The 57,671-nt window shown below is 43.6% G+C and carries 52 protein-coding genes; 29 read left to right on the forward strand and 23 right to left on the reverse strand.

Going from position 1 to position 57,671, the window contains the following annotated elements; all coding sequences use genetic code 11:
• Positions 1–414: 414 nt before the first annotated feature.
• From CZ794_RS03720 to CZ794_RS03740, 5 genes are all read left to right on the forward strand, one after another.
• On the forward strand, positions 415–1,473 hold the full coding sequence (locus CZ794_RS03720; RefSeq protein WP_087040292.1) for a TRAP transporter substrate-binding protein: 1,059 nt from the start codon (positions 415–417) through the stop codon (positions 1,471–1,473).
• Between the two features lie 17 nt (positions 1,474–1,490).
• On the forward strand, positions 1,491–2,018 hold the full coding sequence (locus CZ794_RS03725) for a TRAP transporter small permease (RefSeq protein WP_087040293.1): 528 nt from the start codon (positions 1,491–1,493) through the stop codon (positions 2,016–2,018).
• Positions 2,015–3,304 (forward strand): TRAP transporter large permease, encoded by a 1,290-nt coding sequence (locus CZ794_RS03730; protein ID WP_087040294.1) that lies wholly within the window; start codon positions 2,015–2,017, stop codon positions 3,302–3,304. The genes CZ794_RS03725 and CZ794_RS03730 overlap by 4 nt, the downstream gene beginning before the upstream one ends.
• Before the next feature lie 352 nt (positions 3,305–3,656).
• Positions 3,657–4,709 (forward strand): 5'-nucleotidase, encoded by a 1,053-nt coding sequence (locus tag CZ794_RS03735; protein WP_087040295.1) that lies wholly within the window; start codon positions 3,657–3,659, stop codon positions 4,707–4,709.
• Positions 4,710–4,748: 39 nt separating this feature from the next.
• Positions 4,749–5,354: a rhomboid family intramembrane serine protease gene (locus CZ794_RS03740; protein ID WP_087040296.1), complete on the forward strand. Its 606-nt coding sequence runs from the start codon at positions 4,749–4,751 to the stop codon at positions 5,352–5,354.
• Positions 5,355–5,458: 104 nt separating this feature from the next.
• Here the strand turns inward: CZ794_RS03740 and CZ794_RS03745 are convergent, their stop codons facing one another.
• The 3 genes from CZ794_RS03745 to CZ794_RS03755 all read right to left on the reverse strand — a co-directional run bounded on the left by CZ794_RS03745 (position 5,459) and on the right by CZ794_RS03755 (position 8,291).
• Positions 5,459–5,998: a hypothetical protein gene (locus tag CZ794_RS03745; protein ID WP_087040297.1), complete on the reverse strand. Its 540-nt coding sequence runs from the start codon at positions 5,996–5,998 to the stop codon at positions 5,459–5,461.
• A gap of 159 nt (positions 5,999–6,157) precedes the next feature.
• Entirely contained in the window at positions 6,158–8,026 is a 1,869-nt protein-coding gene (locus CZ794_RS03750; RefSeq protein ID WP_087040298.1) for a sodium:solute symporter family protein, read from the reverse strand.
• A gap of 4 nt (positions 8,027–8,030) precedes the next feature.
• Entirely contained in the window at positions 8,031–8,291 is a 261-nt protein-coding gene (locus CZ794_RS03755; RefSeq protein WP_087040299.1) for a DUF4212 domain-containing protein, read from the reverse strand.
• 870 nt (positions 8,292–9,161) lie between these two features.
• Here CZ794_RS03755 and CZ794_RS03760 point away from each other — a divergent pair.
• Positions 9,162–10,658, forward strand: coding sequence for a sodium:alanine symporter family protein (locus tag CZ794_RS03760; protein ID WP_087040300.1), 1,497 nt, complete (start codon positions 9,162–9,164; stop codon positions 10,656–10,658).
• A 169-nt stretch (positions 10,659–10,827) separates the two neighbouring features.
• Here the strand turns inward: CZ794_RS03760 and CZ794_RS03765 are convergent, their stop codons facing one another.
• The gene (locus tag CZ794_RS03765) at positions 10,828–12,465 is read right to left on the reverse strand and encodes an electron transfer flavoprotein-ubiquinone oxidoreductase (RefSeq protein WP_087040371.1); all 1,638 of its coding nucleotides are present in this window, start codon (positions 12,463–12,465) and stop codon (positions 10,828–10,830) included.
• Positions 12,466–13,032: 567 nt separating this feature from the next.
• Between CZ794_RS03765 and CZ794_RS03770 the strand changes: the two genes are divergently transcribed.
• The 4 genes from CZ794_RS03770 to CZ794_RS03785 all read left to right on the forward strand — a co-directional run bounded on the left by CZ794_RS03770 (position 13,033) and on the right by CZ794_RS03785 (position 16,656).
• On the forward strand, positions 13,033–13,749 hold the full coding sequence (locus CZ794_RS03770) for a DUF1285 domain-containing protein (RefSeq protein ID WP_087040301.1): 717 nt from the start codon (positions 13,033–13,035) through the stop codon (positions 13,747–13,749).
• 222 nt (positions 13,750–13,971) lie between these two features.
• Positions 13,972–14,964, forward strand: coding sequence for a glutamate racemase (murI, locus tag CZ794_RS03775; protein ID WP_087040302.1), 993 nt, complete (start codon positions 13,972–13,974; stop codon positions 14,962–14,964).
• Positions 14,965–15,240: 276 nt separating this feature from the next.
• A complete protein-coding gene (locus CZ794_RS03780) occupies positions 15,241–16,116 on the forward strand; it encodes a DUF4062 domain-containing protein (protein WP_256958856.1) in 876 nt (291 codons plus the stop codon).
• 240 nt (positions 16,117–16,356) lie between these two features.
• A complete protein-coding gene (locus CZ794_RS03785; protein WP_087040304.1) occupies positions 16,357–16,656 on the forward strand; it encodes a hypothetical protein in 300 nt (99 codons plus the stop codon).
• Positions 16,657–16,780: 124 nt separating this feature from the next.
• Here CZ794_RS03785 and CZ794_RS03790 read toward each other — a convergent pair whose 3' ends face one another.
• The 3 genes from CZ794_RS03790 to msrA all read right to left on the reverse strand — a co-directional run bounded on the left by CZ794_RS03790 (position 16,781) and on the right by msrA (position 19,957).
• Positions 16,781–18,265 (reverse strand): lytic murein transglycosylase, encoded by a 1,485-nt coding sequence (locus CZ794_RS03790; RefSeq protein WP_087040305.1) that lies wholly within the window; start codon positions 18,263–18,265, stop codon positions 16,781–16,783.
• 199 nt (positions 18,266–18,464) lie between these two features.
• Positions 18,465–19,136, reverse strand: coding sequence for a thiopurine S-methyltransferase (gene tmpT / locus CZ794_RS03795; protein WP_087040306.1), 672 nt, complete (start codon positions 19,134–19,136; stop codon positions 18,465–18,467).
• 299 nt (positions 19,137–19,435) lie between these two features.
• On the reverse strand, positions 19,436–19,957 hold the full coding sequence (gene msrA, locus CZ794_RS03800) for a peptide-methionine (S)-S-oxide reductase MsrA (protein WP_087040307.1): 522 nt from the start codon (positions 19,955–19,957) through the stop codon (positions 19,436–19,438).
• 207 nt (positions 19,958–20,164) lie between these two features.
• Between msrA and cmoA the strand changes: the two genes are divergently transcribed.
• Genes cmoA through CZ794_RS03815 form a run of 3 tightly spaced genes read left to right on the forward strand, consistent with a single transcriptional unit; the run spans position 20,165 to position 23,206 of the window.
• Entirely contained in the window at positions 20,165–20,935 is a 771-nt protein-coding gene (cmoA, locus tag CZ794_RS03805; protein WP_087040308.1) for a carboxy-S-adenosyl-L-methionine synthase CmoA, read from the forward strand.
• A 50-nt stretch (positions 20,936–20,985) separates the two neighbouring features.
• On the forward strand, positions 20,986–22,032 hold the full coding sequence (gene cmoB, locus CZ794_RS03810) for a tRNA 5-methoxyuridine(34)/uridine 5-oxyacetic acid(34) synthase CmoB (RefSeq protein ID WP_087040309.1): 1,047 nt from the start codon (positions 20,986–20,988) through the stop codon (positions 22,030–22,032).
• Positions 22,033–22,072: 40 nt separating this feature from the next.
• Positions 22,073–23,206, forward strand: coding sequence for a DUF1176 domain-containing protein (locus CZ794_RS03815; protein WP_087040310.1), 1,134 nt, complete (start codon positions 22,073–22,075; stop codon positions 23,204–23,206).
• A 100-nt stretch (positions 23,207–23,306) separates the two neighbouring features.
• On the opposite strand, the gene CZ794_RS03820 is transcribed toward CZ794_RS03815, so the two are convergent.
• The gene (locus CZ794_RS03820; protein ID WP_087040311.1) at positions 23,307–23,525 is read right to left on the reverse strand and encodes a DUF2788 domain-containing protein; all 219 of its coding nucleotides are present in this window, start codon (positions 23,523–23,525) and stop codon (positions 23,307–23,309) included.
• Positions 23,526–23,987: 462 nt separating this feature from the next.
• Here CZ794_RS03820 and argS point away from each other — a divergent pair, with 462 nt between their 5' ends.
• From argS to CZ794_RS03835, 3 genes are all read left to right on the forward strand, one after another.
• The gene (gene argS, locus CZ794_RS03825; RefSeq protein WP_087040312.1) at positions 23,988–25,817 is read left to right on the forward strand and encodes an arginine--tRNA ligase; all 1,830 of its coding nucleotides are present in this window, start codon (positions 23,988–23,990) and stop codon (positions 25,815–25,817) included.
• Between the two features lie 120 nt (positions 25,818–25,937).
• Positions 25,938–26,741, forward strand: a complete 804-nt coding sequence (locus tag CZ794_RS03830) for an SPOR domain-containing protein (RefSeq protein WP_087040313.1) — start codon at positions 25,938–25,940, stop codon at positions 26,739–26,741.
• 125 nt (positions 26,742–26,866) lie between these two features.
• Positions 26,867–27,961 carry a PTS transporter subunit IIC gene (locus tag CZ794_RS03835; RefSeq protein WP_087040373.1) on the forward strand — a complete coding sequence of 365 codons (1,095 nt, stop codon included), beginning with the start codon at positions 26,867–26,869 and terminating at the stop codon, positions 27,959–27,961.
• Positions 27,962–28,053: 92 nt separating this feature from the next.
• Here CZ794_RS03835 and CZ794_RS03840 read toward each other — a convergent pair whose 3' ends face one another.
• A complete protein-coding gene (locus CZ794_RS03840; protein ID WP_087040314.1) occupies positions 28,054–29,082 on the reverse strand; it encodes an SDR family oxidoreductase in 1,029 nt (342 codons plus the stop codon).
• A gap of 449 nt (positions 29,083–29,531) precedes the next feature.
• Positions 29,532–29,975, reverse strand: a complete 444-nt coding sequence (locus CZ794_RS03845) for a MarR family winged helix-turn-helix transcriptional regulator (RefSeq protein ID WP_087040315.1) — start codon at positions 29,973–29,975, stop codon at positions 29,532–29,534.
• Positions 29,976–30,071: 96 nt separating this feature from the next.
• Between CZ794_RS03845 and CZ794_RS03850 the strand changes: the two genes are divergently transcribed.
• Positions 30,072–30,530, forward strand: coding sequence for a hypothetical protein (locus tag CZ794_RS03850; protein ID WP_087040316.1), 459 nt, complete (start codon positions 30,072–30,074; stop codon positions 30,528–30,530).
• Between the two features lie 214 nt (positions 30,531–30,744).
• Here CZ794_RS03850 and clpX read toward each other — a convergent pair whose 3' ends face one another.
• The 4 genes from clpX to rdgB form a co-directional block, all read right to left on the reverse strand.
• Positions 30,745–32,019: an ATP-dependent protease ATP-binding subunit ClpX gene (gene clpX, locus CZ794_RS03855; protein ID WP_087040317.1), complete on the reverse strand. Its 1,275-nt coding sequence runs from the start codon at positions 32,017–32,019 to the stop codon at positions 30,745–30,747.
• A gap of 108 nt (positions 32,020–32,127) precedes the next feature.
• Positions 32,128–32,814 carry an ATP-dependent Clp endopeptidase proteolytic subunit ClpP gene (gene clpP / locus CZ794_RS03860; RefSeq protein ID WP_087040318.1) on the reverse strand — a complete coding sequence of 229 codons (687 nt, stop codon included), beginning with the start codon at positions 32,812–32,814 and terminating at the stop codon, positions 32,128–32,130.
• A 417-nt stretch (positions 32,815–33,231) separates the two neighbouring features.
• Positions 33,232–34,575: a trigger factor gene (tig, locus tag CZ794_RS03865; RefSeq protein WP_087040319.1), complete on the reverse strand. Its 1,344-nt coding sequence runs from the start codon at positions 34,573–34,575 to the stop codon at positions 33,232–33,234.
• Positions 34,576–35,170: 595 nt separating this feature from the next.
• On the reverse strand, positions 35,171–35,836 hold the full coding sequence (rdgB, locus tag CZ794_RS03870) for an RdgB/HAM1 family non-canonical purine NTP pyrophosphatase (RefSeq protein WP_087040320.1): 666 nt from the start codon (positions 35,834–35,836) through the stop codon (positions 35,171–35,173).
• A gap of 383 nt (positions 35,837–36,219) precedes the next feature.
• Between rdgB and CZ794_RS03875 the strand changes: the two genes are divergently transcribed.
• Positions 36,220–36,849 (forward strand): superoxide dismutase, encoded by a 630-nt coding sequence (locus tag CZ794_RS03875; RefSeq protein WP_087040321.1) that lies wholly within the window; start codon positions 36,220–36,222, stop codon positions 36,847–36,849.
• Positions 36,850–36,925: 76 nt separating this feature from the next.
• On the opposite strand, the gene CZ794_RS03880 is transcribed toward CZ794_RS03875, so the two are convergent.
• Positions 36,926–37,666, reverse strand: a complete 741-nt coding sequence (locus tag CZ794_RS03880; protein WP_087040322.1) for an SDR family oxidoreductase — start codon at positions 37,664–37,666, stop codon at positions 36,926–36,928.
• 292 nt (positions 37,667–37,958) lie between these two features.
• On the opposite strand from CZ794_RS03880, the gene CZ794_RS03885 reads away from it, so the two are divergent.
• Positions 37,959–38,357 (forward strand): hypothetical protein, encoded by a 399-nt coding sequence (locus CZ794_RS03885; protein ID WP_087040323.1) that lies wholly within the window; start codon positions 37,959–37,961, stop codon positions 38,355–38,357.
• 161 nt (positions 38,358–38,518) lie between these two features.
• Here CZ794_RS03885 and CZ794_RS03890 read toward each other — a convergent pair whose 3' ends face one another.
• The 3 genes from CZ794_RS03890 to CZ794_RS03900 form a co-directional block, all read right to left on the reverse strand.
• Positions 38,519–39,535 carry a hypothetical protein gene (locus CZ794_RS03890; RefSeq protein WP_087040324.1) on the reverse strand — a complete coding sequence of 339 codons (1,017 nt, stop codon included), beginning with the start codon at positions 39,533–39,535 and terminating at the stop codon, positions 38,519–38,521.
• Positions 39,536–39,553: 18 nt separating this feature from the next.
• Complete coding sequence (locus CZ794_RS03895) at positions 39,554–40,372, reverse strand: DUF72 domain-containing protein (RefSeq protein WP_087040325.1); 819 nt, start codon at positions 40,370–40,372, stop codon at positions 39,554–39,556.
• 232 nt (positions 40,373–40,604) lie between these two features.
• Entirely contained in the window at positions 40,605–41,696 is a 1,092-nt protein-coding gene (locus CZ794_RS03900; RefSeq protein ID WP_087040326.1) for a polyprenyl synthetase family protein, read from the reverse strand.
• 683 nt (positions 41,697–42,379) lie between these two features.
• Between CZ794_RS03900 and fadB the strand changes: the two genes are divergently transcribed.
• The 5 genes from fadB to CZ794_RS03925 all read left to right on the forward strand — a co-directional run bounded on the left by fadB (position 42,380) and on the right by CZ794_RS03925 (position 48,255).
• Positions 42,380–44,539, forward strand: a complete 2,160-nt coding sequence (gene fadB, locus CZ794_RS03905) for a fatty acid oxidation complex subunit alpha FadB (protein ID WP_087040327.1) — start codon at positions 42,380–42,382, stop codon at positions 44,537–44,539.
• Positions 44,540–44,769: 230 nt separating this feature from the next.
• Positions 44,770–45,942: an acetyl-CoA C-acyltransferase FadA gene (gene fadA / locus CZ794_RS03910; RefSeq protein ID WP_087040328.1), complete on the forward strand. Its 1,173-nt coding sequence runs from the start codon at positions 44,770–44,772 to the stop codon at positions 45,940–45,942.
• Positions 45,943–46,217: 275 nt separating this feature from the next.
• Positions 46,218–46,793 (forward strand): isochorismatase family protein, encoded by a 576-nt coding sequence (locus CZ794_RS03915; RefSeq protein ID WP_087040329.1) that lies wholly within the window; start codon positions 46,218–46,220, stop codon positions 46,791–46,793.
• A 134-nt stretch (positions 46,794–46,927) separates the two neighbouring features.
• Positions 46,928–47,554, forward strand: coding sequence for an HD family hydrolase (locus CZ794_RS03920; RefSeq protein WP_087040330.1), 627 nt, complete (start codon positions 46,928–46,930; stop codon positions 47,552–47,554).
• Between the two features lie 95 nt (positions 47,555–47,649).
• Positions 47,650–48,255: a DUF1287 domain-containing protein gene (locus CZ794_RS03925; protein WP_218778303.1), complete on the forward strand. Its 606-nt coding sequence runs from the start codon at positions 47,650–47,652 to the stop codon at positions 48,253–48,255.
• Between the two features lie 99 nt (positions 48,256–48,354).
• Here CZ794_RS03925 and asd read toward each other — a convergent pair whose 3' ends face one another.
• A complete protein-coding gene (asd, locus tag CZ794_RS03930; RefSeq protein WP_087040332.1) occupies positions 48,355–49,188 on the reverse strand; it encodes an archaetidylserine decarboxylase in 834 nt (277 codons plus the stop codon).
• A 111-nt stretch (positions 49,189–49,299) separates the two neighbouring features.
• Here asd and dtd point away from each other — a divergent pair, with 111 nt between their 5' ends.
• From dtd to phoR, 3 genes are all read left to right on the forward strand, one after another.
• Positions 49,300–49,755 (forward strand): D-aminoacyl-tRNA deacylase, encoded by a 456-nt coding sequence (dtd, locus tag CZ794_RS03935; protein WP_087040333.1) that lies wholly within the window; start codon positions 49,300–49,302, stop codon positions 49,753–49,755.
• Between the two features lie 125 nt (positions 49,756–49,880).
• Entirely contained in the window at positions 49,881–50,585 is a 705-nt protein-coding gene (gene phoB, locus CZ794_RS03940; protein WP_087040334.1) for a phosphate regulon transcriptional regulator PhoB, read from the forward strand.
• Positions 50,586–50,668: 83 nt separating this feature from the next.
• Complete coding sequence (gene phoR, locus CZ794_RS03945; protein WP_087040335.1) at positions 50,669–51,742, forward strand: phosphate regulon sensor histidine kinase PhoR; 1,074 nt, start codon at positions 50,669–50,671, stop codon at positions 51,740–51,742.
• A gap of 55 nt (positions 51,743–51,797) precedes the next feature.
• On the opposite strand, the gene CZ794_RS03950 is transcribed toward phoR, so the two are convergent.
• Positions 51,798–52,388, reverse strand: coding sequence for a M23 family metallopeptidase (locus CZ794_RS03950; protein WP_087040336.1), 591 nt, complete (start codon positions 52,386–52,388; stop codon positions 51,798–51,800).
• A gap of 153 nt (positions 52,389–52,541) precedes the next feature.
• Here CZ794_RS03950 and CZ794_RS03955 point away from each other — a divergent pair, with 153 nt between their 5' ends.
• On the forward strand, positions 52,542–53,243 hold the full coding sequence (locus CZ794_RS03955; protein WP_087040337.1) for a putative quorum-sensing-regulated virulence factor: 702 nt from the start codon (positions 52,542–52,544) through the stop codon (positions 53,241–53,243).
• Here CZ794_RS03955 and CZ794_RS03960 read toward each other — a convergent pair.
• Both CZ794_RS03960 and CZ794_RS03965 read right to left on the reverse strand, forming a co-directional pair.
• Positions 53,227–53,508, reverse strand: a complete 282-nt coding sequence (locus tag CZ794_RS03960; RefSeq protein ID WP_087040338.1) for a hypothetical protein — start codon at positions 53,506–53,508, stop codon at positions 53,227–53,229. The two genes, CZ794_RS03955 and CZ794_RS03960, sit on opposite strands and share 17 nt — an antisense overlap.
• Before the next feature lie 8 nt (positions 53,509–53,516).
• A complete protein-coding gene (locus CZ794_RS03965; RefSeq protein WP_256958857.1) occupies positions 53,517–54,464 on the reverse strand; it encodes an alpha/beta fold hydrolase in 948 nt (315 codons plus the stop codon).
• A gap of 329 nt (positions 54,465–54,793) precedes the next feature.
• On the opposite strand from CZ794_RS03965, the gene CZ794_RS03970 reads away from it, so the two are divergent.
• Positions 54,794–55,477 carry a TIGR00730 family Rossman fold protein gene (locus CZ794_RS03970; protein ID WP_087040339.1) on the forward strand — a complete coding sequence of 228 codons (684 nt, stop codon included), beginning with the start codon at positions 54,794–54,796 and terminating at the stop codon, positions 55,475–55,477.
• A 127-nt stretch (positions 55,478–55,604) separates the two neighbouring features.
• Here the strand turns inward: CZ794_RS03970 and CZ794_RS03975 are convergent, their stop codons facing one another.
• The gene (locus CZ794_RS03975) at positions 55,605–57,206 is read right to left on the reverse strand and encodes an FAD-dependent oxidoreductase (protein WP_087040340.1); all 1,602 of its coding nucleotides are present in this window, start codon (positions 57,204–57,206) and stop codon (positions 55,605–55,607) included.
• Positions 57,207–57,671: the final 465 nt, after the last annotated feature.

Raw genomic sequence — 57,671 nt, forward strand, 5'->3', positions numbered from 1 at the left:
GTGGTTCGCCCATGTGAGAGTAGGTCATCGTCAGCTCTCTATTCTGACTAGCCCCTTGATACTAACGTATCAGGGGGCTTTTCTTTGTGTGGCTGTTTTGTAAGATCTTTCTCATAATATTAATTCTTCTATACTTTCTTTCTATTTGTATTCTCAGCTTTCAAATATCGTTATGGTATTCAAAATATTAGATATTGGGTTTTATATCTACTGTCTTTTTTTATGCATATTTTGGCATTCGTATTTATTAAAATGATTTGACTTATATCATTTTAACTGATAATTTTAAACAGTATTTTTATCTAAGTTAATAACACGGAGGTATTAACTGATTGAATAAAGTGGTTTTTATTGGATCAAAGTATTAAATTTCCGCAGTACTCCTACCCTTATAATTATCAAAAGGAATTGATAATGAAGTTAGCTCCTCTTTTTTCAATTGGTGCTTTAGCCGCTATTAGCCTTTTTGGTTGTTCTAACCAATCCGCTGATGCCACTGCTGGATCATCAGCATCCTCTCAAGACACAACCGTTTTACGCTTCTCTCATTTTTGGCCAGCCACGTCTTCTATTAGTACAGAAGTTTTTGAACCATGGGCAAAACAAATAGAAGAAGATTCTAATGGACGCTTAAAGGTAGAGTTATACCCATCAGCGGGTCTTGCGAAAGCCGATGTGACCTATGAGTCTGCTGCTAAAGGCACTATTGATATCGGTTCACAAGCACATGGCTATACCAGTGGTCGTTTTCCTCTCACTCAGATTGCTGAGCTTCCAGGTTTATCAAATTCAGCCACTCAGATGGGCTGTATGCTACAGACACTTTATGAGGACGGAACGCTTGCCAGTGAATACAAAGACACGCACATGTTATTTATGTATGGTGCTGGACCAGGTTCTCTGCATACCACTGATAAGCTTATTCGTACACCTGCAGATATGAAAGGAATGCGTATTCGTCGTCCTTCAGCAGTCGCGGGTGATATTATTGAAAGTGCAGGTGCCTCACCTGTCGGATTGCCTGCCAATGACATGTATACCTCTCTACAACGGGGTGTGGTTGATGGTCTTAGTTTTCCATGGGAGGCCGTGACTGCTTTTAAAATTGACGAAATCACTAAGTACCATACCAATATTCCGTTTTATAGCTCAGCCCTCATGGTGACGATGAATAAGGACAAATACGACAGCCTACCTGATGATTTGAAACAAGTCTTGGATAAAAACTCAGGTATGGCGCTTGCCAATAAGGTGGGTGAAGTATTTGATAAGCATGATCAGATGGCGATACAAGCGGCCAAGGATAAAGGCGACGAAATTATCGAGATTCCTGATCCTCTCAATGACCCAAATTGGAAAGGTCCGCTTGAAAAGGGGACTAAGAAATATTTGAGTGATGTCAAAGCGTTAGGTCTGGATGCCGATAGTGTCTACGAAAAAGCCAAAGCTGCTAGCGCAGCCTGTAAGGTTTAGCCTATTGGAGGTGTTACATGATCTTTTTAATTAAAATCAGTACCTTCATTTCTAGGTTATGCCAGTTTTTTGGCGGTGTCAGTCTTATCATTATCGTATTAGCGACCATGTTGGATGTGACGGCTCGTTATATATTTAAGCTCACGGGCGGCGAGTTTGGGTTTACCGTAAAAGGGAGTGTAGAGATTGTCTCTTACTTTATGTTATTTGCGTTACTTGCTGCTTTTGCCGCTTTTGTAGAGCGCTCACAAATCATCGTCGATGTATTCACCCAAAAGATGCCTCAAGCTATTAAAGGTTACATGATGGGCATCTTTATGTTGGGCTTCTTTGTCATTGGAGTTGTCTTCTCGTGGGGTCTCTATGAAAGTGCAATCGATGCTGTAGAGTATGGCAAGGTCACTCAAGATCTTAGAGTCTCGATGATGCCTATCTATATGTTTAGTGCCTTTTTGAGCCTTTTGCTTGCCGTTCGCTCATTGATTGAATCCATCAATATCTTTAAAACTGGCGAGTTTTTTGATGCTGAGGAGACAGGCGCATGAGTCCAGAAATTATCGGTGCCATTGGTCTGCTGGTCATGATTTTATTGGTGGTGCTGCGAGTGCCAGTTGCATTGGCTATGTTGGGTGTGGGATTGGTCGGTTTTGGTGCTGTGACTGCGCCAAGTGGGGCACTGCAAATGCTAAAAGACATTCCAGTCGATGTCTTGGCAAAGTATGATTTTAGCGCCATTCCTTTGTTTATTTTGATGGGCGTATTCGCGACTCATTCAGGTATGGCGGGTAAGTTGTTTGAAGCAACGCGCACCATATTTGGTGGCGTGAGGGGCAGTCTTGGCATTGCAGGTATTGGCTCATCTGGTATTTTTGCTTCTATCTCAGGGTCTTCACTTGCGACTGCATCTACCATGACCAAAGTCGCTCTGCCCCAAATGGAAAAGTACGGCTATCAGCCAGGTTTTGCCTGCGGTATCTTAGCCGCTGGTGGAACGCTGGGTATTATGATTCCGCCCAGTATTGCATTACTGGTCTATGCTATCTTAACTCAGCAATCTGTCGGTGATATGTTTATCGCAGGTTTTTTGCCGGGTATATTGGGTATGGTGATGTACTCGATCACTGTGATGATCATGGTACGCTGGAAACCGCATCTTGCCCGTCGCGGTGAACCAACGTCAATAAAAGCAAAGCTGTTGTCATTGACTGGTTTGATACCGTTTAGCTTTATTTTTATCATTATTATCGCTGGTATTTTCTTTGGGTTATTTACCCCAACAGAAGGCGCAGCAGTGGGCGCTTTTGTATCGTGGGCTTATGCTTTTGCCAAAGGCATGCGCCTAAAGGGCTTAAAGCAGTCACTCATTGAGACGCTTGCGCTATCAGCAGTGGTCTTTTTTATGCTACTTGGCGCCGAGGCATTGGGTTATTTTATTTCGGTATCACGTCTGTCTTACACAATGGCGACTTGGATTGGGACTTTATCAGTTAGCCCTATGATTGTGCTGATTTGCATTTTGGTCATGTACTTTTTGCTAGGGTTATTTATGGATGCGCTCGCGATGTTGGTTATCACGATTCCAGTGGTTTATCCCATCATTGTAGCATTAGGGTTTGATCCGGTGTGGTTTGGCATTATTGCCGTATTAACGGTAGAGCTGGGTTTGATCACACCTCCGATGGGGATGAATATCTTTGTCATCAAAGCGATGGCACCGCATATTAAACTGAGTGATATGTTCCGAGGCGTTGCGCCTTTTATTGTCTCAGATGTGATTCGACTGGGTATTTTGGTCGCTTTCCCAGCCATTTCGTTGGTGTTATTGACGTAATTTTTATTTGTAATAATGACCCTTTAAGCTAAAAATCTCAAATTTAATCAATCGTTCTATTTTTTGAGCCATATCGTTGTCATAACGATGTGGCTTTTTTATGGCAAAGCAAAAAGCTGATAAACGGAATCGATATAGTATGAGCAGCCAGAAGGTGCGCTACAACATTACAGTACCTAAAACCCACATGATTAGTAAAAATGGTTTGAGCCAGTGTTTGATTGCTAAGGTAGTTGCTTAGTACAGTGTGGAGCAGCACGATAACTTTTCTTATCATTCTAAAATTTGATGGATGTAGTAAACTGGTTAGTGTTTTGGTATTTACCCTTTTATATGATGAGTAGAGACAGTCATGGCAGTCGATTTTAGTAACACGCTAATAGTCGCGATTTCTGCAACCGCACTTTTTGATTTAACAGAGTCTGAGAGCTATTTAGTACGATTGTTAGAGCAAAAACCAGCAAGCGCTATCAAAGAGTTTCGCGATTATATGACGGAACGTGAGAATGAGCCTTTAGCTATTGGCGCAGGCTATCCACTGATCAAAGCTTTATTAAATTTGAACGAATATTGTGAAGACAAAAATGGGCAAGATTTAGAAATCGAAGCGCCTTTGGTCGAAGTCGTTATCGTCTCAAAAAGCAGTCCAGACACAGGCATCCAAGTACTCAATGCCATTTTGGCGCATGGGCTAAATATTTCCCGATCCGCCTTTATTTCAGGAAGTCCAATTGCGCCCTACATCAAAGATTTTAATGTCGATTTGTTTTTAACCACCAATCGTGATGATGCGCAGCAAGTCGCCGATGCCAATATTTGTGCTTGTGCGATATTGGATGCGACACCTGTCAATACCTATGAATTGGACACCAATCAGCTGCGTATCGCCTTTGATGGTGACGCGGTACTGTTTGATGACTCAGGTGAGCTGCTATATAAACAAAAAGGTCTGCGAGCGTTTCATGATCGCGAAACACAAATGCGTGATTTGCCGATTGAAAAGGGGCCTTACGCTGAATTGCTGATCAAATTATCAAACTTACAAGAGCGACTGCCAGCTGGCCTTCAGCACTCTCCCATAAAGATTGCACTGGTCACTGCTCGTAATGCGCCTGCTGACTTACGAGCGATTAAAACGCTAAGAGAATGGGGCGTCAATGTGGATATGGCGTTTTTCTTGGGCGGTTTAGAAAAAACAGCCGTATTGAGAACCTTTGCTCCGCACATCTTTTTTGATGATTCGATCAAACACATCGATGCAGCACGTGATTTCATCCCTACGGCATTGGTGCCGTACCACTCAACCTCATTGTTGCATAGTGACAGTTATTTGACGCCTGATAAAGATGCGACCTTGATGGCTTTTGAGCCTGTAGAGCGACCAGCTTTTACCGTACGTCACTAAAACATATCTGAAAATTCAATCAAAAGGATAAAGTCGTCTATGAAGTGGCAGCAATTGCTCAACTTGATCATAGTCCGTATCAAGCAGGTCATTGGCTTATATGCATTTGTACTCATACCAATGTGGGGCATGTTTTTTTTAAATGATGTATTGCTGTTTGGTATGTGGAACATCTTTGGGATTGTGCCGCGCGCTTTTGATATAGGGAGTATGATCGGGGTGTTTGCATCATGGACGATGCATGGAAGCTTTTCACATTTACTGGGCAATACGCTAACGTTATTACAAATCTTGTTTTTATTTGGATTGTTTGAAAAAAATGCCTACCGCACGATACTCAAACTGATTGTTGCATCAGGATTGGTCACATGGGTTATTGGCTCGCCACTGTCCATTCACATTGGGGCGTCAGGACTGTGTTTTGCGATGCTTGGCTATATGATTGGCGGCGCAATATTTGCGCGGCGCTGGGGTTACTTACTGGCATGTATAATCATGGGCACAGGGTACTGGTTGACGATCAAACAAGGACTGATGCCGCAACAAGGTATCTCATTTGCGGCGCATTTTGGTGGCTTGTGTGCTGGGCTATTGTTAGGCGCTAACTCAAAACATACGTATTCAGCAACCTCTCAGCGCTATTGAATGCTTAGCATTATTCAACCTACATCATATAAAGGTCACTGAATCATTTTATAAATAGGTTGGTCACAATGACGTTGATTCTAAGCGGTAGAGCAGCGCTGGTGTTAACTCATGCAAACACTGATAAGTAAAGGATCATCTTTAGCCAATGCTCGCCATGCTGTGGTCTGCTTGACATGCTCGTCGATAGTCAGCGTACTGTCTTTTGCAGGCAATACATAATCTGCCCGAGCGGGGGCGCTGCAATCTATTACTTGCGAGACTTTTTGCACACCTCTACGTCTCTCAAACAGATACAAATTGACCAAATGTACATCTGGGTTATCAACTTGCACAGTGGCATTGCCAATATCGGCTGCGATAAAGCGTAATATTTGCGGCTTAACGTAAGTCCATGGGCGGAACCATGTACTCTCTTCAATTTTTTTAACGACAGTGACACCTTCAGGAAGTTGCGTCACCTGTTGATCAAACCAGCTATACTCCTGTTGAATCTGGAAGCCAAATATACCAATGGCAGCAAATAATGGGATAAGCCATTTTGGTGTTCTTTTGCCTGCCAGTTTGCTGAGGTGAGTTATGATCAGTGCTATCCCAGCCAGACCAAATCCAGCAGCTATCGTAGCGATAAACTCGTAAAGCATAAAATCTTCCTTAATGCGATAAGCGCTTTTAATTAAGCGTCTGTAGTAGAGCAGAACTTAAGAATTTTTGTAAAAAATAGAGGATAAAAAAATCACTCACAAGCAGCAACTGCCTGTGAGTGATATATATTAACGCAAAATATATCCTCATTCGTGCGCTTAGTGGTCGATTGCACCGCCAGCGCCGCGTGGAGAGCGAACACTTTCAACCAGTTCTTGAATGTACAATGGTGGCGCTGGTGTCGCATATGAGACAATAAATGCTACGATGAAGTTAAGCATAGCACCAACCGCACCAAATGATAATGGCGAGATACCAAACAGCCAATACTCTTCTGTATCAGGGAAACTTGCAGTACCACTGATGAAGAACCAACCTTTGAACAAAAAGATATAAACTAGGATACTAATCAAACCTGTTAACATACCAGCGATAGCGCCAAGGCTGTTAATACGTTTAGAGAAAATACCCATCATTAGTACTGGGAATAGTGACGCTCCCGCAATACCAAAGGCTAATGCCACGACTTGTGCGGCAAAGCCTGGTGGATTGATACCTAACCATGTTGCTACTACAATCGCAATACCCATAGTGATACGCGCTACTTTTAACTCGCCTTTATCACTAATATTTGGGTTGAGGTTTCTTTTGATCAAATCATGACTGATCGCTGATGAGATAGCCAATAGTAGACCTGCGGCAGTTGATAGTGCTGCGGCCAAGCCACCTGCTGCAATAAGACCAATAACCCATGGTGGAAGATTTGCAATTTCTGGGTTAGCGAGTACTAGAATGTCATTGTTTACGTCAAGCTCGTTACCTGCCCAACCTGCTTTTGCGAATCGACCATCGACTTCTAGATCGTGTGCAGTACGAGCTTGATCGAGAGCAGCAGTTGCTGCTGCAACATCGCCACCATCAGCTTCAGCAGTATTTAATGCCAATTGAGCGGCACCAAGTCCACTATCGTTATACATTTGAATACGACCATCATTATTGAGATCATTGTATTTAATGAGGCCAGTCTCTTCCCATGTTCTCATCCAATCTGGACGTTGATCATAGTTGATAGACTCAGCTTCCACGCCTTGTGGATAGATAGTATCGATTAGATTTAGACGCGCCATCGCACCTACAGCAGGAGCAGTGAAGTAAAGTAACGCAATGAATACGAGCGCCCAACCTGCTGACCAACGCGCATCAGATACTTTAGGTACAGTGAAAAAGCGGATAATAACGTGTGGTAGACCTGCTGTACCAATCATTAGCGACAAGGTAAATAGCACCATGTTTAGCTTATTTGGTACATCAGCGGTATAAGCAGTGAACCCTAAGTCAGTCACTACCTGATCAAGCTTAGTCAATAAAGGTATACCTGATTCGACATGGTTTGAGAACAAACCGAGACCTGGAATGGGATTACCTGTCAACTCAAGTGAGATAAATACCGCAGGGATAGTATAAGCAATGATTAGAACGACATACTGTGCAACCTGCGTGTAGGTAATACCTTTCATACCGCCTAGTACGGCATAGAAGAAAACAACCACAGCAGCAATAAGAAGGCCAGTCGTATTGTCGACTTCTAAGAAACGTGAGAACGCGACGCCAGCCCCTGTCATCTGACCAATAACGTAGGTAGTCGACGCAATAATCAAACACACGACCGCGATCATAGCGGCTGTCTTAGAGTAAAAACGGTCCCCAATAAAATCAGGAACCGTAAATTTACCGAACTTACGTAAGTATGGTGCTAGCAGCATCGCTAGAAGTACATAACCACCCGTCCAGCCCATTAGATACGTTGATGCGCCATAACCCCCAGCGGCAAGAATACCTGCCATTGAAATAAAGGATGCCGCACTCATCCAGTCAGCGGCGGTTGCCATACCGTTGATGACGGGATGGACACCACCACCTGCAACATAGAATTCACTGGTTGAACCAGCTCGCGCCCAGATTGCAATACCGAAGTATAGAGCGAAGGATAGACCGACAAAAATAATATTGATTACAAATTGACTCATAGCATTATTCCTCGTCTACGCCATATTGTTTATCTAACTTATTCATACGCCAAGCGTAAAAGAAGATTAAGACCATAAATACTATAATCGCGCCTTGCTGAGCAAACCAAAAGCCCAGATCAGTACCGCCGACTTTAATACCAGCTAAGAGAGGACGTAATAAGATTCCAAAACCATAAGAGCATAGTGCCCAAATGACTAGACAGCCTAAAATGAGACGGACATTGGCACGCCAATAACCGGATGAATCGTTGTGGTTTTCCATAGAGCAACTCCTTTTGTCTTACCTAAAATATTATTGTTGGTCTCATCCTAATCACTTGTGCTGGTCTTGCATCTGTAAGAAGGGGCAACGGCAGTCAATCTATATAGTGGGACGTAACAGACAGTCTGTGTTGATTTTTCTAAAACAAACAATGCATAGAGCAACATAAGAGAGGCGGTGACTATTCCTTATCACTTAACCTGTCATAAAAAACAGAAACATGCGGTTTTATAAAATGAGCATTATAAACAATGAGATTTATAGTACGTAATGCCACAAATCATTTACTTTAAAATAATAGCTAAGTTATGAAATACTGCTTTGGTCACTTTGATCAAAAATAATATGTGAGATGCACAAAGTGTGTCGAGGAAGAAAGAAGGGGCAGGACAATCCGCTGTCTTTTTCACAACTCGTCTTCCTGACAAGCGTTTGAGGTTCTAAATGTTATAATCATTTATGCTAACATCTAATCTAGATAAATGTTTATAAATAATTTTATCAACATCTGGTAAAAGCAACTATGAATAATTATTTATAGATATGATTTAAAATCATAAAAAATAATACAATTCATTTATGCCAAATATTAATGTTACTAGATTATTACTAAATTTGTCTAATTTATAATGTTAAATTGTTACTCAATAGATTCTATAGGATATCAAGTGCAAATAACATTTATTTTATAAATAACGATTATAAACCGATAATCAAATGTGATGCCGCAGACGGCTGAATATCTATAAAATGCTTATGATATTTTCAGACCAAATTTTTTAAGTGACCACACTTGTGGTTTAAATTTTTTAAAAGTACTGTCTGCAAGACAAATACATAAGCTGTATAAAGTATAAAAGAGGAGTCCGTATGACCGAAGGGATAGCTGGTTGGTTCAACAACATCGTAAATTATGGTGTTAGTATTATTTGGGGAAACAATGAATGGTTGGTGGCTAACAACCCTTGGTACGGACTGTTAATGTTCGTACTGATTGGCGCTGGTCTTTACTTCACTGTCGCTACACGCTTTATTCAGTTTCGCCATTTTGGCCATATGTGGAAATTATTACGTGTTTCGAACCAAGGCCGCAAAGATGGCGGTATCAGCTCATTTGAAGCTTTGATGACATCATTAGCCGCGCGCGTCGGTACTGGTAACTTAGCAGGGGTCGCGATTGCGATCTATCTTGGTGGCCCAGGGGCGGTGTTTTGGATGTGGATGACTGCCCTTGTCGGTATGTCAACCAGTTTTATTGAGTCAACGCTAGCACAGGCCTATAAAGTACCTCATACAGACAACGTGTATCGCGGTGGACCAGCTTATTACATTGAGAAAGGCCTAGGAATGCGCTGGCTAGCGATATTTTTCTCGATATGTTTGCTCGTCGCTTTTGGTCTGGCATTTAATGGTGTGCAGTCAAATACGATTGCTCAAGCGACTAATGAGGCTTTCGGCGTTCCAACATGGATGACCGGATTGGTATTGGTGGTATTGGTTGCGCCAGTGGTATTTGGTGGTCTGCGTTCAGTCGCTCGTATCGCAGGTAAGATTGTCCCTGTGATGGCGATTTTGTATATCTTACTAGCGCTATTCATTATTGTTACTAACTTTAGCCAGTTTCCAGCGGCGGTTGCCTTGATTGTCAAGTCGGCATTCGGCTTTGAGCAAGCGGCAGGCGGTGTGATTGGTTACGGTATCGCTCAGGCTATGATCAATGGTATCAAACGCGGTTTGTTTTCGAACGAAGCGGGTATGGGTTCGGCACCGAATGCGGCAGCAACGGCAAAAAGCCATCCTGATCATCCAGCGGTGCAAGGGTTTATGCAAATGCTGGGTGTTTTTCTAGATACGCTTGTGATCTGTACGGCAACGGCCTCAATCATCATATTGTCTGGCGTGGTCGATCCAAACGTTGAACAGGAAGGCATTCAGTTAACTCAGTTAGCCTTATCGCAATATGTTGGTGATTTGGGCGTGACATTTGTTGCTATAGCCATTTTCTTCTTCTCATTTACGTCTATTATTGCCAATTACAGTTATGGCGAGTCGAATCTTGAGTTTATCTCTGGTGCCAAAAACGCCAAAGTCATGATCATGATATTCCGCTTTATGGTACTCGCCATGGTGTTTGTGGGAGCTATCGCTAGCTTACCAGCAATTTGGAACTTTGCTGATTTATCAATGGGTCTTATGGCATTGGTCAACCTATTTGCTATCTTGATGTTGTCTCCCGTGGCACTAAGAGTCTTACGTGATTATGAACGTCAAGTCAAAGAAGGCAAAACAGGCGATCAAATCAAATTTGATCCAAATAATTTTGTGAAGCTAAAAGATGAAGCCAATCGCGATGCTTGGACAGATTGATTAAGACGATTTGACATAGCCATTTCAACATAGACTGATGACCTACAATAGGCATGATTTTTAGATTGAATGGACGATAGGTAAGTGAGATAAACGAAAAAACCGCCTTTAGAAAGGCGGTTTTTTTGTGCGTGTTATTGATTAAAAATGAAGTCCCTACAACGATGGTTTACATGTTGGGATAATTGGGGCCGCCGCCGCCTTCTGGCGTGACCCAAGTGATATTCTGCGATGGGTCTTTGATATCACAGGTTTTGCAATGCACACAGTTTTGGGCATTGATAACAAACTTGGCACCTTCGGCATCTTTTACCACTTCATACACCCCTGCTGGGCAATATAAACGCGCAGGTTCAGCATACAAAGGCAAATTGATCGAAATAGGAACCGTAGGGTCGGTCAATTTCAAATGCGTCGGCTGATCTTCAGCATGGTTGGTATTAGAGATAAAAACGGATGACAATTTATCAAACACCAATTTGCCATCAGGCTTCAGATAGGTCGGCTTGTAGGCATGATTGGCACGCTCTAGCTGGTCATAATCTGGCAGATTGTCATGTATGGTAAATGGCATTTTACCTTTTAAGATGTTGTGCTCGAGGAAAATAAATGCGCCGCCCATAAATTGACCCATACGGTGCATCGCAGGCGAAAAGTTACGCGATTCGTAGTTGTCTTGATAGAGCCATGATTCTTTATACATGGTGCTATAAGCGACGACTTCATCGTGTTGACGCCCAGCTTGTGTGGCTTCAAAAATTGCTTCGGCTGCGAGCATACCTGACTTCATAGAAGTATGGGTGCCTTTAATTTTGGCAGGGTTTAGGAATCCAGCATCGTCACCCACTAATACACCACCTGGGAAGGTGAATTTTGGTAAAGAGTTCAGTCCACCTTTGGTCAAAGCACGCGCGCCATAGGAAATACGTTTACCACCTTCTAATACATTTTTGATGACAGGGTGGGTTTTTAAACGCTGTAGCTCATCAAACGGAGACATGTAGGGGTTGTGGTAAGACAAGTCAGCGACAAGTCCAAAACTGACTTGGTTGTTTTCGTCGAAGTATAACCACCAGCCGCCGGTAGAACCAGTCTCGGTCAACGGCCAGCCAAGACCATGCATGACCACGCCTTGCTCATGTTTTTCTGGCGTAACTTCCCACAGCTCTTTTAAGCCGATACCATAATGCTGAGGGTCTGAGTCTTTATCAAGACTGAAACGACTAATCAAGCGCTTGCCTAGATGACCACGACTGCCTTCAGCGAAGACCGTATATTTGGCAAGCAGTTCGTAACCTGGCTCAAAACTTGGCTTGGCTTCACCATTGGCAGCAACACCCAAATCACCTGTTAGAATACCGCGAACTGAGCCGTCATCGTTGTATAAAATGTCGTCCGCAGCAAAACCTGGGAACATCATGACTTCAAGCTCTTCTGCTTGTACTGCCAACCAGCGAACCACATTGCCAAGCGAGACAATATAGTTGCCATTATTATGCATCGGCGCTGGAATTAAAGCATCTGGGACTTTGGTGGAGCGTGTGGCTGAGTTTAGGTAGTAAAAGCGATCTTCGGTTGCAGGTACGTTTAGCGGTGCGCCTTTTTCTTTCCAATCTGGTATCAGCTCATTCAACGCACGTGGTTCAATGACTGCGCCCGATAGAGTATGGGCACCAAATTCAGAACCTTTTTCAACCACACAAACCATAAACTCATCGTTGCCCGCTTCAATAGCAAGCTGACGCAGGCGGATAGCAGTAGAAAGACCAGCAGGTCCACCGCCAACGATGATAACGTCAAATTCCATCGACTCACGTTCGACTTCAGGCTCAGCTACAACAGGCTCTACGGCAACCGGTGCTGCTTCTGTCTGCTCTGCTTTGTTCAAATTTGCCGTCTCTGTCGCTACTGTTGTGTCAGTATTCACAGTGTCACCATCAATGACTGGCTTTTGATTGTCTTGCTCTTGCATACCTACTCCTAAACTTTTAGTGGCTTATCTCAGGGCATCATTAGCTTAACACTTGAATAATCGACTTGCGGCGCTAACTTTACTCAGACATATGGCTGCCCAATAAAAACTGTTTTGATAATATTGATCGACTTATTTCTATCAAAGCAGTTTATCTAAGGATATCAATACATAACGTAAAATGTGCCATCAATATGAAATTTTACTTTATCAGGGCAATAAAAAACCGTTACTCATTATAAAAGAAAAATCCCACAAACACGACACGCATTTATGAGTAACGGTGTTAAGGTAAACGCGAAGTAATAAAGGTATTAAAATGATAAAAGCCAATCATACCCGAAACTAAAATTTATAGTAGTAATAGATTTGCCAAACTTTGACTACTCAGTAAAGGAATACATGATGAACGACAATGCAAATAACGCTATGGGAAATAACGAAAACATCACTGACGCCATGAGTAATAAGACTTCCCACTTAAATAATATTGATGCGCTCAGTCAATATATAAAGGATACAGCTGGAGTACGTGAGGGACGCGACATACCACCATTAGAAAACTGGCATCCCAAAAGTGTGGCCGACATGGATTTAGTGATAAAATCTAATGGAGAGTGGTGGCATGAAGGTGAGAAAGTGACCAGAGAGTCATTGGTTAGCTTATTTGCCTCCATTTTATGGAAAGAAGACAATAAGGGTAGTACTGAGTATTTCTTAAAGACGCCTGTACAAAAACTTCGTATTCAAGTGGAAGATGCACCGTTATTCATCACTGATGTGGGTATTGTCAAAGAAGACGGCGAAAGTTGGCTGGAGTTTACGACGACGACAGGGGATGTGGTACGCTTAGATGATGAGCATCCTATCACATTACAAGCGTATCATCCTACCCTGAATCATAGCGCAGATGTGAGTTCTGAAAACAAGCAAGAGCAAGTAAGCGGTGTATCTGTAAGACCCTATATGACTGTGAGAAATGGTTTAAGGGCGCTTATTGCTCGTCATACTTTTTATCATTTGACTGAGATTGGCAAATTAACAGAATCGAATGGCGAAACAATACTCACCTTACAGAGTGGCGCCAAGTCTTATCAGATTTCGATGCCAGCTGATTAAATATCATTGATATGAGTTTGGTAAAAGTAACCTTGTCACAGCAATTTACTCATTGCAATCCCCCTATTAGCTATTATAATTTTATGCATCAGACAATGTCTTTATCCGCGCTTCTATTTGGATGATTACTATTGGGAAGCATATTATGAAATTGGAAAACTAGCATGAATTGGACAAACAGCATGAAGATGACGTGTGTATAAAAATGACAATAAACTTATAATGGGTATCACCGACAATCCTTCTATCAATGTTGTGAAAGTACGGACAGATACTTTCACAGATAGTACGTCCGTAAAAGTTAATGAATTGGGCATAAAGAGCGTATTAACTCCGCCAGAATCAAACTACAACGCCTGTAAAGCTCCTATTGGCGTGTTTGATTCTGGTATTGGAGGCTTATCAGTTTATCTGCATTTAGCGCAGCAATTGCCTGCTGAGCGTTACGTATACTATGCTGATACATTAAATGTGCCTTATGGCAATCGCGATAGCGAAGATATAGAAGCTTTGACCCTGACCGCAGTAGAATGGTTATATCAGCAAGGCTGTAAGCTTATCGTCATGGCGTGCAATAGTGCCTCAGCCTATGCATTAGAAAAAGCCCGACGCTGTTATCCGCAACTATTGATTGTCGGCTTAGTGCCAGCCTTAAAACCTGCGGTATTGGCAAGTAAAAGTGGTCTTGTAGCCGTATTGGCGACTAAAGCCACCTTGAACGGGTCGCTGCTCAATGATGTCATTGATAAGATTGCAAAACCCAACCATGCAGAAGTTGTAAAGTATTTTGATCCGCAGCTGGTGCCGTGGGTAGAGGCGGGAATGCCAGAGCAGGATGTGACAGCTGAGCGCTTGCGTCAGCAATTACGAGTCTTTGCCAATGATGGCGTTGATCAATTGGTATTAGGCTGTACCCATTATCCCTTTTTTAAACCGTTTTTGTTGGATGAGATTGCAAGGCAGCATCTGGCTATGCAAGTTGTAGATTCTGGACAGGCCATTGCTGAGCGGGTTAAGCAGCTGCTGGTTATGAACCATCTATCTGCATGTGCTCATAATGAACCAGAAGACAGTGATTTAGATATCAATAAAAAAACAAATGTCGATATTAAGCATCCATTAACTTTTTATGCCACAAGATATGATGATAAACTCAATGTTTTGATACAGCGCCTGCTTGGTGAAGAGACAATATTGCAATACTATACTAAATAGTTGCTATTATTTTTGTTTGAATAGGTGCCTAAGTTTTGGTATGGATTTAATCGAAATAAGTTGAGCTCACCTTTGCCAGAATATGCTAGGCTGTGAAAAACAAGATATTTGTGCTTTGTCTTATATCATATTCTATTGTGTCACGACCTAAGCCTAGAGGTAATTGTGCCAAACCGCCGCTACCATATCCATGTTATATGCGCTGACAATGATCAATTACTGGCCTTGGACCGACTAGCCATATTTTTTCAGACCCGCGCATTTTTGACGTATGATGTGTCCAGTAAGCTGGCCAAAGCATCATTGTATGGGCGGCAATGCATCGATTCTTGTGATTATGCATTGATGCTCATTGGAGACAGCTACGGTACCGTACAAAAAACGGGTGTTAGCCAAATGCATTTGAGCTATTTGAATGCCAAAGCCAAAACCAAACCGTTAATCATACTGATCAAAAATCATCGTCAGGATGCGAATATCAGTCGTCAATTGCAAGAATTCATCAAGTTAGTCGTGAGGCAGGACAATCAGCTGTATTATTACGACACAGAAGAAGACATCGATCACCTAATCGTGCAGGCTTATTATAATACGCTGAGTCATCACAAAGTGGTGGGGGGCTGGGCAAGAGGCGATGAAGAACTGATTGAGTTTAGCAAACAGTCGGTGTCTGAAAGGTTCTCTGATCTCCTTTCTAATAGTAAAGCGACTAAAAAAGAAGAGTATCTCGATAATGACGCCATGACTGATAGGGTTAGCAAACCAATTGCGTTGCAAGAATCTTTTGATATTTACTACAGTGCCCAAGCGTATGAGGGCGGTAATTTAACAGATGTTACCAGAAGCATGACATTAACTTGGCAGGAAGTATTGGCGGTGTTAGTGAGAATACCGACGACTTTTTCCAGCTATGGCTTACAAAATTTTATCAATCGTTTGATAGCAACTAAAGCGGAACAAGATATCAAACAAGATATGCCAAATGTCCACGCGGTCTCACGTTGCCAAATTTCTCAAGATGATTTTAATAAATTACAGCGACAATTGGTCAGTGCAAATTGGATACAACTCACCACTTATGGCAATCGAGTGTCACAAGAGCTTTGGAAATTGACGTTTTATGCAAAAAGTTTGTTAAATACCGAAGAGTGAGATTACTAGTGCACTGTATTCGCCTTTGACAGTATCAAGACGTCTTTATAAAAAAGAGGCTTAGCGTACTATTAATGTAAGTATAGCCAAGACTACGTTTTGTAATACAAAGCATACGCGCTAACGGTTGTGAAATGGCTTGAGACTGAGGATAATAAGATCTATAAGATTTTTGTCTTATTACTTACAACAAAATTATAAATGCATCAAATAATACGGACTAGTTAAGGAGCGCGCACCATGAGTAACTCTAAAAATGATGAATTATTAAGAGAATTGGATGGCTTAGAAAAGTCCATGCATGATGCTGAGAAGTTTCATACGTTAGAAGAGCAAGTAGCGGATATGAAGCGTCGCGGTATTGACCCAAGCCAAGTCTACAAAGAGCTAGACAATAGAGAAGAAGACGAAGATTGGGGCGACGCCACTTGGAAAGAAAACGGTAAGTGGGAACCAAAAACGCCAGCCGATTTGGACGAAAAGGCACGTGAGAATTGGAATGGCGACAATGGCAAACCAAACCCACCACCAATTGTCTAAGTTCTTTTTGCTAATTGCTATTTAATATTAAGCTGCACATCGCTAAATCGTTAATTGAAGACAATAAAAAGGCCACGCTAATAGAAGCGTGGCTTTTTTTATCTATTGAATGGTTTAATAAATACTATAAACCTTCATCCACACGGACCAGCTTCACAGCACCACTGGCATCAGTGACACGGCGATAACGTACGTTACCAGAGCTTGCTGGCCTAGCCGATGGCTGCGCTGAGTAAGTGTTAGAAGGGGTTGTTTGCTGTTGAATCAATTGTCCCATGCGATCAGCAGATGCAGGTCGTAATGGCTGGCTGTTTGATGGTTGACCATATTGATTACCGTATTGATTGGTAGATGGCGCGCCACTAGGTGCAGTATTGCCAACAATCGCACGATAGAACTTTTGACCAGCACGGCCATCGGCTGGGAATATGCCACGACTAGACTGGTATTGTTGAATCGCTGTGCGCGTCCCATCTCCGATGATACCGTCAACACCGCCAATATCGTAACCGGCATTGATTAATGCTTGCTGAATGTCCTTGGCTTGCTGGCGGCTAATACCCGGATCATCTGTCGGCCATGCCGTTACAAAGTCAGTTTTGCTGCTGTCTTCGCGCGTGATTAAATCTGATAAATGGGCAATTGCCAATGCGTAGTTTTCTGACGCATTGTATGAGTAAAACGTATCAAAGTTTTTACCAACCAAAAATGCAGGACCTTCCACACCAGCTGGTAATAGTAGGCCTGCGCTACTCAAGTCAGAAGGCAGTGGACTACCATTGGCAAGCGTGATGCCTTGGTTGCGCCAGTGGCTGATAGATTTTTTGTCTTTGCGGTTAGAAGCCGCCCAAAAGCCGTTAGGTAACTTGACTTCATAACCCCAAGGCTCGCCCGTACGATAGCCACGTTTGTCTAGGAAGTTGGCGGTAGAAGCCAGTGCATCGGGGACGCTATTGACCAAATCACGACGACCATCACCATCAAAATCAACGGCCAATTCTAAAAAGGTGCTTGGCATAAATTGCGTTTGCCCAAAGGCGCCTGCCCATGAGCCTGTCATATCGCTTGGTGCAATATCCCCGTTCTGTACGATTTTTAGGGCGTTGGCGTATTCCCCTTGAAAATAGCTTTGACGACGATCAAAGCAAGATAGCGTCGCTAAAGACTCAAATAAAGGTTTTTTGCCCAAGGTCTGCCCAAAGTTAGATTCGACACCCCACACACCTAATACATGCTCAGCTTTCACCCCGTAACGCGATTCGATTTGGCGGAGTGTATCGCGCCATTGACGCTTCGCTCGGATACCATCTTCGACACGCTCTTTATCTACCAGCGCTGATAAATAATCCCAAACGTCTTTTTGAAACTCAGGTTGGTAGTTTAGTGATTGAATCACACTAGGATCAGGCTGAGTAGGGCGATAGTTGTTGAACGTGAAACTATCGACACCGCTGAATTTGCTTGAGTTTTTTAGACCATCCAAACATTGTTGGAATTCGCTGTTTGATAAGTTGGGTGCTTCGGGACGAGCCGCTTGAGCGGTACTGGCAAGACTGATGCCAACGGCCATACTGAGCAGCGATAAAGTAGAAAGGGGAGTCAAACGCATGAAAATATCCTATAAGCATCGAAATCGTGAATGAAGATAAAAGTGACTAAAGGCAGTATGGACTTAGAGTAACCAATCTTAATAATAAAGAAAAGGTATCGCAGCACTCAGTTACTATAAGCTGACGTTAGCGTGATATTAAGAGAAGTTTTTAAAAAAATGGAATAAATATCGGAATTTTAAAGTCTTCGATAATAAATTATTTATCTGTTAGCAGCTTATCTAACAACCAAACATGCTCGGTAACCTCCAAATCAGGCGCTGATCCGATAGAGGTAGGCTCTGATGCCAGCTCAGCAATGTGATAATGACTGCTATAATATTGCTGCACCTGCTCGCCACGCACTGAAAATGGTGGTCCATTCTTTTTATCTTGATCGTAATCAAGTGTGATTAAAAATTGTGGCGCATTGTCGCTCATTGTACGTATTTGCTCGCTATAGTCGAAACGCATATCAGCTGGCAGAGCGATTAACGCGGCTTTGTCATAAATGGCGTCAACATTTCCGATATCTTCAGTTGTCAGTGCAAAAATATCAGCGACCCACAGCTCTACTTTTTGACCTAGAAGCTTTCCTTGATAGCAGATAATAGCTGGATTTTCTGCATGCTGAAATACGGTAGGCTCAATGTTTTGCTCATTAAAAAACGCTTGTACAGCGGATTCCACCAATTCAACACCGACTACGTCATAACCTTGCGCTGCTAACCAAACCATATCGATTGATTTGCCACATAGAGGTACAAAGATACGGCTACCAGCTGGCAAGTTTAGCTTTGACCAATATTTGATTAATAACGGATTTGCTTCTAATTGATTGAAGCCGATACGTTTTTCTTGCCAGCGATTTTGCCAAAATTCAGGAGTCATAATATAGACCTCTATTTGTAGGCATCAAAATTGTGGGTGATTTTCTTATTTGAAATTCACGCCCATATAGTTGATACCAAATAAAATGGATAAACGATATTATAATGTGAGACTGAGATAAATTTTTTGTAGCCTCTGTCGGCGTAGGCACAGCAAGCAAAAAAATTATCTCAGTCTCGTTGACCATTTTTCATATTGATCTGCCTATAACCCCTTACATAATGTTGAACCCAATAAAAAACCAAACGCCTATTGTCTAAGCGTTTGGCTAGTATCGAGCATGATTTTTAATCAATCATTTAGCTGGTCATATACTGACTAAATTCTTTACGCAGTTTGGCAAGCTTTGGCGGTATCGCAAAATTGCAATACGCTTGGCCTGGGTTTCTGTTAAAGAAGTCTTGATGTTCGTCTTCTGCTTTAAAGAAATCCATCGCAGGATGAATTTCTGTAACGATATTAAGACCCATATCACGCAGTTTATTAATGGTACGGTCAACCGTTGGCCTTTGATCTTCGTCTGTATAAAACACCACACTGCGATATTGGCTGCCAACGTCATTGCCTTGACGATCCATCGTAGTGGGATCATGAGTCGCAAAGAATACATCAAGGATCACTTCTAATGGCACGACGGACTCATCAAACTCAACTTTGATGACTTCGACGTGTCCGGTGTTACCACTACAGACGTCTTTGTAATTGGCAGAGACAGCATCGCCGCCCATATAGCCGGATACGACAGACTGTACGCCTTTTATCGATAAAAATACTGACTCGGTGCACCAAAAGCAGCCGCCGCCTAATACGATGGTTTGCATAATTTTTCCTTATTTTTATAAGTATGGGCCAAATGTTAATCATTCAGCGATACGTATTTAGCTTAGCAGGGCATCTAGCCGCGATAAGTAACAAACAGTAATGTTATAATGGGCTTTTGCTACCTGTGCCTACGCTTAATGAACGAGTTTGGCAAAACGCATCATTATATTCCAATGTAAGTTCTATTATCAAAAACGAGTCGCCCCATGAGCCAACCTGATCCTACTAAACACGACATTCTATTTACCACGCCACTGGACAAAGCAGCACGCTTTTCTTTTGATGAGCAAGTGGTGGCCTGTTTTCCTGATATGATTCGCCGTAGTGTCCCAGGTTACGGTCAGGTATTGGCCATGCTACCCATATTTGCTCGTCGTCACTGCAAGTATCGTCAGCAAAGCGGTAGTGGTCAACGTGTCAGCCGCGTTTATGATTTGGGCTGTTCATTGGGTGCCGCGAGCATGACGCTGGCGGGCGAGTTTGACCCGCAAGATTTGCAGATTAAAGCCATTGATATCTCACCTGCCATGACAACCGAAGCCACGACGCTGTTGAGTGATAATTATCCTGAGCATGATATCGAAGTCATCACCGCAGATATTCGCGACGTTGAGCTTGAGCTGTGCGATATGGTGATTTTAAATTTAACGCTACAGTTTTTGCCAGCAGCCGATAGAGTTGCGGTATTAGAGAAGATTTATGCGGCGCTGAGCGAAGGCGGCATATTGGTATTGACCGAAAAAACCCATGCCTTTGATGAGCAATATGATGCGTGGTTGGTTGAGCGTTATTATGACTTTAAACGTGCCAATGGCTATACCGAGATGGAAATTAGTGGTAAACGTAATGCGTTAGAGAACGTGCTGATTACCGATACGTTAGATGAGCATCATGCACGCTTAGATCAAGTAGGCTTTGCGCGTCATTTGACTTGGTTTCAGTTTTTAAACTTTGTGTCTATTGTAGCGTTTAAATAATCCTTACTTTTAACACAGTTGTCCCTTCATCAATACGGTAACCTGCTTTTATGCTCAACGACACGATCACTCACGCCGAACGCGAACTGTATTTAACCTTGCTCGAATTAGCTCAGCAGCAGCCAAGTGCTTATGAATGGCTGACGCGACTGCCAACATGGTTAAATGATATTAAGGACAAGGCCAATTACGCCCATGCGCCTGCTTATCAAGCGTCTGTGGCGCGATTGCCAAATTTGACGGTCAATCATGTCGATTTAAATAGTGATGTACTGACGATTGATGCGAGTCTGAATCAGTCTCAGTACAAACAAACAACAGCGTTATTAAAGCAGTTGATGCCGTGGCGTAAAGGGCCATTTCAGATTGGCGGTCAAATCGGCGATGATGAATCAGGTATTAAGATTGATACTGAGTGGCACAGTGATTGGAAATGGCAACGGGTCGCGCCGCATTTAGGTAGGCTAGATGGTCGGCGTGTATTGGACGTCGGTGGCGGCTCTGGTTATCACGGCTGGCGCATGGCAGGGGCTGGCGCGGACACGGTCATCATTATTGATCCGTCATGCCTGTTTTATCATCAGTTCATGGCGATTCGGCATTTTATCGGTAGCGCGGATGCTCATGAGACGGGTCGTTACCGTACCCATTATATTCCCGTACCGCTAGAAGCGTTACCTGAGCACAGCCAGTTGTTTGATACCGTGTTTAGTATGGGCGTGCTCTATCATCGTCAGTCGCCGTTTGAGCATTTGCAGCAGCTCAGAGGTCAACTCGTCAAAGGCGGTGAGCTGGTACTTGAGACCTTGGTGGTGGAAGGTGATGCCAATACCGTACTGGTGCCACACGATCGTTACGCTCAGATGAATAACGTCTATTTTTTACCGTCAGTTGCCGCGTTAATCGGTTGGTTAGAAAAGGTTGGATTCTCAGATGTGCGCTGCGTCGATGTGGCTGTGACGTCTGTGAAAGAGCAGCGTCAAACCGAATGGATGACCTATCATTCGTTGGCGGATTTTTTAGATCCCAATGACGCAACTAAGACCATTGAAGGCTATCCTGCGCCGATGCGTGCAACCTTGATTGCAAAAAAATAGTACGTACTTACCTACCTACCTACCATAAGGAGAATGGACAGTGAAAAAACTAACGATGTTACTCAGTGCTATGATGGGTACTCTGTCATTAATGTCCATATCAGCTTATGCTGCCTATGGCACGCCATTTGAGGGGTGGGGTTTTGTACAGGATGATTGGCAAGTGGTGTGTGATAATACATCAACTTGCCGCGCAGCAGGTTATGCAGAGGAGAGTCAATTAGATATGCCTGCCTCGATATTGCTCACAGCATTGCCAAAAGTCGCTTTGCCAATGGCGCAGGTTCAGTTTTTATCGGAGTCCTCAGAGCAAGGTTTTACTGACGTTGAGCTGTGGCTAAATGGTAAAAACTTTGGCAACTTAACCTCAGATGACGATGGCTACACCTATGACTTAACCCACCAGCAACTCACCTACCTTCTCAATCATGCGCGTTTAAACACAAAAATAGAGATCAAAGAAGGCGGTAAAAGCTGGTTTATCAGTGATAAGGGTATGAGCGCCGTGCTGCTCAAATTAGATGAAGTGCAAGGAAGAGTAGGCACACCAATCGCCTTGGTCAGTAAGAACAGTCCAAATCGACAAACGCCCAAATCTGCTAAACCCGTACCAGTTATCAAAAAAGCTGATAGTTATTCGGAAGACAATCACAAACAGCTGGACCCTGCAAAATCTATTTACTTTAGAAAAAATATTGAAAAATGGGTGAATATTGATGACGAGCAGCTCATAGGCTCTGAAGATGATATGGGAGACTGTGAACTCATCAATCCAAAGACCGAAGCAAACCAACGAATGCAAGAGTATGGCGCTGATAGACTGGATTGGACGTTTACACCTGTAGACGCCAAGCACACGCTTGCAAGCCATGTGTGCTGGCAGGGCGCTTATAATGAAGGGTCAGGGTATTGGCTGATTAATCATGAAAAGCCAAGTCAGCCACAACTGATCACGACGTCTGGCAATGAGTATTCTGATGGCGAGATTTGGGCCACTCATAAAGACAGAGGTATCGGTGATTGCTGGAACCGCCGTATATGGACTTGGAACGGCCAAACATTTGCTAAAAGCGAAGAGGCGAGTACGGGAATGTGCCGCGGTTTTGCTGGCGGGGCATGGGCGCTGCCAACCTATGTAAGCGAGATCACAAACAAGGCAAATAGCACTCAATAAAGTCCGCTTTGACGTAAGCGGATACGACGCTGTCAAATGAGACAGGAACAAGCAATTACGTTGCTATGCTACGCTGACAGGATGAAATAAAAAAGATAGGTTATATCAGCCACCTTTTGAAAGCCACTTCCATTATGATCTTGAGGATAAAACCGACAGAGCCTGCGCCTAAGGCAACAAATATCCAAAAAGTACCAGCGCGACCAGCCTCAGAGGTTTTAGAGATATCCCACATGATAAAGAACAAAAAAGCGATGAATATTGGTAATAAGACGTACAGTCCCCAACTGGTGACGGTACTGGCAGCAATAGCAAACATGACATGATCCTATAAAAAAGTAGTAATGCATCTCCTATAACTGATATCGTTTAGAAGAGCCATACAAACTACCATTATACCGCGGAAGCGAGTGGGTATAAACGACTGCTCAGTATCGACAAGCAGGAACGTTACCATTGGCTCAGCCAATGATTGAATAGTGACTTGTCATAAGAAGCCGTAGAAAAGACATTATTGAATTTTGCATAATAAAAAGCCCAAACCATCGAGATCACTTGATAAGTTATTAAGGCTATTTGTCATAAGAGTAAGATTTTAGTGCTAATTTTGGCGCAAATGATGCAATGACGCGCAAAGATTGCTATATTTACAGGTTATTTATTTTTATATTTTTTGTCCCCTGCAATGTCGGTCGCTATTATAATAAGCAATTATCGATTGCTCGCATTCGCCACATTTTTACCCTGTTTTTGTTGTTTATTTAACTGAGTTTAAAACCCTATGTCACAAACCCAAATTGATACACTTGCATCGCTATTTCATGATGCCATTCAAACCTTACAAGCCGATGGCACGCTACCCAATGATTGGCAAAACAACAGCCAAATCACGCGTACCAAAGATTTGAGCCATGGTGATTTTGCCAGCAATATTGCACTGACGGCGGCCAAAGCGGCCAAGGCCAATCCGCGCCAACTTGCCGAAAAAATTGTGAGCGCACTGCCTGAGAACCAAGACATTCGCCAAGTAGAAATCGCAGGGCCTGGCTTTATTAACGTATTTTTAAACTCGGAAGCCAAGTTTTCGGTATTGGACGATATCTTTACCTTACAGGAACGTTTTGGTCTGAGTAATCAGTTCGACGGTCAAAAGGTACAAGTTGAGTTTGTCTCTGCTAACCCAACCTCAAGTCTGCACGTCGGCCACGGTCGCGGTGCTGCGTTTGGCATGAGTGTCTCAAACCTACTAGAAGCCATCGGCTACGATGTCACGCGTGAGTATTATGTCAATGACGCGGGTCGTCAAATGGACATCTTGGCGACCAGTACCTATCTGCGTTATCTAGAGTTAAATGGCGAGCAAATCACGTTCCCAGTCAATGGCTATCAAGGTGATTATGTTAGTGATATCGCCCAGACACTCAAAACGCAACATGGCGACAGCTACGTCCATGGTTTTGCAGATGTTGCTAAAGATGCGCCAGAAGATGCTCAGTTTGAGATTAATGCTGAAGGCGAAAAAATCCTAGTTTCAGGTGATAAAGAAGCGCACATTGATGGTTTGATTGCTAATAGCAAAGCCTTGCTTGGTGACAGCTACGAGTTGTTTTTAAATGCGGCATTGAGCAGTATTTTGGCTGATATTAAAGATGATTTAAATGACTTTGGTGTGAGCTATGAGTGCTGGTTCAGCGAACGATCTATCGATAGCGAGATTGAGCCAGTACTGCAAGTTTTAGACGAAAAAGGCTATCTATACGAAAAAGACGGCAATATCTGGTTTAAATCGACCGATTTTGGCGATGAAAAAGACCGTGTCGTGCGCCGTGCTAATGGTCAATCAACGTATTTTGCCTCGGATATTGCTTATCACAAAAACAAGTTCGATCGCGGTTTTGATAAGGTGATTAACGTTTGGGGCGCTGATCACCATGGTTATGTCCCGCGCGTAAAAGCGGCTCTATTGGCTTTAGGCATCGATGCCGATCGTTTAGACGTGGTGCTGGTACAGTTTGTGGCGTTGTGGCGTGGCAGTGAAAAAGTACAAATGTCATCGCGCTCGGGTCAATTTGTTACCCTGCGTGATCTGCGCGCAGAAGTCGGCAATGATGCGGCGCGTTTTTACTATGTAGCGCGTAAGCCTGAAGTGCATATTGATTTTGATTTAGAGCTTGCCAAATCACAAAGCAAAGACAACCAAGTCTATTATATCCAGTATGCGCATGCACGCGTTTGCCGTGTATTAGAAAAACTGGCAACCTACGATTTGGCAGTAGATGATGCTATTGGTTTGGCACATCAGGACTTGCTGACCGCGCCCAATGAAGACGAGTTGATTAAACTATTAGCAGGCTATCCAGCAACGTTATTACGCGCCGCGACGGGCTATGAGCCACATGTCTTGACCAACTATCTAAAAGAGCTTGCTGCCTTATTCCATGGCTGGTATGACACCAATCGCATTTTGCCTGTGAGTCTCACGTCAGGTGAAACACCAAGCTCGGATGAGATGGCATTGATGCAGGCACGTTTGCGTTTGTCCAAGGCAGTCAGACAAGTATTGGCCAATGGCTTAGGGCTGTTAGGATTGTCTGCGCCGTCTAGTATGTAGTAACTTTCTAACATGTGGTAGCTGTCTGATATACGGTAGTTTTCTAGCATATAGAATGAGTACAGACAGCTGATAGCAATAAATTGATGATAGATAGATTCTGTAGGGAGAACCAGATCCATGCTAGCCAAAAAACCTAAAGGCGCAACAGAAAAGCGCAAATCAAGTAGCGTATCAGGCTTATTATGGATGTTTGTCGGTGCGATTTTGACATTAATGATCGGGGTATTCATTTACCTTTCACCATTGTTCAATTTTAGCCCTGCTGATGGCAGCGCTGAGAATGATCCTGACAGGCAGGTACAGCCACGCGTTGATACAGATACTGATAACAGCGATTATGAGTTCTATGATATCTTACCCAATCAAGAAATGGCCACCATTCCTGATGAAGAGATCACTGATACGAATACCAATCAATCAGATAATATGGGTGCCTTTGAGCCAGATGTTGTAGTGACTCAGCCTGAGGATACTGGTAATTTTGGTATCGCTGAAAGTACAACCATTGAGCCAAGTGCTAGTAATAATGCGACAACCAGCAATGGTAGCAACGATATTGTGATTGTGGAAGAAGATGCGACTTATGATGAGGCGCCAGCGACCAATAGCAACAGTAGTAATAATACGAGCAATCGTGCAAACAATGCAGGTGCTGGTACAGCAAGTGTGCAACCAGCCAAGCCTTCGACCTATATCTTGCAAATTAATAGCTTCGGCGATGCAGACGAAGCAGATCGTCGCCGCGCGCAAGTATTGATGGCGGGTGTGGATGCCAGAGTAGTCAAAAACACGACAGGCAATGGCCTACCGATCTATCAGGTAATCTCGCGTCCGTTAAATAACCGTCAGGCAGTGACAACAGCACAGCAGCGCTTACAAAACAATGGTATTGACTCTATTATCGTTGAACAGCGTCGCTAAGTTAAGTTGTTTACAGTAATTGTATTTATTGAAAAAGCGTCGTCATGACGCTTTTTTTATCTCTTGATTTTATCAAATGCTTTCTAATTGTTTTATCCTATCAAACGTTTATTAAGAGTATGGTTATGACCGTATCTAACTCAGTAACACCGCAAGCAGGCGTTATCAAAGCATTCTTTCAAAAATACTTTATCGATGCCTTTACGGGCATGGCGTTAGGACTATTTGTCACACTAATTGCTGGCTTGATTATCTCACAAATCGGTGGCTGGTTGGGTTTGCCAGCATTGGTCGCGGTCGGGAAGCTTGCCTCGATATTAATGGGAGCAGGCATCGGGGTGGGTATCGCTTATTATTTAAAAGCGCCAACACTCGTGATGCTCAGTTGTCTCGTTGCAGGTATGTTGGGTGCCCATTCTGAAGCATTGATGGCAGGGACGTTATTTACGCTACAAGAGGGTGGCCCTGCGACCTTTGTAGCACTGCCAGGCAACCCAATCGGCGCTTATTTGACGTCTGTATTCGCTTATCGCGCTGGTACGTGGATCGCAGGCAAGACTAAGCTCGATATTTTATTAGTGCCCTTAGCAGTGTGTGGTATCGCGCTATTGGTCTGTGCGCTGCTCAATCCGCCTGTCGTTGCGGCAGTTAATGCGATTGGGCAAGGGATTCACGCGGCGACTGAGCTACAGCCTTTATTAATGGGTATCGTGATTGCAGTCGTCGTTGGTATCTTATTGACGCTACCAACATCAAGCGCTGCTATTTGTATTGCGATTGGCCTTGGTGGTTTGGCGGGCGGTGCCGCAGTTGTTGGCTGTGCGGCACATATGATTGGTTTTGCCGTGGCCAGTTTTAAGGATAATGGATTCAGTGGCGTCATCTCTCAAGGCTTGGGTACCAGCATGCTGCAAATCCCTAATGTGCTAAAAAAGCCTATCGTTCTACTACCTGCTGTTATTGCGAGCGCGATCGTTGGCCCTATCGCGACTGTCGGATTTGGGCTGGCTTGTACAGCGACAGGGGCTGGTATGGGTACCGCTGGTTTAGTTGGTGTGTTTGGCGTTATTGAAGCATCACAAGAAATCATGAGTACGACTCAATTATGGACAGCGATTATTCTTTTGATGTTTGTATTGCCTGCGGTGATTGCTGGTTTGGTCGCTTACATCATGCGCCGCATAGGCTGGCTAGTTTCTGGTGATATGAAGCTGCCTTAAAAACGGTTAAAAATTTGTATTCATGACCATACAACAAAAAAGCCCTGCTGTTAAAAACAGTAGGGCTTTTTTATTCAAGGAGCGTCAGTTAGTTATGGTGCGGTACTTGTTTTATCACTACGCTTGTTATTGCGTCGTGGCTTTAGTTTGCGCGATAACTGAGTGATGTCGTTTATAACTTCACTATAATGTGATGGGAATACCCGCTGAATGGCATCAACCATTTTGGCATCATTCCCAATTAAGCAACGCTGCTGATTGGTCGCTGCGGCATGTAGAATAACCCAAGCCGCTTCGCTGGCATCGAACTTCAACAGTTTATTGAAGCTTCTAATAGCTTTGTCACCAGTAGGCATACCGACTGTACTGGTACTATCATTGCCACGTGCGCTATTGGCAATATTGGTTTTGATGCCGCCTGGATGGATACAGGTCGTTGATACACCGCATTTCTGAATGTTAAGCTCTTGACGCAAGCTCTCTGTGAAGCCGCGTACCGCAAACTTACTGGCATTATAAGCAGAATATGAAGGCTGAGCGGTCAAACCAAACAGGCTGGATATATTAATAACATGACCATGTTCTTTAAACTGGCGGGGTTGATCGTCTTGACTATCACTCGTCACTTCGCTTTGTTTGACGCTATTTTTGATCAACGGCAAAAACGCTTTGGTGCCATAAACCACGCCCCAAAAATTGATATCCATTACCCATTCAAGCTCTTCAATACTGGCGCCCTCTATTGTCGAAGAGAAGGCCACGCCTGCATTGTTAAAGATGAAATTGACTTTACCATGATCGCTCATCACGCTATCCGCCCATGCTTGCATAGCTTGATTGTCTGATACATCGAGCACGGTCGTGGTGACCTTAACATTATAACCAATCAGCATCTCTTTGGTTTGTGCCAACTGCTCTGCATTGATATCTGATAAGGCAACATCACAGCCCATTTTTGCTAAATGAAGCGCAAGCTCGCGTCCCATACCAGAACCTGCGCCAGTAATGGCGGCCACATGGTTTTGGTAATAAGGCGCAATATTATTATCTCGATCGTTGGGTATATAAAAGGGCAGGCGCTGACGCAATGACGTTGCCGCCGCGGTGAGAGTATGGAGCATAATAAACATTCCTTTGTATTATTAAGAGTGGGTATTCATAGGTGCCATAGACGTTGGCATGCAGCAGTAGAATAAAGGTCGAAATAGACTATCTACATTAGCATGATTTGTGATGAGGTCTGCTTGCGATTGATAAACGCTGCTGTCATTTTGAGATAAGGAGAGTCAGTTATCTTTACAATGCTATATTACTAATTTTTCTTACATTATGAAAAATTAGCGCCTTGTAGACAGATAGTTTAGGCAATAAACAGGTATGAAAAAAATCCAAAATTTGGGGTTCAAATCATTTTTAATCACACCCAAGGCAGTGTATTCAAATCAATCACAAACAACACTATATGACCAATTACTAGCCTTTTTAAGCCAGCGCTAGACGAATAGTTGTGGACTTAACGCGTACCCCAAAAGTTGCCAAGAATGGTATCTTTTTGACAGCTATTCAATTATTAGCGGTCAATCGTATCAGCAATTCGCTTAAGCACGGATAGCGTTGTCTCAAGCTCTGCTTCAGAAATATCTGTTGAGCCGTTGACTGCCCATGCCAATTGTTTGTCATACAACTGCGCATATATCATTTCTCCACGTTCCGATAAGCGGATTAATCTCGCTCTCTTATGCTCTGGGTTGTCATGGAATAACAAGAGCTCATCCTTGTGCATGACATCAACAAGTCGTTGCACGGCCTGTCGCGTTAGCCCCATGTTTCTGGCGATTTGTGACGCAGTTTGCGGTTCACCTGCCAGTGACAGCGCGCCTAAGACCTTCCATCGAGCACTCGTGATGCCATGTTCAGCCCCCATCTGGTCGCCTTCACTGACAAAAAAACCGCCTAGCTTGAATACTTCAAGAACAATATCGGTGAATATAGGGCCTTTGTTAGATTTTTCCATCTACAATCCTATAGGTAATTTGACAACATGTTGACAATATTAAATGTCAGTCGCATAATGACAACATGTTACCAATTAATGTCGTTGGAAGAAACCATGATAACTCTCCTTCATAGAATTTCCGCCCAAATAGCGATCCTCTGTATAGCTACTTTTTTTACAGCAACGATCTTCGTTGAGCTTTTTGGTACGGTCGCGTCTGTAGCAACCGTAAAAAGCCTAATCTTATGGCCAGGTTTATTTATTCTTATTCCTGCAGTTGCATTAACTGGTGGCAGTGGCTTCGCCTTAGCAAAATCTAGAAGCGGGAAGCTCGTTCGTCAAAAGAAGACAAGAATGCCCTTTATTGCCGCTAATGGCATACTTATTCTGATCCCGTGTGCCATATTTCTTAATCAATGGGCATCGATAAGCGCTTTTGATACCAAGTTCTATATCGTACAAGGCATTGAGTTGTTCGCTGGTGCCATCAATATTATTTTGATGGGCATGAATATGAGAGATGGCTTTCGTATGAGTGGACGATTTGGGCGGTCGAGATTAAACAACGGCTAACCATAATTTTTACTGGGCGCAGTCGCTAACGCACCTGCGCGTCTAAAGGCACGTATAGATTCACTATGACAATAATAAGCGGATTCAACTAAAATGAAAAAGACTGATTCCTGTAGTGTACAGAAATCAGTCCTTGGGTAAACGAAACTGGCCAATACTTGGAGCTTCGTTTTATGCATGCTGGACTTTTTGTCAGTTCATAGCAAAGATGAACTTAAGCAATCTTAGGAACTTTGCCTTCATTAATCACATCGGCATCAACCATTACGGTTTTGGCATCTTTCATCGATGGTAGTTCGTACATGGTTTCAAGTAACGCGTTTTCTACGATAGAACGCAGTCCACGGGCACCTGTTTTGCGCTCCATGGCTTTTTTGGCGATGGCATCAAGGGCTTCTTTGGTGAAGCTGATTTCTGCGCCTTCCATATCAAACAAGTACTTGTACTGTTTGACTAGGGCGTTTTTAGGTTCCGTCAAAATCTGTACTAAGGCTTCTTCATCAAGCTCTTGCAGTGCAGCAAGTACAGGCAAACGACCAATCAGTTCAGGAATCAGACCAAATTTAATCAAATCTTCTGGCTCAACTTGTTGTAGTAAATCTGAGCTACGACGACTGTCATCTTTTGAGCTGACATCAGCGTTAAAACCGATACCGCCTTTTTCAGTACGTTGCTGAATCACTTTATCAAGACCTGCAAACGCGCCGCCCACGATGATTAAGATATTGCTGGTATCAACTTGGATCAGCTCTTGCTGTGGATGCTTACGACCACCATGCGGCGGGATGGCAGCAACCGTGCCTTCGATAAGTTTTAGCAAGGCTTGTTGTACACCTTCGCCTGACACGTCACGCGTGATAGAAGGGTTGTCGCCTTTTTTGCTGATTTTATCGATCTCATCAATATAGATGATGCCTTGCTCAGCCTTGCTCACATCATAGTCAGAGGCTTGCAGTAGCTTTTGGACGATGTTTTCAACGTCTTCACCAACATAACCTGCTTCGGTTAAAGTGGTAGCATCGGCCATAGCAAATGGTACATCAAGCAGACGTGCTAGGGTTTGCGCCAGTAATGTTTTACCAGAACCTGTTGGGCCAATCAGCAAAATATTACTCTTAGCCAACTCGACCATCGCATCATCAGCGCCGATCTTAGCTTTTTTGCTATCACTAGCCAATGTTTGGCTGACTTTTAGACGTTTATAATGGTTATAAACGGCAACAGCTAACGCTTTTTTGGCAGCGTCTTGACCAATGACGTACTCATCAAGTTTGGCGCGCAGCTCTTTTGGCGTTGGTAGTTTTTTATTCACCCAAGAGGTATCAATGTCACTATCGTCATCGTTGTCTTCAGCACTGTCTGCGATCAAATCAGTACACAGCTCAATACATTCATTACAGATATTGGCATCGTCAGCGGCAATCAGCTGCTGTACATCGCTTTTGGCTTTGCCACAAAACGAGCAATGCGGGGTATTATCTTCTGCCATAAAAGGCGCTCCTAAAATTTAACGCTTATAAATATTCTAATGGTTAACACGAATGCCAGCGCTTATACACCAAGGCACTCGATGTTTAGCAAGGTGTTTATCTCAGTATTATAAAGAATCAGGACGACGCTCTAATACTTCGTCAACCAAACCATATTCTTTGGCTTCTTGCGCATCTAACCAAAAATCGCGCTCAACATCTTTTTCGATTTTTTCTACTGGCTGACCTGTACGCTCAGCTAAGATTTGGTTTAAGCGCGCCCGCGTTTTTAAGATTTCACGCGCATTGATTTCGATGTCTGTCGCCTGACCTTGTGCACCGCCAGATGGCTGGTGAATCATGACGCGAGCATTGGCAAGTGAGTAGCGTTTGCCTTTTTGACCAGCCGCCAACAAGAATGAACCCATGCTATAAGCACCGCCCATACAGATGGTAGAGACTTCAGGCTTGATGAAGTTCATGGTGTCAAAAATGGCTAAGCCTGCACTCACTGAACCGCCTGGTGAGTTGATATATAAATGGATATCTTTATCAGGGTTTTCAGCTTCTAAGAATAACAACTGGGCGACAATCAGATTGGCCATATGATCTTCAACTTGACCAGTCAAAAAGATCACACGCTCACGCAATAGGCGTGAAAAAATATCAAAAGAGCGCTCGCCGCGCGATGATTGTTCGACAACCATAGGGACTAATGCGCTCTGGGGCGCCGCTTGTGTGTTTTGCACCTCATTGTGCGCACTCATTAGCATGTCAAAATGTGGATTGGCAGTAATGCGATCATAATCTGTCATAAAAATGTCCTGTTTATACGTACATAAGATAAGGGTAAAAAAACGAACGACCAAGCTGTTTTCGGTGTTTATCATTATAAGTATTGCCGCTGAGGGATAACACTCACTAGATACAGTGGTACGCTCTAGATGCTGTTCAAAATAATTGCACTAATGGTAACTTTTTTATTGGAGCAATAGTAACTTTTTCATGTGCAAAATGTTTTTCTATCAATAATAGGCGTGACTTTCTATTAATAAGGCGTCGATACGCGTTTATCAAGGGTAGCACTCATAAACTGTTTATAAAAAAGGTATATAAGCGCCCAATAAAAATGCCCTAACAAATTCGTTAGGGCATTTTATTAGAGCATGTTGCGATAACGCTTAGCATTGAATGCCAGTAACTAGCAAATGGCTAAGTGCTATCCTGCTAAATTACATGCCTTGCTGCTGTTGTTGCTGAGCCGCTAGCAAATCTTGGTAGCTGACTTCTTTGTCAGTTACTTTGCCTTGGCTGATCAAATAATCTACTACTTGGTCTTCTAATACTACAGACTCAATGTTAGCGCGCTGCTGCTTGTCATTGGTGTAGTACTCGATTACTTCCGCTGGATCTTCGTAGTTTTCAGCGGCTTCTTTGATGAAGGTTTCAACACGCTCTTGATCTACTTCTAGACCTTTAGTATCGATAACACGGGCAACGATGATGCCAAGACGGGCAGCACGTAGCGCTTGCTCTTCAAATAGCTCATTTGGCAGCATGTCTTTATCGAAGCTATCAGCATTCGCACCGAACTGCTGAGAAAAACGTTGCATCATCATGTTGCGTTGACGCTCGATTTCTTGCTCTAGCATCGCGTTTGGTACGTCAAACTCGTTCTTTTCTAACAATGCGTCAAAAGTCGCTTGCTTAACTTGGCTACGCGCAGCGTTTTTGATTTCGCGTTCCATGTTTTTGCGTACGTCTTCTTTCAACTTCTCTACGCCGCCTTCTTTTACGCCGAATAGCTCTAGGAACTCTTCATTGATTTCAGGTAGCTTAGACTTTTCAACCAATTTTACGTTGATTTTGAACTGAGCTTCTTTACCCGCTAGGTTCTCAGCTTGGTAATCTTCTGGGAAAGTCACGTCGATAACTTTTTCTTCGCCAGCTTTCATGCCTTTGATGCCCGCTTCAAAACCTGGGATCATCTGGTTGCTACCGATCACCAATTTGAAGTCTTCAGCAGAGCCGCCTTCGAATTTTTCGCCGTCGATAGAGCCTTCAAAGTCAAAAGTCACTTGGTTGTCTTTCGCTGCCATGCCTTTTTTCTCAACGAACTCTTCACGTTGTTTTTGTAGGTTTTCGATCATGGTGTCAACGTCTTCTTCACTCACTTTTGCAGTGTGACGCTCAACTTCGATCTCATCGATACCTTGTACATCAACTTCTGGGAAGATTTCAACAGTGGCTTGATACACTAAGAAATCGTCTTCAAGTTTTACGTCGTCGATGTTCGGCATGCCAACCGCGCGGATGTCTTCAGATTTGATCGCTTCAAAAACCGTATCACGGATGACGTCGTTGATGACTTCTTGTTGAATGCCAGCACCGTACTGAGAGCGGATGTGTGACATAGGGACGTTGCCTTTACGGAAACCGTCGATTTTGGCAGTTTTCGCCACTTGGCGAATACGGCCTTCAACTTTGTTTTGAATTTTTTCGACAGGTACTTTAACCGTTAGCTGAGTCTCTTTATTAGATAGCTTGTTGGTTGTGACTTGTAAATCTGTAGCCATGTTCATTACACCTTTAGGATTAAATAGTACGTTTGATTTGATAGTACTTGGAGTTAAATGGTAATAGACAACCGCGCCTCAAAATATGAGCATGTACGACGGCTTGCCGCTGGAATAAATAGGGGATAATGACAGCGCGCACGCTCATTATCGGTGCCAGAAGCAATCGCTACTGGTACTAATGGTTGAGAATGCCTAGGTTATAGACGCTATCAAATATCAATCATAAACCGTTAATAAGCCGCATAATAACGTTTTTTAGTGAATTATACAGCCAAATTAGGGCTTTCAACAAAATTTTAAAAGTAGAACAGTATAATCTATCTGCTTATTAAAGTAAAAATTATCTGTTTGCTATGCTCAGCTCAAACCCATTGGTTCAAAACAGAAACAGATAAAAAGTAGCTTTATTTTCATATAAATCGCTTGTAGACAGTCAAAATATAAGCAGGTTACTTGAACACTAACAATATGCTACTGAGATGAATTTTTCGTAGCCTCTGTTTAGCAGCAAGCGAGGAAAATTTATATCAGTAGCACGTGGTTAAAAACGTATTGACTTTACTTTGAACTGATTAGAACCAACATAAAAATCTTACAACGACAGCTGCGCCAATAACTGTTTAATGGCCTGCCCACGGTGACTGATGCGATTCTTATCAGTTGCGCTCAGACTGGCTGCGCTAGCTTGCAACTCAGGTAACCAAAACAGCGGATCATAACCAAAACCGCCTTCACCATGCGGTGCTTCTAAAATCTCACCCTGCCATAAACCTTGGGCGATAATCGGTAGCGAATCATCCGCGTGGCGCACCATGGCTAGAACGCAAACGAACATGCCTTTAATAGGCTTGTTAGCGTGCTCAGTACGAATAGGCTGCAAGTCAGCGACGAGCTTGGCATTGTTTTTACTATCATTGCCGTGTTCACCAGCATAGCGTGCTGAGTAGATACCAGGGGCATTGCCTAGTGCTGGCACGCACAGTCCTGAGTCATCGGCGATGGCAGGTAGACCGCTGATTCGGCTAGCATGGCGCGCTTTGATAATGGCGTTTTCTACAAAGCTTAAGCCATCCTCAACAGCGTCTTCGATACCCAGCTCACCTTGCGGTACAATCGTCACATGCAGATTTGCTTTGGCAAACAACCTTTGAAACTCAGCCAGTTTACCTTTATTATTACTGGCGAGTACCCATTGGTGATCAGGGGCTGATTGGGTAGAGAAAGTTTTAGAGAGTGTCGGGGTCTCAAGGGTACTCATGGTATCATTCCGTCAGGTAGATAAGGATGGTTTTCTGCGCGCTTGTAAGCATGGTCTATAACATTTGGTAACTGATACTCTCGGTCACGTTTGCTATACTAGCCCGCAAGCTACAGTGAATTATATCTTATGGCTTATGAATATTAAGTTAATAAACATGTATAAAGCCAGCCACTTGGTGTTAGGGTAAAAGCAATAGCCCAATCAATTTTGGCTTCATCATAATACGTGATACTGTGTTAAGCAATAACATGTATTAAGCGATAACATTCAATTCAAACAATAAACTCAGCCACTTTAGGCCGCTATTTTGTAGGGTAAGAACAGTGTAGAATTTGGCTTCTACAAAATGATCGGTCAAAAACAGCAAGGATAAAATAACTATGTCAAATATTACTTTACCAGATCTACCATATGCAAAAGACGCACTAGAGCCACATATCAGTGCCGAGACACTAGAATACCATCATGACAAGCATCATGCTGCTTATGTAAATAAGTTAAATGAGCTATTACCAGGTTCTGGTCTAGAAGACAAAACCTTGCCAGAGATCATCGAAGCGACGGCTAAAGATGAAAGCAAGCAAGGCATGTTCAACCAAGCAGCCCAAGTATGGAACCACACGTTCTATTGGAACTGCATGACGCCAACCAACGGCGGCGGCGAGCCTACTGGCGACCTAAAAGGCAAAATCGAAGAAGATTTCGGTAGCTATGACAAGTTCCGTGAAGAGTTCAAAAATGCAGCATTGACTCAGTTTGGTTCAGGTTGGGCATGGCTAGTCGCTGACAAGGTCGGTGGTAAATTGTCGATCGCCAAAACAGCTAACGCTGATACCCCATTGGCACATGACCAAGTAGCGGTATTGACTTGTGATGTATGGGAACATGCGTACTATGTAGATTACCGTAACCGTCGTCCTGATTATGTTGACACGTTCCTAGACAAGCTTGTGAACTGGGACTACGCAAACGCAAAATATAAAGGTCAAGACGCTGGCGTTGAAGAGTAATCTTTAACCAAGCATCTGATTTAAAAAAGGACGCCGTGAGGCGTCCTTTTTTTGGTTTGCAGTTAAGCAAACAATGTTAAGCCACACCGCCATTAGCACCAATATTTTGCCCTGTGACCCAAGCCGCTTCTTCACTGACAAGGAACAGCACCACACGAGCGATGTCAGCTGGTTCACCAATGCGGTTAAAGGCTGACATACTGGCGAGCTTTTCTACGGTGTCATCCGTTTTCCCTTGATGGAACAGCTCCGTATCGGTAGGGCCAGGAGATACCGCATTGACGGTAATCTTGCGTGCGCCAACTTCTTTTGCAAAGATTCTGGTCAGCTGTTCTACTGCACCTTTAGTCGCACAATATGAGCCATAAGTGGGTAGCATCATGCGTGTGGTCGTGCTTGAAAGGTTTACGATACGGCCCCCGTCGTTGAGTTTAGTCGCAGCTTCACGCAATGTATTGAACGTACCTTTTACATTGATATCAAAAATACGGTCAAAGTCGTCATCAGTGGTCTCTGCAATGGGTTTGCAGATAATGATGCCTGCATTGTTCACCAAAATATCTGGCTTACCAAACGTATTGATGGTGGTGTCAAACATTGCCTTAACTTGCTGGGTATCGCTAACATCTGCTTGAATGGCGATCGCTTCTCCGCCTGCTTTTTTGATTTTATTCACAACTTCATTTGCGGCGGCGTCATCGGTGGCATAATTGATGACCGTTTTGGCACCTGCTTCTGCTAGTAGTATGGCTATCTCAGCACCGATTCCTTTTGATGAACCAGTTACTATAGCGACTTTATTTTTTAGGGTTGTCATAGGCTTTTCTCTTATTATGGGTGAATATTAGTGCGTTTATATGGGGGTTTGGCTGATAAGTTTTGATGAACTGAATAGACGTTACCAGTGTGCCAAACCGATAAGTAGATATGTTGTGTATTTTAATTTTGGATAAATTTATCGATTGTGTCTACGCAGATGTAAAGTATGAAGGTGAGGATATTAGCATTAGAGAATGCTTCTGAGCGTTTAAGTATTTGATTGATAAAAACGGTCTTGATGGCGCTATAATATGGGCGACGCCAATATAAAATGCACACGGGGAGCTAGGGTGAATAAGGCACGCAGCGCAGTACTTGCTACATTGACACTATCGGTACTGAACCTGTGCTTTATGATACTTAGCGTCTTGACTAAGACGCGAGTATTTCCTGATTATCCACCGATGGTCATCACGTTATTTACGGTGTTTTTAATCACTCTTGGTGTGCTTAGCATCTGGCAACTGTTTGCAGGGCTGGATGGTCAAACGATGCGTGGCAAGATACTGCTACTGCTCGCGGTGGAGTATTTTGTGGTGTATGTGGTGGATATCGCCAATATCTTTCCGCGCTCGGTCGCACCGATGGAACAGACACTGTTTATCATGGAAATATTTGGCGCTGTACTGGCGGTACTGCTGTTTGTTAGTGCAAGCGTATATATCAAATCTGAGCCAATCAAATCTTGATCGTTTAAATACAATCATCGACAAGCTAGTAAGCTGGGACTATGCTGCCGCAAAATACAAAGGTCAGGATGCTGGCGTTGACGTGTAATTTTTATTAAGCATTTGATTTGAAAAAGGACGCTAAGAGATGTCCTTTTTTGTTTAGTAAAGTAGTTTTCACACTACCTATTTAAAGCCTTTTCATCTAACTTTATCAATACAAATCGACCTTGTTCTGCTACGTTAGCAGATTTATCGGCTGCAAATTTTTCTGCAAGATTTCTGGCGTGGGTACCTAGACTTTCAATATTTCTAATAAGAAATTCGGCTGAAACTTGTCTGACAATAGGAGATCGGTCAACAGCTGATCTATTCAATAGTTCAAGAAAAGGCGTTTGTACGTCGATTTTTCTTTCGGCAATAATTGGTATTAACTTTTGTTCGCCGTAGTATTCATCAATCCATTGCCATTCTCGACTCTTAATCCACGTCATACGACTTTCAAATAGACTACGATAAGCTTTGGCTCTAACATAAGGTTGAACAGCATTACTAGCAATCTCATTAAGATAGTGATCGAGAATATCTGTACGACCAATTTGCGAAAGTAATGATGGCATTGGTCCCGATGTAGATGACATCAGATGAGATTTAAGCAATAAGGCTATCTCTTTTGTCGCAATCATATCTAAGAATATTTGCTTGTCGGCTTCTTCGATTTTCCCCCAAGAATGCCAATCAATCAGAAGCATACACAATACTTCAGTAACGTATTCAGGTTTTGTATTCTTAAGCAATGAAGGAAGCATTTCCTTTGCAGCGACGCGAACTTGCGGCACCCAATCATTTAATCTACGTACCACCAAAGCAAGGAAGAAAGCATTAGGTACGCCACTTGATGATTGGCGTAAGATTTTTTCTCGCCTATATCCATCTCCACTGACGACATCTAGCCAATTCAATTTCATGTTTGGTTCAAATAAACGGGCCCATATTGAACGAGTAGTAGCGTGTAGATTGTTATCAATTTCACTACGAATGAGGCATTCCCAATAGCTTAATTTAACCAACGGCATGTTTGAAGTAACTTGAATAAGTGAAGACATGTCTCCTTTATAATCATTACTAGAATCGATTGAATGAATAAACTCATCGATAGCTAATACAATGTCATTCTGTATTTCTTGATAATTTTTCATAGTGGATTGCTCTTTTAGCTACAATACCTCAAACCCAAACTTACCCAACGCCTCTCTTAACATCGCAATATTATAATACGCATGCGCATTGACGGTGTTTTGAAAGAAAATATACAGCGTATCAAAGTGCTGGCGTTGATTGGCAATCGCTTGCGCCCAGTCCTGCATTTCATCTTCACTATAGCGATAATCATGACGGTCACTTGCACTCATTGCATCCCACCAGTTCAGATTATTACCATGCATGCGTAGATAGCCAGTCCGCTGGGTAAATATCAATCGTGATGGGGGCAGTCCGCTGACTTTTGGGTAATCGACGCTGCACCAAATCAGACCTTGCGCGCGAAAACTATCGACCACTTGCGGCGTGTGCCAGCCGTTATGACGAAACTCAACAGCAAGTGGATAATCTTTAAACCAGCTGACAAGCTCTGCTAAGTAGAGACGATGCTCGCGAGTACGGTCAAAGCCATGCGGGAATTGGAGTAATAATGGCGCTAACGCATCCGCTTCGATAAGTGGTGTGAGCGCGGTGAGAAAGGCCTCGGCATGCTCACTTGTGCCTTTACGCGCATGGGTGAAGTCTTGATGGAGTTTTACGGCAAATTTAAGCTGGCTGCCCGCTTGCGCGTAGGCTTTATCAACCATGCCAGCAAAGGCTTTTTGGCCGATGGGCGCGTAGAAGGTGCTATTAATCTCGACCGCGCCATATTGCTTAGCGTACTCGCACAAAAAATCCGTTTTTTTGGTGCCAGCGGGATACAGCGTCCCAAGCAAGTCCGTGTCGCTATAGCCACCAGTGCCAAGATAAATACGCGGGGTAGGGTTGCTGTCCATGTTGACCACTCACTGCTGTGTTGAGTAATAAAGTTTGCTAAGCTTTTTTGTATATAATCAGGTTAAGATAAAAGAGACATACCGAAATATTCATCTACTGGTATAAAGTTTTTCTCGCTTGCTGTGTGCTTCGCACTATATAGTGCTTTGAACAATAGTGCTTTGAACAATTCATCCCAACATCTCTTTATGCTTTTTAAAGTCAATCGACTGTAGCTAATTTTTCGCTTCACTATTTCTTACGTGCCCATAGCCATTGTATTAATGCCAGTAAGGCGTCGTTTTCTTTATTATTACTTAACTCGCGAACGATCGCGGTGCGTCCGTCATCAAACAGCGATTGTGCATAGGTCTTGGCGTTCTCAACACCCATCAATTTGACATAAGTGGATTTATCCAGTTTTTCATCACTACCAGCAGGTTTGCCAAGCGTGTCGGTGCTGGTGGTCACATCCAAGATATCATCTTGGACTTGAAAGGCAAGACCAATGTGCTGAGCGCAATCCTGCAATGCCATGCGTTGTAAAGCGGTCGCACCAGCGCAGATACCGCCCATCAGCATCGCCGCTTCTATAAGCGCCCCGGTTTTATCACGGTGAATGGCCTCTAACTCATTTTGTGAGATATCCTCTTTTGCTTCCGCATTGAGATCCAGCATTTGACCAGACACCATGCGCCGTGCACGCGGAGCAAATACCGCGAGCAGCTGGCTTGCGATATCTGCATCGAAATGTGCAAAGGTCGGCATCTCTGCGGTCAATACCTCAAATGCCAGCGTTTGTAGTACGTCTCCTGCCAATAGAGCAGTTGCTTCATCAAAAGCGATATGACAGGTTGGCTGTCCACGGCGTAGCTCATCGTCATCCATACAGGGCAAATCATCATGCACCAATGAATAGGTATGTAGTAGCTCCACGGCTAGGGCAGCACGGCGACACATATCATAATCTGAGTCATTCTCTAGCAAAGATTCTAACTCATCGCTTAGCCTGTCATGGGTGAGAGGGGCGGCGCTAGAATCAATCAGATCTGCTGCATCACTTGATTGTAAGCGCTCTTCTACATCGCTCGCATCGTTATTTATTTGGCTACTATCGGTGACGCTCGCGAAGACGCTTGCGACCAATAGGGGGCGTACCGCTTTGCCTTGCCCCGTCATCACGTAACGACAGGCGTCTATGAGCGGACTGGGTAATTCGGCATACGCAAATAACACTTCGATGTCGTGAGTCAGCTGTGTGCGTATTGCGTGATGGAATTGCTCGGTGTTTTTAAAAGACGGAACGCTCGCTGGCATCAAGTTTGGTATAGAAGAAACAGTCATAACTTAACCATTCATAAAAGGAGAATAAAAATAACCCTAGTGTAGCATGATAGGCGATATTCCTTGTATGGCACATAGACGCTCTACACCATTTTTTGTCGTGTAAAAGGAAAAGCGAGGGAAGGTAATTCCATAAGGTCTCGTTACGTATTGGTGATTTAACTTAGTGGTTGAATGTGCTTTGATGATGAGGGCAGCGAGGAGATTGATTAAGTACCTTTATACGTTTTTTATGATGGAAGCAGGCATTTAAAAGACACGGAGCATAAGGTAAAGAGCGGTTATCAATTTAAGAGTGACTTGTGAGTATGGTATTAGCTTGTGACAGTCAGGGGCATAATCCCCTACACTAATTGACGTGAAAGTTATCGTCAGATTGAAGACCACAGTACTTAACGCCGCTGTACTAAAAGCAAGAGTATATAAATAAAGCGCCGTAACAACCGAAACACGCGCGCTGGATAATAAAGATATTTTGACTGATTGATCTGTCAGCGAATGGTTATGATGAAGGGTTTATTCTCATAACTGTTTGTCGTGATAAAGGGCAGGTTAACGGTGCTATTACCCATTTTTCTAACAATAACGAGTTGTGTGATTGATGCTAAAACGCCGCTTTTAAGATGGCAGGTTTATCGCACAGCTTTTATTAAATAGCCTTTATGAATAGCAAGGAGTTCCAAATGGTATACCAAGGAAATCGCATTACGGTGACAATGCTAGAGGATGGCATCGCCAACATGCAGTACAACGCCGAAAACGAGAGCGTGAATAAGTTTGATGCCGAGACCAATAAGCAATTTGGTGAAGCCGTTAGCGCGTTAGAAAAAGCAGACAATGTGAAAGGTTTGATTGTGACGTCAAGCAAAGGCGTATTCATTGCTGGTGCTGATATCACAGAATTTGTGGGTTCTTTTAAAAAGCCAGAAAGCGAAATCAAAGAGTGGGTTATCAGTATCAATGACACGTTCAATCGCTTTGAAGATTTGCCATTTCCAAAAGTAGCCGCCATTAATGGCGCGGCACTAGGCGGTGGTTGTGAGATGACGCTGGTTTGTGAATACCGCGTCATGAGTGACAAAGCAATCATTGGTTTGCCAGAAACCCAGTTGGGTATTTTCCCAGGGTTTGGTGGTACGGTTCGTAGTACGCGCGTCATCGGTATCGATAATGCCCTTGAGCTGATTGCTACTGGCACACCAAAAAAACCACTTGATGCGCTAAAGCTTGGTTTGGTTGATGCAACCGTACCAGCTGACGACTTGCAAGATGCTGCGATTGATCTGGTCAAAAAATGTATTTCAGGTGAGCTTGATTGGCAAGCGAAGCGTGAAGAGAAGCTTGTACCTGTGAAGCTAAACCAGATTGAACAGACCATGGCATTCAATAGTGCTAAAGGGATGATCTTTGCCAAAGCCAATCCTAAGCAGTATCCAGCACCAGCTCTCGCGATTGAAGCCATTGAAAAGCACGTCAATCTACCGCGTGACAAAGCGATTGAAGTCGAAGCTGCGGGCTTTGCCAAAGCCGCTAAAACCCCGCAAGCAGAGAGTTTGGTTGGTCTGTTCTTAAACGATCAGTTGGTTAAAAAACTTGCCAAACAGCACAGCAAACTTGCACATGACATCAATGAGGCGGCTGTACTAGGCGCAGGTATCATGGGCGGTGGTATCGCCTATCAAGCAGCCAGCAAAGGCTTGCCAATCATCATGAAAGATATCAAATCTGAGCAATTAGACCTTGGTATGGGCGAAGCCAGCAAACTGCTTAGCAAGATGGTTGAGCGCGGCAAGATGACGCCAGCGAAAATGGGTGAAACGCTTAGCCGTATTCGTCCGACTTTGAACTATGGTGACTTTGCTGAGACCGACATCGTCATCGAAGCGGTCGTAGAAAATCCAAACGTGAAGCGTTCGGTATTAAAAGAAGTCGAAGGACTAGTAAAAGACGACTGTATCCTAGCGTCAAACACGTCTACCATCTCTATTACCTATCTTGCTGAGGCGCTTGCTCGCCCAGAAAACTTCGTCGGTATGCATTTCTTCAACCCAGTACACCGCATGCCACTGGTCGAAGTGATTCGCGGTGAAAAATCTTCTGAAGAAGCCATCGCGACGACCGTAGCACTGGCTTCTAAAATGGGCAAAGTGCCTGTTGTGGTCAATGACTGCCCAGGTTTCTTGGTAAACCGCGTGTTGTTCCCATACTTTGGTGCGTTTGATTTATTGCTTAAGCAAGGTGCTGACTTTGCTCATGTCGATAAAGTCATGGAAAAATTCGGCTGGCCTATGGGCCCTGCGTATCTCATCGACGTGGTCGGTTTGGATACAGGTGTCCACGGCGCAGAAGTCATGGCAGAAGGTTTCCCTGATCGCATGAAGCCTGATTATAAAGGTGCGATTCAGCATCTATACGAAAACAAACGCCTAGGTCAAAAGAACGGCGTTGGTTTTTATAAGTATGAAACAGATAGCCGTGGTAAGCCAAAGAAAGTGGCTGATGACGCGACTTATGAGTTGCTACAAGCGACGAGTGACAGTGACAAGCAAGAATTCGACGATCAAACCATCATCGACCGCACCATGCTGGCTTTCTGTAATGAGACCGTTCGCTGCCTAGAAGACAACATCGTGAGCACGCCTGCCGAGGCCGATATGGCCATGATTATGGGTGTTGGTTTCCCGCCATTCCGCGGTGGCCCTTGCCGTTATATCGACCAGATGGGTCTAGATAACTACTTGGCACTGTGTGAAAAATACGCGCACCTTGGCAAAGCTTATGAAGCCCCGCAAAAGATTCGCGATATGGCAGCCGCAGGCGAGACCTTTTACGCCACCGCGTAGTAGGCAGTCATTACTAGGATGAAGTGCAGTACGTTTGCCTTTGAGCAAAACAGCCATTGATAGAACCCTATTTTTCAATCGCAAACGTACGGTTATAGTCAGTTCCATTGAATGTTAATACCAGTACATCAAACGCAGAAGTACCTGTCGTACTTTGGGTAAGATTGGCACGGTAAAAGCGTCAAAGTGAACGGATGACACTGACAATAAAAATTGAAAAGGAAGATAGTATGACAACTTTAAGTCCAAAAGATGTGGTCATCGTAGATGGCGTACGCTCAGCGATGGGTAAGTCTAAAAACGGTATGTTCCGTCATGTTCGCGCAGACAGTATGTCGGCTGAATTGGTAAGAGCGTTGGTTGAGCGTAACGACTTTGATCCACGTGATGTCGAAGATATCATTTGGGGCTGCGTCAACCAAACGCTAGAGCAAGGCCTAAATATTGGTCGCAACATCGGTTTGTTAGCGGGTATTCCAAAAACTGCGGGCGGTCAAACCGTTAATCGTCTGTGTGGTTCTTCTATGCAAGCGCTACACACCGCTGCGGCTCAAATCATGACCAACCAAGGTGATGTCTTTATCATTGGTGGCGTTGAGCACATGGGTCATGTTGGCATGATGCACGGCGTAGACCTTAATCCTGAAGCCTCAAAGCACTATGCAAAAGCGTCAAACATGATGGGCTTGACCGCTGAGATGCTGGGTCGTATGAATGGCATCACGCGCGAAGAGCAAGATGCCTTTGGTCTTGAGTCACATCGCCGTGCATGGGCTGCGACGGTAGAGGGTCGTTTTGACAATGAAATTATCGGTATCGAAGGCCATGATGCAGCAGGTCGCTTGCAGCTATGTACCGTCGATGAAGTGATTCGTCCAGATGCGACGATGGAGCAAATGCAAAAGCTACGCCCAGCGTTTGATCCAAAAGGTGGTACGGTGACGGCGGCGACCTCATCTGCCTTATCAGATGGGGCAGCCGCAATGCTGGTCATGAGCGCTCAAAAAGCCAAAGACTTGGGTCTAAAGCCACGTGCTCGTATTCGTAGCATGGCGATTGCTGGTTGTGATGCTGCTATTATGGGTTATGGTCCTGTACCAGCTACCAACAAAGCGCTAAAACGTGCTGGCATGAGCATCGACGACATGCAAACCATCGAGCTAAACGAAGCCTTTGCCGCGCAAGGTTTATCAGTGCTCAAAGCTTTAAACCTAACCGACAAACAGGACATCGTCAACATCAATGGCGGTGCAATTGCTTTGGGTCATCCACTTGGGTGTTCAGGCGCTCGTATCACAGTGACACTACTCAATGCGATGGAGCAGTCAGATACTGAAATTGGTCTAGCAACGATGTGTATCGGTCTTGGTCAAGGTATCGCCACTGTGATTGAGCGTGTTTAAACATTTGAATCGGTAGTCGATTTGTAATATTTGATCATCGTAAATATTTAAATAATCACCTCTAGTCTTCATGACTGGAGGTTTTTTTTATTAGAATTTAGACAGTTAAGTAACTCATAGGCAGCAATAAGAGCCACTTAAAAATAACAGAGCAAAATTATCTCCATTGACGCGTTTGCCAAACTGTGACTAAATAAGCTTAGTGGAGTCATTATGCTATTGGCCACCGCACCATAGTTTTTAATGATAAACGTCAGTCGTACAAGGAGTGTGCCATGTCTACCATGATTACCGATCGTACTTATCGAATTGCTCGTGAAAATACCCAAGCAATGGTCATTGATGTCCAAGAGCGCTTAACGCCGCACATTTATGATCATGAAAACATATTAAAAAAGACAGTCACACTGATAAAGGGTCTACAAGCGCTGAACGTGCCCATCATGCTCAATGAGCAGTATAAAAAGGGTCTAGGCGATACCTTGCCCGAGATTAAGGAAGCACTAGAAGGCAGCAATACCAAAAGTTTTGAAAAAGTGACCTTTAGTGCCTGTGACAATGATGAAGCATGGCATCATCTGGCTCAGCAGAATCGCAGTGTCGTTATTTTATTCGGTGTAGAGGTACACGTTTGCGTCATGCAGACGGCGCTTGATTTACTTGATAATGGCATGCAACCCGTTATCATTGGTGATGCGGTCGGCTCGCGCTACCCTTATGATAAAAAACAAGCGATTCGCCGTATTCGCCGCGCAGGTGGCGTGATCAGTACGGTTGAGTCTATTTTGTTTGAGCTGTGCCGCAGTAGCCAAGATCCTGCCTTCAAAACCATCAGCAATTTGATTAAATAGTTGGTGTAGCCAGTGTGGTAAGAGGCGCTCACGTGGTCTATTGCTTCAGCTACTTTATTTCACTTTCGTAAAAGCAGCGCTTGATAAAACAAGCGCTGTCTTGTATCTAATCAGAGAAAAAGATGTCCTTAAACATGCTTACTTCATCAAAGCCCTTGTCCAATCAAACGCTCGTTTCTGGTATCGATGTCAATGATATCACCCATTTTTTATTGGAACTGGATGCACTCAAACGCGTCAATCGCCGCAGTTATGTGACCCATACTACGCGCCGAGAGAACTCAGCCGAGCATTCTTGGCATTTGGCAATGGCCTGTTGGTCGATCGCTGAGATGTTTGAATTGGACGTTGATCATGAAAAATTATTAAAAATGGCGTTGGTACATGATTTGGGTGAGATTGACGCAGGAGATACCTTTTTATTTGCCAGCAGTCGTCATGCCGCCCACATCGAAGAGCGCGCTGGTATCGCGCGATTGCAAGCAGAACGCGGCAATGGTATTGCCAATCTTGCTGAGATTTGGGAAGAACAAGAGACGGGTAGCAGTAAAGAAACCCAACTGCTCAGAGTCGTTGATCGTTTATTACCGTTTTTACTTAATCTCAATACTGAGGGAAAAACGTGGGCTGAGTCTGAGGTCAAACGCTCGCAAGTGGCAGCGGCACTTGCCTTTATCGAGGGTAGTTTCCCAACGATTCATGATTGGCTCACAGAAAATATCGCGTATGCAGTGCAGCAAGGATGGCTGATCGATTCATAAACAATCCCTATTACCTTCTTTATATTATTCAACTTATCTATAATTTATCCTTGCTAACATATTGATCATTAGCGTCATAAAAGAGAAATCAATAAATGAGTCTATCTGTAATTTATAGAAAATTATGCAAATCCCTTATCCTTGTCAGTATGCTGAGTCTGTCGCATATAGCCCAAGCGGCAACGCCCATTAGTGATGGCGATAAATTGGCATACGATGCCAAAAAACAAATTGGTGTGACCACAAGCTACGATCCTACTTATCGTAAGCTTGAGTTTCCGCGAGGCGATGTACCCATAGAAACTGGGGTATGTACTGATGTTATCATTCGTGCGTATCGCTTGCAAAATATTGATCTTCAACAATTGGTCAATCATGATATGAAATCCAATTGGTCAGCTTATCCCAAAAACTGGGGACTCAAATCGACAGACAAAAATATCGACCATCGCCGTGTGCCCAATCTCGAAGTGTTTTTTGAGAGACAGGGGCAAACGTTATCGATTACTGATAAAGAGAGTTTTCAAGCCGGCGACATAGTGACGTGGCGGTTGCCGAAGGATAATTTACCTCATATCGGTATCGTCTCCGACAAAAAAGCCGCTGATGGTACGCCATTGATTATCCATAATATCGGACAGGGCACTCAAGAAGAAAACATTTTGTACGCGTACCCGATTCTCAAGCATTTTCGCTACTAATAGTCATTGATAGACACCCCAGTTATCAGCAAAAAGCCCAGTAAAACGTCATTATCGACGCCTCACTGGGCTTTTATTTTTTATTATGACAGAGATAAATTACGAATTGGTGACACCCAATAATTGTCCCATTTTTACAAAACTGTCGGCTTGCATGGTGCTTTCCCAGTCAGCTTTTGCTGCTTTTGGTAGTATGACAATCGCCGTCGATCCTAGGTAAAAACGACCAAGCTCTTCGCCTTTCTCAAAGCGCATATCATGATCGGACTCTTGTACATTATCAGTACGAGCAATCTTGCCAGTCGCTACAGTCTCGATACCAGCGACAATCATGGCACCGACCATCACCACCGCCGCTTTACCGTACTGAGTATCAAACAAGCAGACCAGACGCTCATTGCGCGCAAACAAGTCAGGGACATTGGCCGCAGTGGTATTGTTCACCGAAAACAAGGTGCCAGGCACATAGCGAGTTTTGGTCAATGTACCAGCAAATGGCATATGGACACGGTGATAATTACTAGGCGCTAAATACACAGTGGCAAAACTACCATCTGCAAAATAACGACCATCTTCACTATCAGCAAGCAGTTGTCCAACGTCATAATAACGCCCTTTTGCTTGTAGCATTTTATGATCACTAATTTGCCCTAACTGCGAGATTACCCCATCAGCAGGACTGACAATGCCGTCAGCTGTGGTGTCGATAGGACGAGCATCTTCTTTTAGTTCACGCGTAAAAAAATCATTGAAGCTTTCGTAGGCATTGAGACTTTGGCGCTCATACTCATCCAAACTGACATTATATGCTTTTGCAAAGCTACGAATAAAAGTGCGTTTGACATAAGGGTGGCGACTGGCGGCCAAACGTCCAGCAACTTTACTCAGCTTCTGCTGCGGGACAAGCTGTTGTAAGGTGGTGAATAAATTCATAATAGGGCTACCAAAAAAAGTGTGGTGTAATAAATAATAGGCAAGTGAATGGCCATATTTTATCATGGACAGCGTATGATTGTATGGCCATAATCTGTAAGGAGTTAGAATATGAAAGCACTTATACAGCGAGTACGTAGCGCGAGTGTCATGGTGGCAGGATCTGATATCGGTGTCATCGAGCATGGAATACTGGCTTATATTGGCTTAGGACACGACGATAACCTACAAACCGCGCAGCGAATGATTGATAAAATCCTAACGTATCGTATTTTTGAGAATAATGATGATCCTGCCAAGGCCGGTAAAATGGATAAAAATGTCCAGCAAGTGAATGGCGGATTGTTATTGGTATCACAGTTCACCTTAATGGCCATGACCGACAAAGGTCGCAGGCCTGATTTTGGTGGGGCAATGGCACCTGAGGCAGCACAAGCGCTATTTACTCAATTGATTGAGTATGCAAAAAGTCAGTACGCTATCGTTGCGACTGGGCAATTTGGGGCCAACATGCAAGTTGAGAGTATTAACGATGGTCCCCTAAACTTTATATTAGAAGTGCGCTAATCTAAGTCATATAGAACAATAACTGTCATCAAGCTGTCACAATTAATCCGTTTAATAGATAAAAGCTGGCGAATATGTATCGCCTTTTACATGCCAAACTTTGTAATTAACACTGAGACTGCTGTATGCATAACGAGCAAATTTTGATTGTTGAAGATGAACCTGCGATTCGTGAAATGGTGGTCATGACGTTAGAGATGGCTGGGTTTGATAGTCTGCAAGCCGCAGATGTGTCAGAGGCGCATCAACAAGTCGTGGATCATAGACCCGCACTAATTCTGCTAGACTGGATGTTGCCAGGTGATAAGAGCGGCGTGGATTTTTGTCGTATGCTAAAAAATGATGATCTGCTCTCTGAAATTCCCGTCATTATGCTGACAGCCAAGAGCGAAGAAGACAGTAAGGTTCATGGTTTGGACGCTGGTGCTGACGATTATATGACCAAGCCGTTTTCGACGCGCGAACTTATCTCTAGAATCAAAGCGGTGCTGCGACGTAGTAATGCACTGAGTAATGACAAGTCTATCGAAGTTGGCAAGCTCAGTTTAGACCCAAGAAGCCAACGCGTGACAGTGGCGGGGAAAGTGGTTGAATTGGGCCCTACGGAATATCGGTTATTGGCATTTTTTATGAGTCATCCAGAGCGCGCCTATACGCGCACACAGCTATTAGATCAAGTATGGGGCGGCAACGTCTATATTGAGGACAGAACCATTGATGTTCATATTAAGCGTCTGCGTACCATATTAAGACCTTACGACTGTGATACATTGATACAGACCGTACGCGGTACAGGTTATCGATTTTCTAATATCATTACGCCGACATAATTCGCCATGCTTAGAAATCTCAGGGCAGGCGCCACTCAAGATGACGCAGCAAAAAGTAGTAGGGATGATGAATGAGCAAAATAATGACAAAGAATAATCAACAAAATCTATCAGGGTTCGTTTCTGAACAACACGCCTCAGATCAACTGACAAAAATAAGAAGCGCCTTATTGGCCTTACGAGATGCTGTGATTTTGCTCAATCAAGATGACAATGTGGAGTGGTGGAATCAGGCTGCTCAGGATTTATTGTCATTAAAAGTAGACGATGCAGGCAAAAGTATTTTTGATTTTATTCGAGTACCTGAGTTTCGTCAGTACTATCAAGCGACCACAGCGACCCTCAGTGAGGGCGTGCATATAGAATCTTGGCAAGATCCCAAGCGCTACTTAAAATGTGAACTCACGCCTTTTGGTGACCAGAAGCTTCTGATTATCTATGATGTGACACGCTTGCAGCATCTAGAAGAGATGCGCCGCGACTTTGTGGCAAATGTCTCGCACGAATTACGTACCCCGCTGACGGTGATGATGGGCTACTTAGAGAACTTCTCAGATCAGCCAGACATGCCGCCGCATTGGCGACGTGGGTTTGAGCTTATGACTCAGCAAACAGCACGTATGAATAGAATCGTGAATGATTTATTGTTGTTGTCTCGAATTGAAATCGAGGAAACTCGCGAGCTCAACTATATTGATATGACCAAACTACTGACCCATGTATATGATGATGCGCAAGCATACAACCAAGCATACGGGCATATCATCCATTTGCACATAGATACTTATGATGGGCTATATGGTTCTGAGATGTACCTAAACAGCGCTTTATCTAACCTTGTGATCAACGCCATTAAGTACACGCCTAAGGGTGGCAATATAACCATTAGCTGGACAAAAACCTCAGAAGGCTGCCGGTTTGCTGTAGAAGACAACGGTATTGGCATTGCAGCAGAGCACATTGCTCGTCTCACGGAGCGCTTTTATCGTATCGATAAAGGACGCAGCCGAGCCACAGGAGGGACAGGATTGGGTCTGGCTATTGTAAAACACGTTTTGTATCAACACGAAGCCAGTTTGCAAATCGAGTCCATAGAAGGGGCGGGGTCGACATTCAGTGTGGTCTTCCCAGCGGCTTACGTCCACACGGCCTCTTGATGCTATCTATCCCCGCTGCTGCCTATCGTATTGTTGTAAACAAACGCTATAGACCTCACTCTTTTTGCATGAGTGGATAGGGATTGACCGCACTACCATTGATATAAATGCCATAATGCAGATGAGGTGGCGTGCCTTTAGCATTGCCGCTATCACCAACATAGCCAATAATGTCTCCAGCATTGACCCAGTCATTGGGAGAGATATCGGCATAGTCTTCTAAATGTGCGTAGTAATGTCCAGCGCCACCTGGCCCGACAACGACGACGACGCGACCGCCCAAATTATTATTCCCCACTTTGCTGACAATCCCTTGCGTCGTTGATTGTATTGGTGTGCCCCTTGGCGCAAAAATATCAATCCCTTCATGGGTGCGGCCTTGACTGCGTGCCGCGCCCCATGTATCAGTCAGTCCTTGCTCTGGTAGGGGGGTGGGTAAACTGTTTTCAGCAGGAGGGTCTTGTTGCAATAGGCTCAATTGCTGCCATTTTGCCATCACAAAAGATTGAGTTTGTTGGCTGATGGTTGGCAATAATCGATCGAATACAAGTAATAGTGCTAATAGGACAACCGCTTTAATCAACACGCTGAGCACACGGCTTATCACTGTCGGGCGGGGTGGCGGGCTGCTGTCATTCGGTTGCATCAATACCTCTTTTTTTATTATAGGGCGTTTATACTAGTATAGGGAGCTTATCGGTTTACGTGTGTATCGCATTGTTATATCAGTGTTTTAACCCCATAACGGACTTGATGATTTTAAAAGGCAATGGTTATATATAGGGATGGGTCATACTTTATGACAGAGGTTTTCAACAACGTAAATACCGCATTGGTGATCGATACCGAAACCGATCAAGGGCGTGACCCAAGACCCATCCAAGTGGCGACTATCAATGTCGCAACTGGTTTTGAGTGGATGAAATACTTTAATAGCGGTCGCACTATCTCGCCTATTGTCATCAAAGTACACGGTATCACCGATGATGATGTGGCAGGGCTTGAGCGCTTTAATTTGGCTGAATTTGAATTACCAGAGTATCTGATTGGTCATAATGTGCGTTTTGATTGGCGAGTGATAGGTAGTCCGTCTGCCAAGCTGATTTGTACGGTTAGATTGGCGCGTGTGGCTTTTCCAGAATGGCGTGCTTATGGGCAGTCTAGGTGTATCGAGCAGCTACTTGGTAGAGAAGAGGCAAGCCTTATGACCATTGCCGCTCACGACGCGCTTGGTGATGCTCGTATGTGTCATTTGCTGTATCAAGCCTGCTGTGAGCGCTTAGGGATTGCACCGACAGATTTTGCCGCCGCTCATGCGATTGCTAATAAAGCCAATCCCGTCAGTAAAATGCCGTTTGGTAAACATAAAGGCACGCCAATCAAAGACGTACCTATTAGCTATGTAAAATGGATGCTCGGCAATATTCATAATATGCAGCCATCACTGTATTCGGCGTTAAAAAAACGTATAGAAGCAGAAAAAATTAAAAATGTTGAGTAATGAAAAATTCGTCGATAAATATTGCATCTTCATTGAGGTAAACTATATAAGTTGCTACTACTTCACTTTCTTTAAGTAAATTCATCGTTAAGCTGGTGGCATAGATAGGGTGATGTTTAGTTTGAATATTGTGCTCGATTTTCCAAGCACCACTGGATAAGGTTTCTAGTGGGTAAGTTAAGTCTAAATCCTTTTCAGTGTTATTTCGTAGTAACGCATCTAAATGTGACCTTGCAACTTCAATGAAACATATATGTTTTTGCATAAAATACCCTACTCATCTTTGATTAACCAATCCACCGCCATTTGCCATAACTCTGGCGCTTTGGCATAAGTTTTACTACTAAAGTAACGCATGTGCCCGATGCTATCGACACCAAAATCTTTGGGGTTTAAAAAGCGTTTTTCGACAGGCATTGCCGTAAACACTCGTGTCATGTCATCTATGTTTTTACTATTGGCGATATCATCATCACTAAAGCCAAGCCACAATGCTGGCATGCCAAGCTCATCATAAAAATGCGTGTGTATGCTGTTGCCAAATGCGGTCTTAATATAGCCTGCGCCATTGCACCATTCACGCCATTGTCTCGCCACGTCGCGCGGTAACGGCTCACCCATACCGATTTTGTCCGAAGGCGTGTAGCCTAAAGTTAGATTGGTCAGTGGAATAAAGGCATCCATAAAACCCATGGCTTTGAGCTTGTAAGGCATGGCCATATTTTTGATACGACCTGAAGAACAAGCCACGTTAAAGACGGACGTGATGCATTTATGGTTGGACATCAAGCCAATCAATTGACCACCTGCGCTATGACCAACCAAATGATAAGTCGCGTCAGCAAATTCATCTTGCAATGCATCGAGCACAGCTGGCATGTCATGGCGACCCCAGCTGATGAGTGAGGCATCACATTTTGCCAAATTGATTGACAGTGACTCGCCAATCCCTTCATTATCGAAGGTCAACACGCCAAAGCCATGACTTGCTAGATACGTTGCAAAATTGTGATAAAACTGCCGCTTGATACCCGTTGCAGGGCCGATCATAACGGCTCTTTTTACCTCTGTATTGGGACGATACACTGTCGCTGCTAAGGGTTGATTGCGCTCAGTCATGATGGTTAAGGCATAGGTGTCGATATCAGAACTCGTATTGAGAAGGCTGTTATTCATATGGTTTTTTTGTTCGCTATAAGATGTTGTTCGCTGGCTGTCCATGCTGTACCTCACTGGTTTTTATTGTTTTTAGAGCTAAATTAGCTGTGTTTATCTGACATAATGTATCAACACTCAAATGCTATAGTTACGTCAGGATAAAGCGTTGCTACTGTGTGATCATATCGCTTATGTTAAGATAAATGCTGGTCAGCAAAGCAGCCAAATATGACTTCCAAGTTCTATTGGGTTTATCTTCAAAAAATAATCCATAAAACTTTAAATGAACGCTTATTTTAGACAATAAAAATATGCTTAGACTCTAATAAATACGTAATAATAAGCACATACACTGAATAAAAGACAATCGAGATAAACACTAAGGAAGCAGTATGCAAATGAACATTAACAATGACACTTACGAAGTAATCACTAGCCAAGACATCAATAATATTGAGCAAGCGGTAGATAAATCGGCATTGTCCATGCCATTGGTAGCGGTCTATTGCGGCTCACGTTTGGGTAATAGCGAAGTCTATGAGCAGGCCGCACGCGAGCTTGGTACGGCGTTGGCAGAAAATGGCTTAGGTTTGGTTTACGGTGGCGCTAGTATTGGGCTAATGGGTGCTGTTGCGGATGAAGTCATCCAAAACGGTGCACAAGCGGTTGGGGTCATTCCAACGTTTATGCTCAAGCACGAAATCGCACACGAACAACTGACCCGTCTACATTTGACGGATACCATGCACACCCGTAAGACCATCATGGCAGAGTACGCCGATGCCTTTATTACGTTGCCAGGTGGTCTGGGTACGCTAGAAGAAATCATGGAGATCGCCACATGGCGTCAGTTGTACCAACACGAAAAGCCGATGATTATTCTAAACATCAACGGTTTTTATGATCGCATGATTGAACATCTAAAACATACTACTGAGCAAGGCTTTATGAAGCAAGAAGACCTAGATCGTTTGGTGGTTTGTAACACCATTGATGACGCCATTGATTTACTCAAAACCGTGGTAAAAATAAATGATGACGTAGATACAGAAAAAATGGCGGGTAGCGAAAGCTGATATTTTTGACCAATGCTACAGACAAGGATAAAAAGCATTGTCTGATTGCGGCATAAAAAAATATGAAGTAAAAAAAGGAGTCACTAACCATTGGTTAATGACTCCTTTTTTATGTTTCAAACAAACACTAAGGAGTGCTGGTAGGCGTCTCATCAAGAGAAGAGGCGTCATCCGATGACAAACTATTCAAAGTGGCTTCGCGGATACCATGATTCACATGAGCCATCGCTTGTGGAAACCCACGCTCGCAAGCCAAGGTGCGGGCAACCTTATCAATCGCTAGGCTGTCATTATGTACCAAGTAAGACCATTCATGCGCATAACGATCTCGGTTCACCTGCGTATCGTTATCGATTAAACCAAGGTTCGTCAATTCATCAACGATTTGATCTGCTGCAATCAAGGTTGAGGACGCTTTGACATTTTCGGCACGTGCATAGCGTATGTTTGAGTATAGGCTCACATCAGCCACTCGCAAAGTATCGTCTTCACCAGGGATTTGTTGACCGCCATAAAGTGCATTGCCAACGGTGCGTGCGCTATTGAATGTCGGTACAAACTCAGCCACATAGTCAATGGCTTGCTGGCTACGCGCTTGAAGCGGGGTCTTGTCCCAGCCATCGTCAATGTAATGCACGTATTGCTGAGGCAGCTTAGGCTGGGCACTGTCTTCACTAGATGCGACCAAGCCATCATCGAATAGCGTGATAAATTTACTCATACCATGGATTTGAAAATAACCATCTGGATAAGGGGTTAATTGAGCCATACCCTCTGGCGTACCACGATTGCCGTAGATGATAATTTCTGGTATCTGACCGCCCGTTTCTTTCCAACGGGTAATATAAGAAGATTTGAACTCGACCATGCGTGTTACCTTCACGCCGACCATATCATCGATGACGCCTGTGCGAAAGCCGCAAGCATTGATCAAATAATCCACTTCGATAGAATCTGATGCTTCTGAGTCCGCTGCTTGTTGATCATGTGCGTGTTGGTAGTCGATACGCCATTTGGTGACATGGTGATCAGCATTGGTGCAATTCTCACAATCAACAGGCAAGACTTGCTTGACTTGAGTATTCGTAAAGACATGGGCATGCTCATAATCGTCTAGTGCCAATTGGGCGGAAGCTGCGAGACGAAAAATATTCCAGCCATATTCTTGTACGACAATGAGTGGAAACTTCACTTTATCTAAGTCCAAATATTTTGCAACCGGTATCATCCACTCATCGACCGTACTGGGTATGGCAACTTGTTCGCGTTCAGACAGTGCAATTAGCTGGTCGTGGCTATAGAGTTGATAATAGTTTTCAGGTTCGCCTAAGACTTTATTATTGCTATCTTGAGCAATCAGTTCGCGATACGCATTGGTCAAGATATCGAGACGCGGTAGCAAATCTTCAGGAGACCCTTCATCACGAGTGGGGACAGCAAACACCGTTGGACGGACATCGATGGTATAAGGATAAAGGCGCAAAATATCGATACATTGTTTGAGCAATGCCACGCAGTCTTCATCTGGGATTTCGCGATATAAGTTACCACCTGCATGCAAATGACACATGGGCGGACCATCAATCAGCGATTTGTTTTTTTCAAATAAGTAAGTTTCAAGGCCTAGGGCAGCCAAACGAATGGCAATGGTAGCACCTGCCGTGCCACCACCGAGAATGCCAACGCGTTTTGGCGTTGAGACAGAGTTTTTGGTCAAAGTGTGAGTCATTATCGTTATTATGTCCTTAATAGCATCTACAACAGAGCATGCTTGGTGTCGTCATTAATCTGATGGTTAAGTTGTTCGATTTCTGATTAGGAAGTTACGGCTGATATGTGTGCAAAGCGCGTTGAGTTCAACACGTATATTATAAGTAATGAGTATGTTTTTATAATGAAGTTGCGCTACATTTCTATAAGGATATTCTACAAAAAAATGCCGCCAAAAAGATGGCAAATACGTAAGTAGATACATGAGTTTTGTCAGTGGAGTGCTGTAATCTAGGACAGATTATATCAAGTGACAAAAAGACTAAGTCGCAATAAGACTAAGTAGCAATAAAATAATGCATACGAAAAATCACAGCGTCACTGTTATCTATCTGAAAAGCCTCTAGCCGAAAAATCTGGTATTTAATCGTTTTGTAAAATATATTCATTTTTGTAAGTTTGTATTATGAGAATCATCGCGTTG

It is taken from the genome of Psychrobacter sp. JB385 (genome assembly GCF_900163785.1).
In the GTDB taxonomy this organism is placed as follows: domain Bacteria; phylum Pseudomonadota; class Gammaproteobacteria; order Pseudomonadales; family Moraxellaceae; genus Psychrobacter.

Bases quoted from the DNA above. Each gene is read 5' to 3' on its own strand.
- CZ794_RS03720 (WP_087040292.1), top strand. From the start codon at position 415: ATGAAGTTAGCTCCTCTTTTTTCAATTGGTGCTTTAGCCGCTATTAGC.
- CZ794_RS03725 (WP_087040293.1), top strand. From the start codon at position 1,491: ATGATCTTTTTAATTAAAATCAGTACCTTCATTTCTAGGTTATGCCAG.
- CZ794_RS03730 (WP_087040294.1), top strand. From the start codon at position 2,015: ATGAGTCCAGAAATTATCGGTGCCATTGGTCTGCTGGTCATGATTTTA.
- CZ794_RS03735 (WP_087040295.1), top strand. From the start codon at position 3,657: ATGGCAGTCGATTTTAGTAACACGCTAATAGTCGCGATTTCTGCAACC.
- CZ794_RS03740 (WP_087040296.1), top strand. From the start codon at position 4,749: ATGAAGTGGCAGCAATTGCTCAACTTGATCATAGTCCGTATCAAGCAG.
- CZ794_RS03745 (WP_087040297.1), bottom strand. From the start codon at position 5,998: ATGCTTTACGAGTTTATCGCTACGATAGCTGCTGGATTTGGTCTGGCT.
- CZ794_RS03750 (WP_087040298.1), bottom strand. From the start codon at position 8,026: ATGAGTCAATTTGTAATCAATATTATTTTTGTCGGTCTATCCTTCGCT.
- CZ794_RS03755 (WP_087040299.1), bottom strand. From the start codon at position 8,291: ATGGAAAACCACAACGATTCATCCGGTTATTGGCGTGCCAATGTCCGT.
- CZ794_RS03760 (WP_087040300.1), top strand. From the start codon at position 9,162: ATGACCGAAGGGATAGCTGGTTGGTTCAACAACATCGTAAATTATGGT.
- CZ794_RS03765 (WP_087040371.1), bottom strand. From the start codon at position 12,465: ATGGAATTTGACGTTATCATCGTTGGCGGTGGACCTGCTGGTCTTTCT.
- CZ794_RS03770 (WP_087040301.1), top strand. From the start codon at position 13,033: ATGATGAACGACAATGCAAATAACGCTATGGGAAATAACGAAAACATC.
- murI (WP_087040302.1), top strand. From the start codon at position 13,972: ATGGGTATCACCGACAATCCTTCTATCAATGTTGTGAAAGTACGGACA.
- CZ794_RS03785 (WP_087040304.1), top strand. From the start codon at position 16,357: ATGAGTAACTCTAAAAATGATGAATTATTAAGAGAATTGGATGGCTTA.
- CZ794_RS03790 (WP_087040305.1), bottom strand. From the start codon at position 18,265: ATGCGTTTGACTCCCCTTTCTACTTTATCGCTGCTCAGTATGGCCGTT.
- tmpT (WP_087040306.1), bottom strand. From the start codon at position 19,136: ATGACTCCTGAATTTTGGCAAAATCGCTGGCAAGAAAAACGTATCGGC.
- msrA (WP_087040307.1), bottom strand. From the start codon at position 19,957: ATGCAAACCATCGTATTAGGCGGCGGCTGCTTTTGGTGCACCGAGTCA.
- cmoA (WP_087040308.1), top strand. From the start codon at position 20,165: ATGAGCCAACCTGATCCTACTAAACACGACATTCTATTTACCACGCCA.
- cmoB (WP_087040309.1), top strand. From the start codon at position 20,986: ATGCTCAACGACACGATCACTCACGCCGAACGCGAACTGTATTTAACC.
- CZ794_RS03820 (WP_087040311.1), bottom strand. From the start codon at position 23,525: ATGTTTGCTATTGCTGCCAGTACCGTCACCAGTTGGGGACTGTACGTC.
- argS (WP_087040312.1), top strand. From the start codon at position 23,988: ATGTCACAAACCCAAATTGATACACTTGCATCGCTATTTCATGATGCC.
- CZ794_RS03830 (WP_087040313.1), top strand. From the start codon at position 25,938: ATGCTAGCCAAAAAACCTAAAGGCGCAACAGAAAAGCGCAAATCAAGT.
- CZ794_RS03835 (WP_087040373.1), top strand. From the start codon at position 26,867: ATGACCGTATCTAACTCAGTAACACCGCAAGCAGGCGTTATCAAAGCA.
- CZ794_RS03840 (WP_087040314.1), bottom strand. From the start codon at position 29,082: ATGCTCCATACTCTCACCGCGGCGGCAACGTCATTGCGTCAGCGCCTG.
- CZ794_RS03845 (WP_087040315.1), bottom strand. From the start codon at position 29,975: ATGGAAAAATCTAACAAAGGCCCTATATTCACCGATATTGTTCTTGAA.
- CZ794_RS03850 (WP_087040316.1), top strand. From the start codon at position 30,072: ATGATAACTCTCCTTCATAGAATTTCCGCCCAAATAGCGATCCTCTGT.
- clpX (WP_087040317.1), bottom strand. From the start codon at position 32,019: ATGGCAGAAGATAATACCCCGCATTGCTCGTTTTGTGGCAAAGCCAAA.
- clpP (WP_087040318.1), bottom strand. From the start codon at position 32,814: ATGACAGATTATGATCGCATTACTGCCAATCCACATTTTGACATGCTA.
- tig (WP_087040319.1), bottom strand. From the start codon at position 34,575: ATGGCTACAGATTTACAAGTCACAACCAACAAGCTATCTAATAAAGAG.
- rdgB (WP_087040320.1), bottom strand. From the start codon at position 35,836: ATGAGTACCCTTGAGACCCCGACACTCTCTAAAACTTTCTCTACCCAA.
- CZ794_RS03875 (WP_087040321.1), top strand. From the start codon at position 36,220: ATGTCAAATATTACTTTACCAGATCTACCATATGCAAAAGACGCACTA.
- CZ794_RS03880 (WP_087040322.1), bottom strand. From the start codon at position 37,666: ATGACAACCCTAAAAAATAAAGTCGCTATAGTAACTGGTTCATCAAAA.
- CZ794_RS03890 (WP_087040324.1), bottom strand. From the start codon at position 39,535: ATGAAAAATTATCAAGAAATACAGAATGACATTGTATTAGCTATCGAT.
- CZ794_RS03895 (WP_087040325.1), bottom strand. From the start codon at position 40,372: ATGGACAGCAACCCTACCCCGCGTATTTATCTTGGCACTGGTGGCTAT.
- CZ794_RS03900 (WP_087040326.1), bottom strand. From the start codon at position 41,696: ATGACTGTTTCTTCTATACCAAACTTGATGCCAGCGAGCGTTCCGTCT.
- fadB (WP_087040327.1), top strand. From the start codon at position 42,380: ATGGTATACCAAGGAAATCGCATTACGGTGACAATGCTAGAGGATGGC.
- fadA (WP_087040328.1), top strand. From the start codon at position 44,770: ATGACAACTTTAAGTCCAAAAGATGTGGTCATCGTAGATGGCGTACGC.
- CZ794_RS03915 (WP_087040329.1), top strand. From the start codon at position 46,218: ATGTCTACCATGATTACCGATCGTACTTATCGAATTGCTCGTGAAAAT.
- CZ794_RS03920 (WP_087040330.1), top strand. From the start codon at position 46,928: ATGCTTACTTCATCAAAGCCCTTGTCCAATCAAACGCTCGTTTCTGGT.
- CZ794_RS03925 (WP_218778303.1), top strand. From the start codon at position 47,650: ATGAGTCTATCTGTAATTTATAGAAAATTATGCAAATCCCTTATCCTT.
- asd (WP_087040332.1), bottom strand. From the start codon at position 49,188: ATGAATTTATTCACCACCTTACAACAGCTTGTCCCGCAGCAGAAGCTG.
- dtd (WP_087040333.1), top strand. From the start codon at position 49,300: ATGAAAGCACTTATACAGCGAGTACGTAGCGCGAGTGTCATGGTGGCA.
- phoB (WP_087040334.1), top strand. From the start codon at position 49,881: ATGCATAACGAGCAAATTTTGATTGTTGAAGATGAACCTGCGATTCGT.
- phoR (WP_087040335.1), top strand. From the start codon at position 50,669: ATGACAAAGAATAATCAACAAAATCTATCAGGGTTCGTTTCTGAACAA.
- CZ794_RS03950 (WP_087040336.1), bottom strand. From the start codon at position 52,388: ATGCAACCGAATGACAGCAGCCCGCCACCCCGCCCGACAGTGATAAGC.
- CZ794_RS03955 (WP_087040337.1), top strand. From the start codon at position 52,542: ATGACAGAGGTTTTCAACAACGTAAATACCGCATTGGTGATCGATACC.
- CZ794_RS03960 (WP_087040338.1), bottom strand. From the start codon at position 53,508: ATGCAAAAACATATATGTTTCATTGAAGTTGCAAGGTCACATTTAGAT.
- CZ794_RS03965 (WP_256958857.1), bottom strand. From the start codon at position 54,464: ATGGACAGCCAGCGAACAACATCTTATAGCGAACAAAAAAACCATATG.
- CZ794_RS03970 (WP_087040339.1), top strand. From the start codon at position 54,794: ATGCAAATGAACATTAACAATGACACTTACGAAGTAATCACTAGCCAA.
- CZ794_RS03975 (WP_087040340.1), bottom strand. From the start codon at position 57,206: ATGACTCACACTTTGACCAAAAACTCTGTCTCAACGCCAAAACGCGTT.